This window comes from Streptomyces achromogenes, from assembly GCF_030816715.1.
Taxonomy (GTDB): Bacteria; Actinomycetota; Actinomycetes; order Streptomycetales; family Streptomycetaceae; genus Streptomyces; species Streptomyces achromogenes_A.
Genome location: NZ_JAUSYH010000001.1, coordinates 3,319,941 through 3,376,169, shown reverse-complemented (window position 1 = coordinate 3,376,169; position 56,229 = coordinate 3,319,941). Strand labels below are relative to the sequence as shown.

Annotated in this window: 50 protein-coding genes, 3 tRNA genes and 1 pseudogene (2 of these 54 running past the window's edge); 16 read left to right on the top strand and 38 right to left on the bottom strand. The window is 72.3% G+C overall.

All coding sequences use genetic code 11. The features are described 5' to 3' along the window. From QF032_RS15140 to QF032_RS15130, 3 genes are all read left to right on the top strand, one after another. On the top strand, nt 1–557 hold the 3' portion of the coding sequence (locus QF032_RS15140) for a lytic polysaccharide monooxygenase auxiliary activity family 9 protein (protein ID WP_306952120.1). Its footprint begins 49 nt before the window's first position; only the last 557 of its 606 coding nucleotides appear in the window; the start codon falls outside the window, past its left edge; it ends in the stop codon at nt 555–557. Nucleotides 558–675: 118 nt separating this feature from the next. Beyond that, nucleotides 676–1,140 (top strand): DUF3592 domain-containing protein, encoded by a 465-nt coding sequence (locus tag QF032_RS15135; RefSeq protein WP_307056214.1) that lies wholly within the window; start codon nt 676–678, stop codon nt 1,138–1,140. A 55-nt stretch (nt 1,141–1,195) separates the two neighbouring features. Next, on the top strand, nt 1,196–2,989 hold the full coding sequence (locus QF032_RS15130; protein ID WP_307043229.1) for an AMP-binding protein: 1,794 nt from the start codon (nt 1,196–1,198) through the stop codon (nt 2,987–2,989). Here QF032_RS15130 and QF032_RS15125 read toward each other — a convergent pair. From QF032_RS15125 to ehuB, 6 genes are all read right to left on the bottom strand, one after another. Beyond that, nucleotides 2,955–3,028: transfer RNA gene (locus QF032_RS15125), tRNA-Lys, on the bottom strand. The genes QF032_RS15130 and QF032_RS15125 overlap by 35 nt on opposite strands. Before the next feature lie 100 nt (nt 3,029–3,128). After that, on the bottom strand, nt 3,129–3,887 hold the full coding sequence (locus QF032_RS15120) for an IclR family transcriptional regulator (protein ID WP_307043227.1): 759 nt from the start codon (nt 3,885–3,887) through the stop codon (nt 3,129–3,131). A gap of 255 nt (nt 3,888–4,142) precedes the next feature. Then, a complete protein-coding gene (gene ehuA, locus QF032_RS15115) occupies nt 4,143–4,967 on the bottom strand; it encodes an ectoine/hydroxyectoine ABC transporter ATP-binding protein EhuA (RefSeq protein ID WP_373430342.1) in 825 nt (274 codons plus the stop codon). Continuing rightward, on the bottom strand, nt 4,957–5,604 hold the full coding sequence (gene ehuD, locus QF032_RS15110; protein ID WP_307056213.1) for an ectoine/hydroxyectoine ABC transporter permease subunit EhuD: 648 nt from the start codon (nt 5,602–5,604) through the stop codon (nt 4,957–4,959). The genes ehuA and ehuD overlap by 11 nt, the downstream gene beginning before the upstream one ends. After that, nucleotides 5,601–6,344 (bottom strand): ectoine/hydroxyectoine ABC transporter permease subunit EhuC, encoded by a 744-nt coding sequence (gene ehuC, locus QF032_RS15105; RefSeq protein WP_307043225.1) that lies wholly within the window; start codon nt 6,342–6,344, stop codon nt 5,601–5,603. Before ehuC ends, ehuD begins: the two co-directional genes overlap by 4 nt. Beyond that, the gene (gene ehuB, locus QF032_RS15100; protein WP_307056212.1) at nt 6,344–7,270 is read right to left on the bottom strand and encodes an ectoine/hydroxyectoine ABC transporter substrate-binding protein EhuB; all 927 of its coding nucleotides are present in this window, start codon (nt 7,268–7,270) and stop codon (nt 6,344–6,346) included. Before ehuB ends, ehuC begins: the two co-directional genes overlap by 1 nt. A gap of 309 nt (nt 7,271–7,579) precedes the next feature. Here ehuB and QF032_RS15095 point away from each other — a divergent pair, with 309 nt between their 5' ends. Then, on the top strand, nt 7,580–8,077 hold the full coding sequence (locus QF032_RS15095; protein ID WP_307043221.1) for a cupin domain-containing protein: 498 nt from the start codon (nt 7,580–7,582) through the stop codon (nt 8,075–8,077). Between the two features lie 119 nt (nt 8,078–8,196). On the opposite strand, the gene QF032_RS15090 is transcribed toward QF032_RS15095, so the two are convergent. Then, complete coding sequence (locus tag QF032_RS15090; RefSeq protein ID WP_307056211.1) at nt 8,197–9,192, bottom strand: D-2-hydroxyacid dehydrogenase; 996 nt, start codon at nt 9,190–9,192, stop codon at nt 8,197–8,199. 436 nt (nt 9,193–9,628) lie between these two features. On the opposite strand from QF032_RS15090, the gene QF032_RS15085 reads away from it, so the two are divergent. Together QF032_RS15085 and QF032_RS15080 are read left to right on the top strand one after the other, a co-directional pair. After that, nucleotides 9,629–10,360 (top strand): maleate cis-trans isomerase family protein, encoded by a 732-nt coding sequence (locus tag QF032_RS15085; protein ID WP_307043217.1) that lies wholly within the window; start codon nt 9,629–9,631, stop codon nt 10,358–10,360. 258 nt (nt 10,361–10,618) lie between these two features. Next, entirely contained in the window at nt 10,619–11,692 is a 1,074-nt protein-coding gene (locus QF032_RS15080; RefSeq protein ID WP_307060262.1) for an LLM class flavin-dependent oxidoreductase, read from the top strand. On the opposite strand, the gene QF032_RS15075 is transcribed toward QF032_RS15080, so the two are convergent. After that, nucleotides 11,671–13,518 carry a putative bifunctional diguanylate cyclase/phosphodiesterase gene (locus tag QF032_RS15075; RefSeq protein ID WP_307043215.1) on the bottom strand — a complete coding sequence of 616 codons (1,848 nt, stop codon included), beginning with the start codon at nt 13,516–13,518 and terminating at the stop codon, nt 11,671–11,673. The genes QF032_RS15080 and QF032_RS15075 overlap by 22 nt on opposite strands. A 285-nt stretch (nt 13,519–13,803) precedes the next feature. Here QF032_RS15075 and QF032_RS15070 point away from each other — a divergent pair, with 285 nt between their 5' ends. After that, nucleotides 13,804–15,360 carry a M6 family metalloprotease domain-containing protein gene (locus QF032_RS15070; RefSeq protein ID WP_373430471.1) on the top strand — a complete coding sequence of 519 codons (1,557 nt, stop codon included), beginning with the start codon at nt 13,804–13,806 and terminating at the stop codon, nt 15,358–15,360. A gap of 52 nt (nt 15,361–15,412) precedes the next feature. Here QF032_RS15070 and QF032_RS15065 read toward each other — a convergent pair. The 7 genes from QF032_RS15065 to QF032_RS15035 form a co-directional block, all read right to left on the bottom strand. Then, nucleotides 15,413–15,486 (bottom strand) — tRNA-Lys (locus QF032_RS15065). Continuing rightward, nucleotides 15,477–16,064, bottom strand: coding sequence for a bifunctional DNA primase/polymerase (locus tag QF032_RS15060; RefSeq protein WP_307043212.1), 588 nt, complete (start codon nt 16,062–16,064; stop codon nt 15,477–15,479). Before QF032_RS15060 ends, QF032_RS15065 begins: the two co-directional genes overlap by 10 nt. 194 nt (nt 16,065–16,258) lie before the next feature. Continuing rightward, nucleotides 16,259–16,627 (bottom strand): hypothetical protein, encoded by a 369-nt coding sequence (locus tag QF032_RS15055; RefSeq protein ID WP_306952131.1) that lies wholly within the window; start codon nt 16,625–16,627, stop codon nt 16,259–16,261. Between the two features lie 82 nt (nt 16,628–16,709). Continuing rightward, nucleotides 16,710–18,050, bottom strand: coding sequence for an AAA family ATPase (locus QF032_RS15050; RefSeq protein ID WP_307043210.1), 1,341 nt, complete (start codon nt 18,048–18,050; stop codon nt 16,710–16,712). Beyond that, nucleotides 18,047–19,636 carry a hypothetical protein gene (locus QF032_RS15045; RefSeq protein WP_307043207.1) on the bottom strand — a complete coding sequence of 530 codons (1,590 nt, stop codon included), beginning with the start codon at nt 19,634–19,636 and terminating at the stop codon, nt 18,047–18,049. The genes QF032_RS15050 and QF032_RS15045 overlap by 4 nt, the downstream gene beginning before the upstream one ends. Beyond that, nucleotides 19,627–20,724, bottom strand: a complete 1,098-nt coding sequence (locus QF032_RS15040) for a hypothetical protein (protein ID WP_307060260.1) — start codon at nt 20,722–20,724, stop codon at nt 19,627–19,629. Before QF032_RS15040 ends, QF032_RS15045 begins: the two co-directional genes overlap by 10 nt. 1 nt (nt 20,725) lies before the next feature. Beyond that, nucleotides 20,726–21,694 carry a phosphatase PAP2 family protein gene (locus tag QF032_RS15035; RefSeq protein ID WP_307043205.1) on the bottom strand — a complete coding sequence of 323 codons (969 nt, stop codon included), beginning with the start codon at nt 21,692–21,694 and terminating at the stop codon, nt 20,726–20,728. Nucleotides 21,695–21,929: 235 nt separating this feature from the next. On the opposite strand from QF032_RS15035, the gene QF032_RS15030 reads away from it, so the two are divergent. Further along, nucleotides 21,930–22,523: a histidine phosphatase family protein gene (locus tag QF032_RS15030; RefSeq protein ID WP_307043203.1), complete on the top strand. Its 594-nt coding sequence runs from the start codon at nt 21,930–21,932 to the stop codon at nt 22,521–22,523. 98 nt (nt 22,524–22,621) lie between these two features. Here the strand turns inward: QF032_RS15030 and QF032_RS15025 are convergent, their stop codons facing one another. After that, on the bottom strand, nt 22,622–24,082 hold the full coding sequence (locus QF032_RS15025; protein WP_307043201.1) for a tetratricopeptide repeat protein: 1,461 nt from the start codon (nt 24,080–24,082) through the stop codon (nt 22,622–22,624). A 256-nt stretch (nt 24,083–24,338) separates the two neighbouring features. Here QF032_RS15025 and QF032_RS15020 point away from each other — a divergent pair, with 256 nt between their 5' ends. Together QF032_RS15020 and QF032_RS15015 are read left to right on the top strand one after the other, a co-directional pair. Continuing rightward, nucleotides 24,339–24,728, top strand: coding sequence for a hypothetical protein (locus tag QF032_RS15020; RefSeq protein WP_307043200.1), 390 nt, complete (start codon nt 24,339–24,341; stop codon nt 24,726–24,728). A gap of 98 nt (nt 24,729–24,826) precedes the next feature. Further along, nucleotides 24,827–25,693: a spermidine synthase gene (locus tag QF032_RS15015; protein ID WP_307043198.1), complete on the top strand. Its 867-nt coding sequence runs from the start codon at nt 24,827–24,829 to the stop codon at nt 25,691–25,693. 85 nt (nt 25,694–25,778) lie between these two features. On the opposite strand, the gene QF032_RS15010 is transcribed toward QF032_RS15015, so the two are convergent. After that, nucleotides 25,779–26,318, bottom strand: a complete 540-nt coding sequence (locus tag QF032_RS15010; RefSeq protein WP_307056209.1) for a hypothetical protein — start codon at nt 26,316–26,318, stop codon at nt 25,779–25,781. 156 nt (nt 26,319–26,474) lie between these two features. Here QF032_RS15010 and QF032_RS15005 point away from each other — a divergent pair, with 156 nt between their 5' ends. Together QF032_RS15005 and QF032_RS15000 are read left to right on the top strand one after the other, a co-directional pair. Beyond that, nucleotides 26,475–27,194, top strand: a complete 720-nt coding sequence (locus tag QF032_RS15005; RefSeq protein WP_307056208.1) for a response regulator transcription factor — start codon at nt 26,475–26,477, stop codon at nt 27,192–27,194. Further along, on the top strand, nt 27,191–28,561 hold the full coding sequence (locus tag QF032_RS15000; protein ID WP_307043192.1) for a sensor histidine kinase: 1,371 nt from the start codon (nt 27,191–27,193) through the stop codon (nt 28,559–28,561). Before QF032_RS15005 ends, QF032_RS15000 begins: the two co-directional genes overlap by 4 nt. 217 nt (nt 28,562–28,778) lie before the next feature. Here QF032_RS15000 and QF032_RS14995 read toward each other — a convergent pair whose 3' ends face one another. The 4 genes from QF032_RS14995 to QF032_RS14980 all read right to left on the bottom strand — a co-directional run bounded on the left by QF032_RS14995 (nt 28,779) and on the right by QF032_RS14980 (nt 33,657). Continuing rightward, the gene (locus QF032_RS14995; RefSeq protein ID WP_306952142.1) at nt 28,779–30,209 is read right to left on the bottom strand and encodes a GH1 family beta-glucosidase; all 1,431 of its coding nucleotides are present in this window, start codon (nt 30,207–30,209) and stop codon (nt 28,779–28,781) included. 171 nt (nt 30,210–30,380) lie between these two features. Continuing rightward, complete coding sequence (locus QF032_RS14990; RefSeq protein WP_307050099.1) at nt 30,381–31,277, bottom strand: carbohydrate ABC transporter permease; 897 nt, start codon at nt 31,275–31,277, stop codon at nt 30,381–30,383. A 32-nt stretch (nt 31,278–31,309) separates the two neighbouring features. Continuing rightward, the gene (locus tag QF032_RS14985; protein WP_307050097.1) at nt 31,310–32,320 is read right to left on the bottom strand and encodes a carbohydrate ABC transporter permease; all 1,011 of its coding nucleotides are present in this window, start codon (nt 32,318–32,320) and stop codon (nt 31,310–31,312) included. A gap of 5 nt (nt 32,321–32,325) precedes the next feature. After that, nucleotides 32,326–33,657, bottom strand: a complete 1,332-nt coding sequence (locus tag QF032_RS14980; RefSeq protein ID WP_307043190.1) for an ABC transporter substrate-binding protein — start codon at nt 33,655–33,657, stop codon at nt 32,326–32,328. Nucleotides 33,658–34,059: 402 nt separating this feature from the next. On the opposite strand from QF032_RS14980, the gene QF032_RS14975 reads away from it, so the two are divergent. After that, a complete protein-coding gene (locus QF032_RS14975) occupies nt 34,060–35,115 on the top strand; it encodes a LacI family DNA-binding transcriptional regulator (RefSeq protein WP_306952144.1) in 1,056 nt (351 codons plus the stop codon). Nucleotides 35,116–35,225: 110 nt separating this feature from the next. On the opposite strand, the gene QF032_RS14970 is transcribed toward QF032_RS14975, so the two are convergent. From QF032_RS14970 to QF032_RS14950, 5 genes are all read right to left on the bottom strand, one after another. Next, nucleotides 35,226–35,744, bottom strand: coding sequence for a GNAT family N-acetyltransferase (locus QF032_RS14970; RefSeq protein ID WP_307056207.1), 519 nt, complete (start codon nt 35,742–35,744; stop codon nt 35,226–35,228). A 66-nt stretch (nt 35,745–35,810) separates the two neighbouring features. Next, nucleotides 35,811–35,883 (bottom strand) — tRNA-His (locus tag QF032_RS14965). 84 nt (nt 35,884–35,967) lie between these two features. Beyond that, nucleotides 35,968–36,570, bottom strand: a complete 603-nt coding sequence (orn, locus tag QF032_RS14960; RefSeq protein ID WP_307056206.1) for an oligoribonuclease — start codon at nt 36,568–36,570, stop codon at nt 35,968–35,970. Nucleotides 36,571–36,698: 128 nt separating this feature from the next. Then, on the bottom strand, nt 36,699–37,928 hold the full coding sequence (locus tag QF032_RS14955) for a helix-turn-helix domain-containing protein (protein ID WP_306952147.1): 1,230 nt from the start codon (nt 37,926–37,928) through the stop codon (nt 36,699–36,701). 376 nt (nt 37,929–38,304) lie between these two features. After that, nucleotides 38,305–38,634, bottom strand: coding sequence for a hypothetical protein (locus QF032_RS14950; RefSeq protein WP_307056205.1), 330 nt, complete (start codon nt 38,632–38,634; stop codon nt 38,305–38,307). A gap of 375 nt (nt 38,635–39,009) precedes the next feature. On the opposite strand from QF032_RS14950, the gene QF032_RS14945 reads away from it, so the two are divergent. After that, nucleotides 39,010–39,537, top strand: a complete 528-nt coding sequence (locus QF032_RS14945; RefSeq protein WP_107443814.1) for a universal stress protein — start codon at nt 39,010–39,012, stop codon at nt 39,535–39,537. A gap of 149 nt (nt 39,538–39,686) precedes the next feature. Continuing rightward, nucleotides 39,687–40,253, top strand: coding sequence for a GPR1/FUN34/YaaH family transporter (locus QF032_RS14940; protein ID WP_307050095.1), 567 nt, complete (start codon nt 39,687–39,689; stop codon nt 40,251–40,253). A gap of 108 nt (nt 40,254–40,361) precedes the next feature. Here QF032_RS14940 and glmS read toward each other — a convergent pair whose 3' ends face one another. Both glmS and QF032_RS14930 read right to left on the bottom strand, forming a co-directional pair. After that, nucleotides 40,362–42,179 (bottom strand): glutamine--fructose-6-phosphate transaminase (isomerizing), encoded by a 1,818-nt coding sequence (glmS, locus tag QF032_RS14935; RefSeq protein WP_266718047.1) that lies wholly within the window; start codon nt 42,177–42,179, stop codon nt 40,362–40,364. Nucleotides 42,180–42,203: 24 nt separating this feature from the next. Further along, nucleotides 42,204–42,461, bottom strand: coding sequence for a hypothetical protein (locus QF032_RS14930; protein ID WP_057574519.1), 258 nt, complete (start codon nt 42,459–42,461; stop codon nt 42,204–42,206). A gap of 186 nt (nt 42,462–42,647) precedes the next feature. Between QF032_RS14930 and QF032_RS14925 the strand changes: the two genes are divergently transcribed. Beyond that, nucleotides 42,648–44,210: a purple acid phosphatase family protein gene (locus QF032_RS14925; RefSeq protein ID WP_307056204.1), complete on the top strand. Its 1,563-nt coding sequence runs from the start codon at nt 42,648–42,650 to the stop codon at nt 44,208–44,210. Between the two features lie 99 nt (nt 44,211–44,309). Here the strand turns inward: QF032_RS14925 and QF032_RS14920 are convergent, their stop codons facing one another. The 10 genes and pseudogenes from QF032_RS14920 to QF032_RS14875 all read right to left on the bottom strand — a co-directional run. Continuing rightward, entirely contained in the window at nt 44,310–45,227 is a 918-nt protein-coding gene (locus tag QF032_RS14920) for a DUF4429 domain-containing protein (protein ID WP_307043179.1), read from the bottom strand. A gap of 69 nt (nt 45,228–45,296) precedes the next feature. Further along, the gene (locus QF032_RS14915) at nt 45,297–47,066 is read right to left on the bottom strand and encodes an IucA/IucC family protein (protein ID WP_307056203.1); all 1,770 of its coding nucleotides are present in this window, start codon (nt 47,064–47,066) and stop codon (nt 45,297–45,299) included. Further along, entirely contained in the window at nt 47,063–47,629 is a 567-nt protein-coding gene (locus tag QF032_RS14910) for a GNAT family N-acetyltransferase (RefSeq protein WP_307043176.1), read from the bottom strand. Before QF032_RS14910 ends, QF032_RS14915 begins: the two co-directional genes overlap by 4 nt. Beyond that, complete coding sequence (locus QF032_RS14905; protein WP_307056202.1) at nt 47,626–48,909, bottom strand: lysine N(6)-hydroxylase/L-ornithine N(5)-oxygenase family protein; 1,284 nt, start codon at nt 48,907–48,909, stop codon at nt 47,626–47,628. The genes QF032_RS14910 and QF032_RS14905 overlap by 4 nt, the downstream gene beginning before the upstream one ends. Next, nucleotides 48,893–50,335 carry a lysine decarboxylase DesA gene (gene desA / locus QF032_RS14900; RefSeq protein WP_307056201.1) on the bottom strand — a complete coding sequence of 481 codons (1,443 nt, stop codon included), beginning with the start codon at nt 50,333–50,335 and terminating at the stop codon, nt 48,893–48,895. Before desA ends, QF032_RS14905 begins: the two co-directional genes overlap by 17 nt. 174 nt (nt 50,336–50,509) lie before the next feature. After that, nucleotides 50,510–51,332: pseudogene (locus tag QF032_RS14895) on the bottom strand (siderophore-interacting protein). A gap of 115 nt (nt 51,333–51,447) precedes the next feature. Further along, complete coding sequence (locus QF032_RS14890; protein ID WP_307056200.1) at nt 51,448–52,497, bottom strand: ABC transporter substrate-binding protein; 1,050 nt, start codon at nt 52,495–52,497, stop codon at nt 51,448–51,450. Between the two features lie 369 nt (nt 52,498–52,866). Then, on the bottom strand, nt 52,867–54,027 hold the full coding sequence (locus QF032_RS14885) for an acyl-CoA dehydrogenase family protein (protein ID WP_306952157.1): 1,161 nt from the start codon (nt 54,025–54,027) through the stop codon (nt 52,867–52,869). A 7-nt stretch (nt 54,028–54,034) separates the two neighbouring features. Beyond that, nucleotides 54,035–54,982, bottom strand: coding sequence for a hydroxymethylglutaryl-CoA lyase (locus QF032_RS14880; protein ID WP_307043166.1), 948 nt, complete (start codon nt 54,980–54,982; stop codon nt 54,035–54,037). Then, on the bottom strand, nt 54,979–56,229 hold the 3' portion of the coding sequence (locus QF032_RS14875) for an acetyl/propionyl/methylcrotonyl-CoA carboxylase subunit alpha (RefSeq protein ID WP_307056199.1). The gene runs 702 nt beyond the window's last position; 1,251 of the gene's 1,953 nt are visible here — the last part of the coding sequence; its start codon lies beyond the right edge, outside the window — the gene reads right to left on this strand; its stop codon occupies nt 54,979–54,981. Before QF032_RS14875 ends, QF032_RS14880 begins: the two co-directional genes overlap by 4 nt.

Sequence of the window (56,229 nt, the reverse complement as noted above, 5' to 3'; positions counted from 1 at the left end):
CGGGAGCCTTCGTGCTCACCGCCGGCGGCGCGAGCGGCCACGGTTACACCGACCTCCCCGTCAGCCGGCAGAAGCTCTGCCAGAACGGCTCCGTGACCAACTGCGGCGACATCCAGTGGGAGCCGCAGAGCGTCGAGGGGCCGAAGGGTTTCCCGGGTTCCGGCGCGGCCGACGGCCGGATCTGCTCCGGCGGCAACGCCCGCTTCGCCCAGCTCGACGGTCCGCGGACCCCCTCGGGCGGGGCGTGGCCGACGACCCGGGTGAACGGCGGCCGGAGCTACACCTTCCGCTGGCAGTTCACCGCGATGCACGCCACGACCGACTTCACGTACTACGTCACCAGGCAGGGCTGGAACCAGAACCACAACCTGGCCCGCTCCGATCTCGACCTCACGCCGTTCCTGACCGTGCCCTACGGCGGTCAGCGGCCCCCGTCGACCCTCTCGCACAGCGGCACGCTGCCGTCCGGGCTCAGCGGACGGCACGTCATCGTCGCCGTGTGGACGATCGCCGACACGGCCAACGCCTTCTACGCCTGCTCCGACGTCACGTTCTGAGCGGCCGGTTTTCCTGAGCATCGCTTGAGCTCCCCCGGGCCCGCGCACGGGTACGTTCCCTGCACGCCGTCAACACCAGGCCGGCGCGGGGGAACATCTCAGAACACCGGGGGAGCTCATGGAAACGTTCTTCTACATCGTGCCGAGCATCATGATCGCCGTCATGCTCTTCCTCGCGTACAAGACCCTCGGCCGGACCCGGCAGGTCAGAGCGGCCTGGGACAGCGGAGTCACCGCCGAGGGCCGCTGTCTGCGGACCTATACGCACACGAGCGGCGGGGGCGGCGACACCTCGGTGAGCACCACCCTGCACCACGTCTACGAGTTCACCACGAGGGACGGCCGCGCCTACCGCTTCGACGAGGGCGGCGGTCCGGGCACCGTCATCGAGGGCGACATCGTCACCGTCTTCTACGCGCCGGACCACCCGGAGGGGGCCACGGCCCACCGGCCGAGCCGGGGGAGGCTCGCCGCGGGCACGGGCTGTCTGCTGGGCTTCTTCGCCGTGTTCATCTTCTTCTGCGTCGTCGCCATGGTCGCCGCGCACACCTTCTTCTCGGAGGCGGGCGGCCTGCTGCCCTGACGGTGCGCCCCCTGACTCTCCACATCTGACGATACGTCAACTACCGTGCGCGCCCATGGAGTCCACCAGGGAAACCGGAGCCGGCACCGCTACCGTCGCCGAACTCGTGGCCGCCCGCTGGGGCGACTTCCGGCCGGGGCTGTGGTGCGAGGACGCCGTCCTCACGCACCACGAGGTCGCCGCCGGGGCCGCCGCCCGGGCGGCTCTGCTGGCCGACCTGCTGCCGCCGGACGGCCCGCCGCACCTCGGGCTGCTGCTGGACAACACGCCGGAGTTCCCGCTCTGGCTGTCGGCCGCGGCCCTCGCCGGGGCGGCCGTCGCCGGGATCAACTCCACCCGGCGCGGCCCCGAACTGGCCCGGGACGTCCTGCACACCGAGTGCCGGCTGCTGATCACCGAGCACGCCCACCTGCCGCTGCTCAGAGGGCTCGACCTGCCCGGAGTCCGCCTCCTGGTCACCGGCACGCCCGAGTACGACGCGCTCCTCGCCCCGTACGCGGACGCCCGCCCGGACCCGTCCCGCGCCACGCCCGCCGACCGGTTCCTGCTCTACTTCACCTCCGGCTCGACCGGCGCCCCCAAGGCCGCGATCTGCACCCAGGGCCGGCTGACGGCCGCCGGGCGCTCCCTGGCCGGGCAGTTCGCCGTCGGCCCGGACGACGTGCACTACGTCTGCATGCCGATGTTCCACGGCAACGCGGTGATCGCCGACTGGGCTCCGGCGCTGACCGCCGACGCCGGGGTGGCGCTGCGCCGGCGCTTCTCGGCGTCCGGGTTCCTGGCGGACGTACGGCGTTACCGGGCGACGTACTTCACCTATGTCGGCCGGGCGATCCAGTACGTCCTGGCCACCGAGCCCGGCCCGGACGACCGGGACCACGTGCTGCGGCTGGGCTTCGGCACCGAGGCGGGAGCGGTGGACGCGGCGGCTTTCGAACGGCGCTTCGGGGTGCGGCTGGTGGAGGGGTACGGCTCCTCGGAGGGCGGGGCGGCGGTGCAGTGGTCGCCCGGCACTCCGCCGGGCGCGGTCGGCCGGGCGGGCGCAGGTCTCGTCGTCCTCGACCCGAAGACGGGCGAGGAGTGTCCGCGGGCGGTGTTCGACGCGGTGGGGCGGCTGCTGAACGGCGACGCGGCGATCGGGGAGCTGGTCAACCGGGGCCCGAACCCCTTCGAGGGCTACTGGCGCAATCCGGCGGCGGAGGCGGAGCGGCGCCGGGAGGACGGGGCGTACTGGACCGGCGACCTCTTCTGCCGGGACCGCGAGGGCTTCCTCTACTTCGCGGGCCGCACCGACGACCGGCTGCGCGTCGACGGCGAGAACCTGGCCGCCGCGATGATCGAGAACATCCTCGCCCGGTACGAGGGAGCGGACGCCGTCGCCGTCTACGCGGTGCCGGACCCGGTGACCGGCGACCAGGTGATGGCGACGCTGGCCGGGACGTTCGATCCGGCGGGCTTCGCCGCGTTCCTGCTCGCCCAGCCCGACCTGGGCACCAAGATGGCGCCCCGGTTCGTGCGGGTGGTGGAGCGGATGCCCGTCACCGCGACGAACAAGATCCACCGGGCGCTGCTGCGGCGCGAGGGGCCGCGCTGCGCGGACCCGGTGTGGTGGCGGCCGCCGGGAGAGCCCGGCTACCGGAGGCTGACGGCGCGGGAGGCGGCGGAGGTCGCAGAGGCCGCGGAGATCGGACCGGCCGGGCGGGCCGGAGGGACGGCGCGTGCCGTGGACGCAGCGGACGCCGAAGGAGCCGGGGAAGCGGGGGTGACCGGGGAAGCCGAAGGGCCCCTCGTGTTCACGAGAGGCCCTTCTTCGGTGCGCCGCCAGGGACTCGAACCCCGGACCCGCTGATTAAGAGTCAGCTGCTCTAACCAACTGAGCTAGCGGCGCATGACTCTCGCCCTCCGCCTTCGGCGGCCTGCGACGAAGAAAATACTACCTGGTCCGCGGGGGTGCTTCCGACCACGTGGCGGCACCCCCGGGACGCGCCTCAGATGGCGAGCGAGAGCAGTACCGGCGCCGCGTTCCTGTTCAGGGTCTCGGCCGCCTGGCGGAGCCGGTGGGCGTGGGCGACGGGCAGGGAGAGCGCCAGACAACCCGCCGTGGAGCCGGCGGTGATCGGGACGGCCGCGCAGACCGTGCCGATCGCGTACTCCTGGAGGTCGAGCACCGGGACGGTGGGCGCCTGGGCCTCCAGACGGGAGAGCAGCAGCTTGTCGCTGGTGATGGTGCGCGAGGTGAGCCGGGCCATCTTGTGCCGGGAGAGGTGGTCGCGGCGGCCGTTGTGGTCGAGCTGGCCGAGCAGGCTCTTGCCGAGCGCGGTGGCGTGCGCGGAGCGGCGGAAGTCGAACCACTCGTTGACGGACGGCGTGGCGGGGCCGTCCGCGTACTGGGTGATGGTGACCTCGCCGTCCACGTACCGGCTGATGTAGACGGCCGCGCCGACGGAGTCGCGCAGCCGGTCGAGGGTGTGCTGGAGCCTCGCGCGCAGGGCCTGGTCGTGGTCCTGGGCGGAGCCGAGGCGGGTGAGGGCGTCACCGGTCACGTACACGCCGTCGGCGAGTTGCTCGACGTATCCCTCGCGGCGCAGCATCCGCAGGAGCGTGGTCAGGCGCTCCGGGCTGAGGCCGGTCAGACGGGCGAGTCGGCTGTCGGTGATTCCGGTGGGGTGCCGCGCCACGCTCTCCAGGACGCGCAGCGCGTACTGGGTCGAGTGGTACGGCGCGGTCGGCTCGTGTTTCAGCGCCACGGTTCCCCCTGCGCTCGCTGTGTCGGCTGCGCTTGCCTATGGGCCGTAATCCGGTCAGTGCACCGCTACCACGATAACCGGCGACGGGCCTGCGGGGAGGGGCGTCGGCGGGATTGCCGACCCCCTCTACAGCGGACTGTTCCACCGGCATATGCCATTGGCCCGAACCGGGTACCGGGTACCGGGTACCGGGGGCGGCGCCGGCCCGGAATGCCGGCTCGCGTCGCCCCGCCCCCCGGCTCACGTCAGGAGTCGTCACAGGACGGCGCTGAGGAACTCCCGGGTCCGCTCCTGCTCCGGATCGCTGAACATCTTCTCCGGCGGGCCCGACTCGATGACACGGCCCGAGTCGAACATCAGCACCTGGTCGGAGATGTCCCGGGCGAAGCCCATCTCGTGGGTCACGCAGAGCATCGTGATGTCGGTGGTGCGGGCGATGTCCCGCAGCACGTCCAGGACGCCGGCCACCAGCTCCGGGTCCAGCGCGGAGGTCACCTCGTCCAGCAGCAGGACCTGCGGCCGCATCGCCAGCGCCCGCGCGATCGCCACCCGCTGCTGCTGCCCGCCGGACAGCTGGCTCGGGTACTTGTCGATGTGCTCGGTCAGGCCGACCAGTTCGAGCAGCTCGCGCGCCCGCTGTTCCGCCTCGTCCGCGGACAGGCCGAGGACGGTGACGGGGGCCTCGGTGATGTTGCGCAGCACCTTCATGTTCGGGAACAGGTTGAACTGCTGGAAGACCATCCCGATGTTCTTGCGGACCTCGCGGACGTGCTTCTCGCCGGCCGGGACCAGTCTGCCCCCGCGTTCCTCGTGGGTCAGGTACTCGCCGCCCACCTTGATGGTGCCCTCGTCGGGCGTGGCCAGGGTCATCAGCAGCCGCAGGATCGTCGTCTTGCCGGAGCCCGACGGGCCGATCAGCGTGACGTGCTTGCCGGAGTCGACGGAGAAGTCGAGCCGGTCGAGGACGGTGTTGTCGCCGAAGCGCTTGGTGACCTGGTCGAAGCGGATCAGCTCACGACCGTCCACCGGCGGGTTGGCGAGGGACTCGAGGGTCTGTGCGGGATCGGTGTCAGCGGACAAGGCGTCGCTCCAGGGCTCGGATCAGAAGGGAGGCGGGGTAGGCGATGACGATGAACGCCACGCCGACGACGGTCAGCGCCTCCGTGGTGAAGGTCTCGTTGCTGAAGGTCTGGGCCTCGCCGAGCATGTCGAAGGCGCCGATGGTCGCGATCATCGGAGAGTCCTTCAGCATGGCGATGACGTAGTTGCCCAGCGGCGGGACGACCCGGCGGATCGCCTGCGGGAGGATCACCACCCGCCAGGTGCGGCCCTTGGACAGGCTCAGCGCCGTGGCCGCCTCCCACTGGCCGGCGGGCACGCCGTCGATGCCCGCGCGATAGACCTCGGCGGTGTAGGTGGAGTAGTGCAGACCGAGGCCGACGATGCCGGTGGTGAGCGGCGACATCGAGGGGCCGAAGTTCGGCACCACGTAGAAGAGGAAGAACAGCTGCACCAGCAGCGGCGTGTTGCGGATGAACTCCGTGACGGCGACGACCGGCCAGCGCACCCACACCCGCCCGGACCGCTGGGCCAGCGCCCACACCAGTCCCAGCGCGAAGGCGATCAGCGTGCCGACGGCCAGCGCCTGCAGGGTGACGAGCACGCCGTCCCAGAAGCGCGGCATGAAGTCGTCCACGACGTTCCAGTCCCAGCTCATGCCGTGCCTCCTGCCGCGGACTGCGAACCGGCGGGCAGGCGTTCGCCGCGCGCGCCGGACGTGCGGGTGCTCCCGCCGGTCTTCTCGGGCCGCTGCCCGACCCCCGCCTTGGCCCTGCGCTCCAGCAGCCGCATGCCGCGGGTGATGAGGAAGGCGAGGACGAAGTACAGGACCAGCAGCAGGGTGTAGACCGGGGTGGTCTCGTTGGTGCCCAGCCGGACCAGGTTGCCGGCGAACGTCATGTCGGCCACCGTGATGACCGAGACCAGGGCGGTGCCCTTCAGCAGCTCGATCAGCAGGTTGTTGAACGGCGGCACCATCTCGGGCCAGGCCTGCGGCAGTTCGATCAGGCGCAGCCGCTGCAGCCGGGTGAAGTTGAGCGCGACGCCCGCCTCCTTCTGCGCCGGGGAGACAGCGGCCAGGGACCCGCGGACGATCTCGGAGCCGTAGGCGCCGTAGGTCAGGCCGAGCGCGCTGACACCGGCCCACATGGGCACCAGCTGCCAGCCGAACAGGGGCAGCGCGAAGAACATCCAGAACATCAGCACCAGCGCCGACATGCCCCGGAAGACCTCGAAGTAGATCCCGGCGACGAAACGGACGATCCAGTACCGCGACCCGCGGGCCAGCCCGATCCCGAACGAGATGGCCGCGCCGAGGGCCGCCGCGTACACCGTCACCTGGACGGTGACCCAGATGCCCGGCAGGAACCAGGTGGTGAAGAACTCGGAACTCATCATCAGCCGCACAGCTCCTTCGCCGTGAGGTCCGTCATGTCGGCCCTCTCGAAGCCGAAGGGGCCGACGATCCGGAGGAGTTCCCGGTAGTCGTCCTTCTTGAGCTTCAGCAGTTCCCCGTTGAACGCGTCACGGAAGTTCTTCTCGGACTGCCGGAAGGCGAAGCCGCCCGCGCCGTAGGCCGGTGCGCCGTCCACCACGGGCTGGAACGGCTCGGTCGCGGACACCCGTCCGGAACTCTCCACCGCCGACTTCACCGTGATGCGGGTGCCCGCGAAGGCGTCCACCCGGCCCTGGGCCACCGCGTCCAGACCGGCCACCTGGTCGGGCAGGACCAGCACGTCCTTGATGCCTGCGGCCTTGGCGTAGTCGATCTGGGCGTACGCCTTCCCGGAGGCGAGCTTGAGCCCCTTCTTCTTGACGTCGTCGTACGTCCTGATGCCGTGCGGATTGCCCTTGCGCACGATGAAGGAGTCCAGCATCAGATAGTCCGGGTCGGCGAAGAGCACCTGCTCGCACCGGACCGGGTTGATGTACATGCCGGCGGACACCACATCGAACTGCCGGGCCTTGAGCCCCGGTATGAGGGCGCCGAAGTCCACCGGCACCGGCTCCACGTCGTCGATGCCGAGCCGCTTGAAGACCACCCGCGCGATCGCGGGCGCTTCCCCGGTGGCCTGACCGTCGTCCCCGACGTACCCGAAGGGCGGTTCGCTGGCGATGCCGATCTTCACGGACCCCTGCTTGCGCAGGGTGTCCAGAAGGCTGCCCCCCAGAACCTTTCCGTCGTCCGGGACGCGGCTGCAGCCGGCCGCCCCCAGACCCCCGGCGGCGCTCAGCGACACCGCCGCCGCGAGCAGTGAGCGGCGGCTGGGTCCTCTGTGGGGTCGGGGGCCGGTTCCTGATCGATGTGCTTGTGGTCGAGCCATGGGCGCGCCGCTACCCGGCTTCCGGCGAGTCATGCGGATCGCTTCCGGCCCCGTTCGTCGCGAAAGGCCTCGCGAAGGACCGCGCGAAGGCTTTCCCGGCCCGGCCGGCGCGGGCGGCCGGCGCGTGGCGTCCCGCGCTGCTCAGACCCCGGTGAGGCCGCAGCCGCCGACCCGCGCACCGACCCGGATTGACCCATGAGAACGGCATCCCAATGCACCATACGATGGGTCTTTCATGGGCCTAGATTCATGGGTGACGGGTCCGACGGCCGCAGCACGCGGACCGCCCGCCGATCTCCGGGAGTTCCCATGAACAGCCCCCTCGTCGTCCGCTCCGGCCAGGCCGAGACCCTCCAGGACGGCGCCCTCAGCCTGATCACGCTGCTCGCCGACGCGGACGCCACGAGTGGGGCGCTCACCGCCAACAAGGCGACCTTCGCCGAGGGCTCACCCGGCGCTCCGGCGCACTTCCACACCAGGGCGACCGAGGTGTTCTACGTCCTGGACGGCCGGATGCGGTTCCTGGTCGGCGACGAGGTGCGCACGCTGGACCCGGGCGACTTCCTGACCGTTCCGCCGACCGTCCCGCACGCCTTCGCGCCGGCTCCCGGCAGCACCGCCGAACTGCTCGTCCTCTTCACGCCGGGACTCCACCGCTTCGACTACTACCGGCTGCTGGAGCGCGTGCACCACGGCGAGGCGGGCGTCGAGGAGATCCGCGCGAGCTCCGAACGCTACGACAACCACTACGTCGACAGCGCCCTCTGGCGTGACGAGCTGCGCCGCACCGCCCCGGACCACGCCTGAGCCGTCCGGGGGCACGCCTGAGCCGTCCCGGGTCACGCTTGAGTCGTCCCGGGCCACGCATGCATGGCTACGGACCACGCCTGAGACGCCCGGGGCGACGCATGCGCAGCGACGGGACGTCAGTGGCCGGGCACGTATCCGCGTCGCTTGTCGACCACGTTCCTCAGCGGCCGGCCCACCGCCCACCGCTCGAACAACTCGACGAACTGCGCGCCGAGGTCGTCCCGCCAGCCGACCGTGTCGCCGCTCATGTGGGGCGAGACCAGCAGCCCCGGCATCCGCCACAGCGGGCTGTCGCGAGGCAGCGGCTCCGAGGTGAGGACGTCCAGGGCGGCGCCGGCGATCCACCGCCGCTCCAGGGCCTGCACCAGCGCCTCCTCCACGACCAACTGCCCGCGGCCGACGTTCACGAACCGGGCCGAGGGCTGCATCACGCCGAACCGCCGGAGGTCGAACATGCCCCGCGTCTGCTCGGTGAGCGGCGCGGCCGCGACCACCCAGTCGGCGCGGGCCAGCAGCCGGTCCAGGTCGTCGGGGCCGTGGATGCCGGTCCGCGGGACGCGGCCGACGACCGACGCGGTGATGCCGAGCGCCTTCAGCGTGCGGGCGACGGACCGCCCGATCGGCCCCGACCCGACCACGACGGCCCGGGTCCCGGCGACCCGCCGGCCCTCCCGGTGCCGCCACTCGCCCCGCTGCTGGAGCTCCCAGGTCAGGGGCAGGTCCTTCGCCATCGCCAGCACCAGCGCGGCGACGTACTCGGCGATGGGCTCGTCGAACACGCCGCGGGCGTTCGTCACCACCGTGTCCGACGCGGTGAGTTCAGGACACATCAGGTGGTCCACGCCCGCGCTCGCCGTGTGCACCCAGCGCGGCCGCGGGCCCTCGCCGGGCCAGGCGTCGCGCACCGCGTGCGAGGTGAAGTCCCAGACCAGCAGGACGTCGGCGGCCGGCAGCCGCTCGGCGAGCGAGGCCTCGTCGGTGTGCACCACCCGGACCCGCCCGGTGAGCCGCCCCAGCCGGGGCGGCGGGTCCGCGTCGAGGACGAGGAGCGTGGGTGGGGTGGGAAGGGCGGCGGGAGGCGGCGTGGCGGGGGACGGGGGGACGGCGGCCATCCGGTGTCCCTTCCCAGGCGCGTCCGACGGGCGCGGATACCGACGTGCGCGGATTCTGACGTGCGTGCGGATGATGACGTGCGCGGTTCGACCACGTTGGCATCGGGAGCCACCGTCGTCAACACGGCTGCGCCGACGGCACGTTGCCCACCGGCGCCGCGCGGGCCCCGCTGCGTGGGCGGACCCCGGGGGGAGTGCCCGGCAGAGGCGGGCCGAGCGTCCCCGGCGGGCGGCCCCACCTCGTAACCCGCTCATCTCGGCCAACCAGGTGACCGTGTGGGCGGCGTTGCGCCGACTGGGTACCCGGGCGGTGGGACCGTGGAGCGCCGCCGGACATCCCGGCGCGCGTGCGGCCCACCGAACCGCCGGAGGCCGGCTCCCGCCGCGGGACCCGCCGCCGGCACTGCCGGGAGAAGAGCAGCAGGAAAGGCTGGACATGACCGCACTCGGATTCCTCTACCCGGGCCACTCGGCCGAGGACGACTACCCGCGCATCGAGCAGCTCCTGGGCAGCGACGTCCGGCTGGACCTCGTCCACACCGGCGCCGGCGGCGACGCCCACCGGGTCGACGCCCTGCGGTCGAAGGGCGCGCCCGAGCAGTTGGCGGAGGGCGTCGCGCAACTGCGGCTCGCGGGCGTCGAGGCGATCGTGTGGGCGAGCACCAGCGGCGGCTTCGTGCACGGCTGGGAGGGCGCCCAGGAGCAGGTGCGCGCCCTGGCCACCAGCGCCGGAACGCCGGCCTCCTCGACCTCGTTCGCCTTCGTACGGGCGGCCCGGGAGCTCGGGGCCGCACGCGTGGCCGTCGCGGCGGCCTACCCGGACGACGTGGCCGCCCTCTTCGCGGACTTCCTCCGGGCGGGCGGCGTCGGGGTGACCGGCGTCCACAGCGCCGGGATCGTCACGGCGGCCGAGGTGGGCGCCTGGGGCGAGGCGGAGGTGTTCGCGCTCGCACGGGCGGCCGACTCCCCCGAGGCGCAGGCGGTCCTGCTGCCCGGCACCGCCCTGCACACGGCCGCGTACCTGCCGGAGCTGGAGAAGGAGCTCGCCAAACCGGTCCTCACCGCCAACCAGGTCACGGTGTGGGAGGCACTGCGCCTCACCGACCGGCGGGTGAACGCGCCGGGCCTCGGCGCCCTGTTCACCCGGGAGCCCGTCGTCCAGGTGTGAGGCCGGTACGACGCCGGGTGGGCCGCCCTCCGACGCCGGGCGTGCGTCCGCTCTGCCGCCGGTCCCGGTCCGCGGGGAATAAGCGGGGACACCCTCCTGTTAGCGCTGCGAGGACAGCACACGGCTGACGACAGGAGGACCCCCGTGGCCGCAGAAGAGACGCCGGCACAGGCCGAGCCGGCCGGCGCGACGACGGCAGGCGGGACGACGGCCGCCGACGGGACCACGGCGGCGGACGGATCCGCGGCGGCGGACGGGATCCGCGGCACGGCGCGGGGCAGCGCCCCGACCCCCCTGTCCGTACTGGACCTGGTCACCGTCGGCTCCGGCCGCACCGCCACCGACGCCCTGCGCACCAGCGTCGACCTCGCCCGGTTCACCGAGTCGCGCGGCTTCCACCGCTACTGGGTCGCCGAGCACCACTCGATGCCCGGCGTCGCCTCGTCCTCACCCGCGGTGATCCTCGCCCACCTCGCCGCCCACACCGACCGCATCCGGCTCGGCTCCGGCGGCGTGATGCTGCCCAACCACGCGCCCCTCGTCATCGCCGAGCAGTTCGGCACCCTGGAGGCGCTGGCCCCCCGCCGTGTGGACCTCGGCCTCGGCCGCGCCCCCGGCACCGACGGAGGCACCGCGGCCGCCCTCCGCCGGACCGCCGCCCTGCACGAGGGCGCCGACGACTTCCCCGAGCAGCTCGCCGAGCTCACCCGCTTCCTGGACGACGACTTCCCCGACGGCCATCCCTACCGCAGGGTGCACGCCATCCCCGGCCCGGTCCAGGGCACCTCCCCCGGCGGAGTGCAGTCGGCGCACCGGCCGCCGATCTGGCTGCTCGGCTCCTCCGGCTTCAGCGCCCGCCTGGCCGGCGAGCTCGGCCTGCCCTTCGCCTTCGCGCACCACTTCTCCGCGCAGAACACCGTGCCCGCCCTCGACCTGTACCGGGCGTCGTTCCGGCCCTCCGAGGTGCTCGCCGAGCCCTACGCCCTGATCGGCGTCTCCGTGCTCGCCGCCGACGACGAGCGCGAGGCCCGCCGCCAGGTCCTGGCCACCGGCGTCAACATGGTCCGGCTGCGCAGCGGCCGCCCCGGCCTGTTCCCGTCCCCCGAGGAGGCGGAGGCAACCCGACTCGGCCCGCTGGAGCGCGAGTTCGTCGACTCCTGGACGGCGAACATCATCCACGGCACCGCCGACGAGGTGCGCACCGGCCTCGACGACCTGCACAAGCGCACCGGCGCCGACGAGTTGATGCTCACCAGTCACGCCCACCGCGGCGCTTTGCGGCTGCGCTCCTACGAACTCGTCGCGGACGCCTACGGGTTGCCGACCGCGTAGGACTCGGCGGTCCCGCGCAGCTCGGAGATGCGGTCCGGCGACACCGGGCGGGAGTACAGCCAGCCCTGCCCGGTGTCGCAGCCGATGCTGCGCAGCCGGGTCGCCTGCGCGGACGTCTCCACGCACTCGGCGGTGACGGTCAGCCCCAGCCGGTGGGCCAGGTCGATCATCGCCTCGACGACGACCTGGTCGGCCGGGTTCGGCGGGGTGGCCCCCTCCTTGTCGCTCTCGTACTGGAAGCCGCGCACGAAGGAGCCGTCCAGCTTCAGCACCGACACCGGCAGCCGGCTCAGATAGGCGAGGTTGGAGTAGCCGGTGCCGAAGTCGTCGATCGCGATGCCCACGCCCATGTCGCTGAGCGCCTGCAACGCCTGCAACGGCCGTCCCGCCGAGCCCATCACCGCCGACTCGGTCAGCTCCAGCTGGAGCAGGTGCGGCGCGAGCCCCGTCTCGGCGAGGATCTCCGCCACGTCCGCCACCAGGTCGGAGTCCCACACCTGACGCACCGCCACGTTGACGCTGACGAACAGCGGCGGATCGTCCGGATTGTCCAGTTGCCACCGCCGTGCCTGGCGGCAGGCGGTGGCCAGAACCCATCGGCCGAGCGGGACGATCGAACCGTCCTCCTCGGCCAGCGCGACGAACCGATTCGGCGACAGCAGGCCGAACCGGGGGTGGTCCCAGCGGACCAGCGCCTCCACGCCGCGCAGCCGCCCGTCCGACATGCCGACCAGAGGCTGGTAGTCGAGCCGGAACTCGCCGCGCTCGATGGCCGGACGCAGCGTGGAGGCCAGCGCCTGCCGGGTCATCAGATGGGCGTTGCGCTCGGGGTCGAACAGCGTCCAGCGGCCCTTGCCGTCCACCTTCGCCCAGTACAGCGTGGTGTCGGCGGCCTGCATCAGACCGGTCGCGGTGGTGCCGGCCGCGGCCCGCTCCACCACCCCGATCGACGCGGACACGTTCAGCCGGTGCCCGGCCAGGTCGAACGGGGCCTGGAGCACCTTGAGCACGGACTCGGCGAGGTCGGCGAGCTGGTCGGTGCCGGTGGAGTCCTCCACCAGCAGGGCGAACTCGTCCCCGCCGAGCCGGGCCACCAGCGGCACGCTCGGCCTGGTCCGTCCGGCCTCCTCGGCGCACCCGTTCAGCCGCTCGGCGACGGCGGCCAGCAGGCGGTCGCCCACCCGGTGACCGAGGGTGTCGTTGACCGCCTTGAAGCCGTCCAGGTCCAGGTAGCACAGGCCGATCCGGCCGGTGCCGCTCTGCTCGTACGCCTCCGCCTCCAGTGCGGCCGACACCCGCTCGAAGAACAGCGTGCGGTTGGCCAGCCGGGTCACCGGGTCGTGCATCTGCAGATGCCGCAGCCGCGCCTGCAGATCACGCTGGGCGCTGACGTCGGCCACGGACAGCAGCACCCCGGGCGTTCCCGCCCCCGGCGTCTGCGCCTCCAGCGGCGAGACGGTGACCTGCGCCCACAGCGCGTGCCCGTCGGGCTGCTTCAGTCGCCGGGTGCAGCGCAGCTTGGCCCGCCGGCCGCGCAGGACCTCGCGGTAGGCGTGCCGGATCCGGGCGTCGGAGGTCAGGTCCAGCAGGTCGGAGGCGACCCGCCCGACCAGCGGGGCGCTGCCGCCGCCGAGCAGCGCGCCGAGTGCGCCGTTGGCGTCGACGATCCGGCCCTCGCCGTCGACGACGGCCATGGCGAGCGGTGCCGCCGCGAAGACGGACCGATAGGCCGCAGGCCCGCCGCTCGTACTGTTGATGTCACTCTCTGTGACGGCTGACCGGTCGAGGTCTGCCGCGGGCGTCGGCCCTTCGGACGTTCCGCTCACCGCTCGCTCCCGCAGTGCACTCGATCTCTGTCCGTGCAGGAAAGTGTGCCGATCATAGAGGCTGCCCGGGGACCCGCGCAGCCTATGCCCAGTGTCCCGGAACAACCCGCCTTTCTGACAGATCGTTTCTGCCCGCACCTGGCCCGGTTCTGCGGGCCCGCGACCGCTTGTGACGTTCCGTGAGAATTCCGGGGGTGTCGGGGTGATGCCCGCTTTCCGTGTCCTCACTCTTCTGGTGCAGAAAAACAGGGCGAAGTACGACAAACACACACAGTCTGGGTGGCGGTGTCCCGTGAACCGCCCCCGGAGGTCTCTGTGCCGCGACTGCCGCGACCCGTGCGCCTGCTCCCGCGCCCCCGACTGCGCAGTACCGCGTCCGTGTTCACCACCCTCACCGCGCTCGCCGCGACCTCCCTGATCGGCAACCCCTCGGTGGCCGAACCCTTCTCCGCCGCGCCCTGCGCCCTGGCCCGCACCGCGGCCCACCACTCGGAGGGCCTGGACTCCTGGAACGCCGCCTACCCCCGCCCGGCCCGCTCGCTGGACGCGGTGATGGTGTTCCTGTCGTTCCCCGACCGGGCCCCGCTGATCTCGCCCGCCGAACTGGCCGCCGACCACTTCCCGGCCACCAGCCGCTTCTTCGAGCAGGCGTCGTACGGCAGGTTCAGCCTGCGCTCCCACCCGCTGAAGCAGTGGATCCGCATGCCGAAGCCGTCCACCGCCTACGCCATACGGCGTGACTGGAGTTCCGAGGGCCGGGCCTCCTACCTGCACGACGCCCTGGCCGCCGCCGACCCCCACGTCGACTTCTCCCGCTACGACGTCGTCTACTTCGTCGCCGACCCGGACGCCCCCGGCGTCGACTCGGACGCCACGAAGGTCGTCAACCTGGACGACCCGCTGCACGCCGACGGCACCGACCTCCGCCGGGTCGTCACCGTGTTCGAGAAGCACCCCCCGGACCGGCTCGTTCTCGCCCACGAGACCGGCCATGTCTTCGACCTGCCCGACCTCTATCACCGCCCCGTCGACGGCAAGGGCGACTGGGACACCTACGTCGGCGACTGGGACCTGATGGGCAGCCAGTTCGGACTCGCCCCCGACCTGTTCGCCTGGCACAAGTGGAAGCTGGGCTGGCTGGACCCGCGCCAGGTGCTGTGCCTGCGGGGCCCCGGCCCGGCCCGGCTGACGCTCGAGCCGCTCGGCGCCGGGCCGGGCGCGCGGACCGTACGGGCTTTCGGGCAACCGGGCGCCGGGTTCGGAGAGCCGGCCGCGCGAGTCCTCGGGGAACCGACCCTCGGCCCCGCGGAACCGGCCCCCGCCCCCGTGCGGCCGGCCCCGGCACCCTTGCAGCCGGTTCCCGCCCCTGTGCAGTCGGTCCCCGCCCCTGTGCAGTCGGTCCCCGCCCCTGTGCAGCCGGTCCCCGCCCCTGTGCAGTCGGCCCCCGGGCGGCCCGTCCCCGGGCGGCCGGCCCCCGTGGAGTCGGCTTCCGTGTCCGGCGGCGGTGCCAGGCTCGCGGTGGTCCGCACCGGCCCGGACAGCGCGCTCGCCTTCGAGGCGCGCGGCCCGGTGGGCAACGACCGCGCCGCCTGCCGCGCCGGCATCCTCGTCTACCGCGTCAGCAGCGCCGCCCGGTCGGGCCGCGGGCCGGTCGAGGTGCTCGACGCCCACCCGCGCACCGAAGCCTGCTGGGAGAACTCCGTCTATCCGCCGCTCGCCGACGCCCCGGTCGCTCTCGGTGAGAGCTTCACCGTCCCGGGCGACGGCGTCCGGGTGGACGTGGAGAGCCGGTCGGCGTCGGGGGCGTGGACGCTGAAGATCACCCCGGGCAGGAAGCTGTGAGATGACGGCACGAGAAAGGCCCCCCGCTCGCGCGAGGGGCCTTTCACTGTCGTGCGCCGCCAGGGACTCGAACCCCGGACCCGCTGATTAAGAGTCAGCTGCTCTAACCAACTGAGCTAGCGGCGCCTGCTGACGTCGTAGACCTTAGCATCCTGGTCGGGGGGAGGAGAAATCGATATGCGCACGGCCGAGCGGGCCGCCCGCACCGCCGCCCACAGCAGGATCTCGGGCCCCGGAAGCCAGGGGTGACGGGTGTCCGGGGCGACCACCCAGCGGGCGCCGCACCCCGGATCGGACGGCACCAGCGCGGGCACGGTCACCGCGTCGCCGGTGCCGTGGCACAGCAGCGGCGGCACGGTCGCGGCGCGGCCGTCCCGGCGGCCTTCGGCGCTCCACTCCTCCCACTCCAGCAGCGTGGGCAGTCGCTGGGCCGTGCCCGGCGCCGCGAACAGCAGCGTCCGGCCGCGGAACGCGGCCACCGGCCCGGAGCCGGGCCCGTCACCCCACAGTCGGTCGAGCATCGCCCGCCCGAACATCGCCGGCGCGCTGACGACGTCGAACACCGCGCCGCACGGCAGGACGACCGGCGCCTGCGGCCGCTCCTCCCAGAAGGCGAGCGTGCTGCGCGGATACGTTCCGGCGGAGGCGAGCCAGGCGGCGCCGTCCGGGGTGACGCCGAGGGCTTCGTCGTATGCGCTGCTCATGCCGACATGTCTACCGGCCGTGAGCGGGCGGTCTCACAGGGTTGCGCGAAATCGGGACGGGAGGGACGCGGAGGGAGTATCTTGCCCGCCCGGCATATGCCACCGGTGAGGTCGCGTGGTGCCACGGTGGCCCATATCCGTCAGACGGCTCACATGGCTCCGACGGCCCACGCAACGCGCACGGCGCGCACGGCTCACCCGGGGTCGGCGGGGCCCCGGCCCTCGGCGTCGCCCCGCAGCAGGTCCCGGCCGAACTCGACCATCTTCTTCGCGTAGTCCTCGGTCCACTCGGCCCGATCGGCGATGTCCGCCGTCGTCAGCCGGTCGAAGCGGCGCGGATCGGCGAGCTGGGCCGCGGCCATCGCCTGGAATTCCAGCGCCCGGTCGGCCGCCGCCCGGAACGCGAGTGTCAGCTCCGTCGCCCGGCTCAGCAGCGCCCCCGGATCGTCTATCGACTCCAGGTCGAAGAAGTGCTCGGGGTCGCCGGCCGCCTCGGCGGGCTCGAAGAGCAGGGGCGCGGGGCGTAGCCGCGGTTCGTGCCGACGCGGCGTGGGCTCCGCCATGTCTTCTCCTCCTCGTACGGTTCGGATGCAGGCCGCCTTCCATTCTCCCCCGCCGGCGCAAGAGGCATTCGGCCCCGGACCCTCAAGGCTTCCAGGCGACCCGATGTTCCCCGAGATGCGCCAGCACCGCGTGGTTGGCCTCCCAGCCGTCCGGGAACTTCACGAGGGTGCCCAGCTGCACCGGTTCGGTCGACGGGTACTCGTCCAGCAGGTCGCCGACGCCCGCCCGGCACACCACCACGCACGCGTGCCGATGGCGGGAGGCGAGGACGCACAGCCGGCCGGTCTCCAGATGGAATGCGGTGGCGTCGGGGCGGCCGGAGAGCGGGTGCAGGATCACCGTGACGTCGAACTCCATGCCCTGCAGCCGGTTGGCGGTGTCCACCGTCACGTCGCTGACGCCGAGCTCCGCCAGCGCCGCACGTACGGCCGCCGCCTGGTCGCGGTGGGCGGTGCCGACCGCGACCCGGTCGGCCGTGAGCGGGGCCGGGTCGGGGGAGCGCTCCGAGACGGCCGCGCCGCCCCGGTCCAGCAGCCGCCGCACCACCACGGCGACCGCCCGCACCGCTTCCGGGTCGGTGCGGGGCGTGTGCCGGGCGGGCAGCTCCAGCAGGCCCCAGCCGGACTCCGCCGCCTCGTCGATCACCCGGTCGGCGCCGGAGCCGTCCGACGGGACGGCGAAGGAGAGACGGCGGTCGCCGTGCCCGGTGCCGCTGCGGAACGGCGTGTACGGGTAGAACGCGGCGGAGACCAGCGGCGCGGCCGACGCCGGGAGCCGCCAGGACACCGGCAGCCGGTGCTGCGGCAGCTCCGGGTTGTGCGCGAGGAGGGTGCTCACCGCCGACGCCGACGGGTCGTACGACAGCCCCGCCCACTGCTCGCCGCCGACGATCGAGAACGGGTCCAGCTGCCCGGGGTCGCCCACGAACAGTGCCCGCTCGAACAGCCCGGCCACGGCCAGCAGCCCGTCCGACCGCATCTGGTACGCCTCGTCCACGATGGCGTGCCGCCACGGCTCGTCGGTCTTCACGTGCGCCCACTTGGCGGCGGTGGAGATCACCACCGGCAGCCCGGCCAGCTCCCCCGCCTTCGCCGACTTGCGCACGTTCGGCAGCTGGTCGAGCGCCTTGTCGTACGGGTCGGCGTCACTGCTGTGCAGCCGGCCCACCGGCAGCTCGGGGCTCTTCTCGGCGAGCCGCAGCACCAGGTCGTCGACCTGTGCGTTGGTCTGCGCGACCACCATCAACGACCGCCCCGCGTCGGCCAGTTCGAGTGCCGCCCGGACGACGAGCGTGGACTTGCCGGCACCCGGCGGGGAGTCCACGACGACCCCGCGCGCGGTGGCGTGCAGGGTGTCGCGCAGGATCGCGTCGGTGGCGCGGGCGGCGGCGGTACCGGGGTCGAGAGCGGCCTCGGCGGTCACAGGACGTCCTCCTGGGTGACGGAGTCGGGGGGTTCGGGCGCCTGCTCACCGGGCGGACCGCCGTGCGTCCACGGGGTGTCCTCCGGGTCGGGCAGCTTCGCGCCGCCGCGCTGCTCGTGTTCGAAGAGGGTGAAGCAGAGCCGGTCGCCCTTCTCCGGCACCGACCCCGCCTCGGGCTCCTTGCCGCGGCCCATCTTGTCGACGATCCGCAGCACGACCAGGTCCTCCGCGGCCCGCTCCACGAACTCGGCGGCCTGCGGCTTCCCGCCCAGCGACCGGTACGTCTTCGCCCGCTCGGCGAGATGCGGCCGGTCGTCCGTCCGGACGGTGACCAGCGGACGGGGGCTCGGCCGCCGGCCCTCGCCGTACGTCATGACGACGTCGACGACCTCGCCCGCGAAGGCCTCCCCGGCCAGCCGGCGGCCCGCCATCGCCAGCGGGTCGTCGAGCGCCTCCTGGGCCTCCAGCCGGGCCTGTTCGCGTTCGCGCGTGGCGAGCTTGTTGGCCGCCGTGACCGCGTCGTCCCGGCGCGGCTGCGGGGGCTCGCCGGCGACCACCCGGTCGCGGTGGCCGGTGAACGACCAGCGGTCGCGCGTCCACCGCTCCTCGACGTGCGCGCCCTCGGGCAGGGCCCGCAGCAGGTCCAGGCCCGACCACACCGCGTTCCAGGTGGGCAGCGTCCGGCTGCGCACCAGCTCGCGGATCTCCCGCTCGGCGGCGGTGAGCGCGCCCAGCCGGTCGTCGGCCTGCAGGCCGTCCTCGGCGGCGGCCAGGGCGGTGCGCGCGCGGTCGTAGCGCTCGATGGCGGGGGCGAGCAGCTTGTTGTCGAACGCCGGGTCGGTGGCCGGACCGGCCGGCGGGCACCGCAACTGCCCGTCGGCGTCCCGTGCGAGCTCCGCGCGCAGCGCCGCCTCGGCGCCCGTCTCGCCGGGCGGCGGATCGATCCAGGCGAGCAGCGCCCCCAGGTGCTGGTCCTCCAGGCTGGACTGCCCGGTCGCCCAGTGCCGGCCCAAAACCTCCGTGAGGGCCAGCAGCAGCGAGGAACCGGGCACCCGGGACCGCTCCCCGAAGTGCGTCAGCCACCGCCCGAGCAGCGGCACGCGCGGGGGCGCGGGATGCGGCGTCTCCGGGTCCTGCTCGGCCGTCCGCCGAAAGCGCATGGAGCGGCCCAGCAGGCGCACGAGGTCGACGCCCGCGCGGCTCGGCACGATCAGCTGGGGCGCGTCCGCGCACAGCTCGACCTCGACCTTGACGCGTTTGCCGGTCTCCGGGTCGGTCTCGGCCCGCTCGGCGGCCTCCACGTCGTCGGCGTAGGAGTCGAGGTAGGGCAGGATCACGTCGGCCAGTTCGGCGAGGAACGCGAACCGCAGGTCGCGGTCGCGCGGCTGCGGCACGACCAGCAGCCGCGGCGCGTCCCGGTCGGTGCCGACCAGCGCGCCGAGCGGGGCGCCGGCCTCACCGGCGGTGGTCAGCGGCACGAACACCAGCGGGCGCTCGGACAGCCGACGGTGGCGGACGGTGGCGGCGGGCTGGGCGCGGCCGGTGGCGACGGCCTCCAGCCGGGCCAGGGCGGTGATCAGGGACACATCGACCCCAGGGCCTCCCGGCGCAGCTCCGCGGCCCGGCGCAGGGCGGCGACGGCCGGGTCCCGCGGATCGCCGGCCTCGCCGCGGGTCGCCGCCAGGACGTCCTCGACGGTGCTCAGCCCGCCGAGCTCGGCCCGCACCGACCGGCCCAGCGAGGTGACCGCGTCGGCCGCGCGGGAGCGCTCACGGCAGTGGAACGCCAGCTCGCAGGCGGCCAGGCACTCGGGAGCGTACGCCGCGGGGACCGCCTCGACGGCCTGGGTGAGCTGCTCGGCGGGCAGCTCGGGGGAGAAGCAGACGCCGTCGGGCAGGGCGTCGGCGATCTCCTGGATGCGGGTGAGGCGGGCGAGCTGGCGGCGGGTGACGGCACGCTGCTTGCGCACGTCCACGGCGGACGCGGTGGGCAGGTTGGAGAAGTCCTTGGGGCAGACCAGGAGCACCCGGTGGCGTACGCGCGGGGAGGGCTCCAGACGGGCGGCGACCTCCTCGAGTGCCAGCACGTACACGGCGGCCTGCCGGGCGGCGGCGCCGACCTTCGCGGGGTCCGCCGCGCCGTCCAGCATCGGGAAGGACTTGATCTCCACGACCGTCCAGCTGCCGTCCGGGTGGACCACCACCGCGTCCGGCTCGAGGAAGGCGGGGGAGCCCGCCACGTCGAGGGCGATCATCGGGTGGTCGAGGAGCGTCCAGCCGCCGGCACCGCCCGCGTCGGCGGCTTCCGCCGCGGCCGCGGCTGCCTCGCGCAGCGCCAGCGCCGTGCGTGCGGTGCGGCCCTCTGGGCCGATCGCGGACAGGTCGGGAACGGCCGCGCCGGCGGGCGGCGGCGCGGCCGGGTCGAGCCGTTCGTGCACCAGCCGCAGCAGTTCCGCGCCGCCGTCCGCCTTCACCTTCGCTTCGAAGGCGTTGCCGCGGGTGAGGGCGAACTGGGACTGGCCGAAGGCGGACGGCGAGCCCAGCGCGCCCGCCAGGGCCGCCTTGTTCACGCCGGCGCCGTCGAGGATGGCGCGCCGCTTGCAGCCCGGGTTCGCGGCGAGCGCGGCGAGGGCGCGGGCGTCCAGCGCCTTGGCCGGTGTGTCGGGGCCGCGCAGCTCAGCGAGCCGCTGCCGGAGCGCCGTCCCCCGCGTCCGAGGGAGAGACGTCCGGTTCGACTCCGGGGCGGAGCCGTGACTCGCGCTGCCGTGGAATTCGCTCACCCGGGGAAGTCTGGCATCCGCCACTGACAACCGGGGCCGAAGGGGCGGGAGAGTCCGCCGGGAGAGCCGGGGCGAGCGCCGGGACGCGGGAGGCGAACCACACCCGGGCCCGGTCCGCGGCGCGCATCGCCCACGGTGCCAGCAGCAGTCCGACGCCCATCACGGCCGCGCCGGCGGCCGCGTCGAGGAAGTAGTGGTTGGCGGTGCCCATCACCACGAGCGTGGTCACCAGCGGGTAGACGACGCCCGCCGTCTTCGCCAGGCGGGTGCCGCCGTGGCGCCACAGCATCACACCGCACCACAGGGCCCAGCCCACGTGCAGGCTCGGCATGGCCGCGTACTGGTTGGTCATGCCGCCCATGCCGCGCGGCGCGCTCGCCTCGCCGCCCCACCAGCCGTACGAGCTGTACTGGGCCATCGTGTCCACGAAGCCGTGCCCCGCCGACAGCAGCCGCGGCGGGCAGGTGGGCATCAGGGTGAAGCCGATGAGGCCGATGAAGGTGGACGCCATCAGCCAGGTGCGGGCCGCCCGGTAGTGCACCGTCTGCGACCGGAACAGCCACACCAGGATCGCCGGGGTGACCAGGTAGTGCAGCGACGCGTACCAGAAGTCGGCCGGCACGCCGATCCAGGCGTGGGCCGTGAACAGCCGGTTCAGCGGGTGCTCGGCGTTGAGGTAGAACACCTTCTCGACGCGCAGGATCGCCAGACCGTGGTCGACGGCGGTGGAGACGTCACCGCGCGCGAGCAGCCGGCCCGCCGAGTAGCAGAGGTACACCAGCACCAGCAGGGGCAGCTCGGTCCACCAGCGCAGCCGTGCTGTCCGCGGGGCCGCCTCGGTGCCTGGTGTCTCGGTCTGCGGCATCCGATCGCCTCCCCCTTCTGGTCGCTGTCTGGTGCTGGTCCGGTCACTGCGGCGCCGGTGGCGCGGGACGTGCCACTTTACGGCGGGCGGACGCGCCCCTCGCGAGGGGCCCCGGATCTCAAAGACGCTGAGATCGCCCGCCGGGTTGCCCCTGTTCAGGGTGAGCGATGATGGAGGGGATCCGCCCCCGAATTCTCCCCTGGTCCCTCCCAGGGTTCTCCCGGAAAGGTCCCCCATGGCACCGCGCATTCTGCTGGCCCGGCACGGGCAGACGGAGTGGTCGCTGTCCGGCAAGCACACCGGCAGGACCGACGTGCCCCTCCTGGAGGAGGGCCGCCGGGGCGCCAAGCTGCTGGGGGAGCGGCTGCACCGGCCGCCCTTCGACGGCCTCGCCGACGCCGAGATACGCACCAGCCCGCTGGTCCGCGCGCGGGAGACGTGCGCGCTCGCCGGCTTCGGCGAGCGGGCCGAGGTCTGGGACACCCTGCTGGAGTGGCACTACGGCGCGTACGAGGGGATGACCCCCGCGGAGATCCACGCCGTCCGGCCCGGGTGGCTCATCTGGCGCGACGGTGTTCCCGAGGGGGAGACCCTGGCCGAGGTGACGGCCCGCGCGGACGAGGTCGTCGCCTGGGCCCGCTCGGCCGACCGGGACGTGCTGGTCTTCGCCCACGGGCACATCCTCCGGTCCATAGGGGCACGCTGGCTGGGTCTGCCGCTGGACTTCGCCGCGCGGATCCGCCTGAACCCCACGTCGGTGTCGGTCCTGGGCTGGGCCTACGGCGAGCCGGCGATCGAGAGCTGGAACGACCTCGGTCACCTCGTCTGACCCCGGTCGAAGGTACGGGCGCAGGAACGGGCTCTGGGGTGGGCCGGGGCAGGTCAGAGCAGGGGCACCCGGCCGGGACGGGGCCGGGGGGCCGCCGCTCACACCGTCCGCGGCGTCGAGGCGTGCCGCTCCAGGAACGCGGACACACCGCCCGCCCTCCGGTGCGGCAGCAGCACCCGCGCCGTCCCCGCCAGCATGGTCTGGATCCGAGACGACTGGACCTGGTCCAGCAGATCCAGGACCCGCAGTCCGGCCACCGCGGCCTCGTCGGGACGTCCCCCGCGCGCGAGGTCGTCCGCCAGCTCGGCCGTGTACAGGGCGATGTTCCGGGTGAAGTGCGGGTCCTGGAGGTCCGCGGCCCGTTTCGCGTGCCGGGCAGCGCGCGGCCAGTCGCCCAGCGCTGACCAGCACTGCGCCGTGAGCCCCTCCAGCTCGGCCTCGCCGTAGAAGCTCATCCACTCGGGGTCGTGGTCGCAGCGGCCGCGTTCGTAGAGGGCCTGTGCGCGTACGAGCGCCTGCTCGCAGCCGGTCCGGTCGGCGAGCCCCGCCCAGCCGCCCGCCTCACGCAGCGCCAGCAGCGACATCAGCCGGGGCGAGCCCAGCGGGCGGGCGACGCGCTGGGCGGCCTGGGCGGCGCGGACGGCCTCGCGGGGGCGGCCCGCGTCCCGCGCGAGGAACGCCGTGTTGCAGAAGGCGTGCGCCTCCAGCGCGTCGTCCCCGGTCACCCGGGCGGTCGCCAAGGCCTCGGCGTAGTGCGAGCGCGCGTCGTCGAACCGGCCCGAGTCGTGCGCCAGCCAGCCCACCGAGATGGCGAGCTCCCCGGCGCCCGAGTGGAGCCGGTCGGCGGTCGTCTGACGGGTGGTCCCGGCGTCCAGCAGCGCGAAGGCGGCGCGCAGCGGAGCGGCCGCGCGCCGGTAGAGGCCGTCGGCCCCGTGCCGGTCGTCCAGCAGCCGGATTCTGCGGACCGCGTCTTCGAGTGCGCCCGCCTCGCTCGATCCCGCGCGACGTCCCCGGCGGGCCGCCGCCGAAGCGCCGTGGGCGAGGACGAAGGGGCCCAGGGTGGCGGCGGCCATGGTGGCGCCTCCGCCGGTCATGAATGCGCGACGCAGCACGTCGCTCTCCTCGTGGTCGTGGTGCATGTCGTACGGGTCCTGCCTGTCATACGGTTCGTGCGCTCGGCGCGTCTCATCGGTGTGCCGCTCGTCACCGGTGGCGCGCGCCGGTCCCGCGGGGTGCGCACCGGGGGCTTCCTCGGTGCCGCGCGCCCCTCGGCCGCGTACGGACGAGCGGGGTGCGAACCCCAGATCGGCGAGTGTGCGGCCGGGGAACATGTGCAGGAACACCCGCTCGTAGGCGTAGTTGGGACAGCGGATCTCGCCTGCCTCCACCCGGCCGATGTAACGCGCGTCGCAGCTGACCCGCTCGCCGATCTCGCGCGCGGCCCGCCGTACGAGCGCGGCGAACTCGGCCGGTGAGCGCTGTCCGCGCAGCTGCCGGAAGACGGAGTTGGGCCGCGCCGGCCGGTCGGGCCGAGCTGGGGTCACCGTTGACGACGCCATGGCCGGGTCCTCTCGTGCGAACCGTCGAACCATGCCGGACCAGGGGTGAGTTGTCCGAGGGGCACCCTTGTTCCCGGCGGGCAAGAACGTACCTGCTGTGGCCGGGCCGCCATGCGGTGTTTGGCTACAAAACGGATATCTCATCCGCGATCTGCCATGAACTGCCATCCTTTGCGGCGGACTTCCGCCGTAGCCCTTGACGCCGTGACGCGTTGAGCCTTGTGGACTACAGGCGGGCTGCGCGGTGGAGGCCGGAATGGAGACCAGCCAGAGCAACGATCGTCGGATGCCGTCGGTGGCGGCATGCGACCTGGTGACGGTGGGGACCCGGCAGGGGTTGGAGGCGGTGGACATCCTGCGGCGCGGGCCGGCCGGGGACGGGGTGGGTCCCGTACTGCACGACGACGGCGGCGACACGCTCGTCTTCGTGGTGCCGCCCGGCACCGCGGCGGCGTGGGACGTGCCGGGCAGCGTCTGCACCAGGACCGACGGCCGACGGCTGAGACCCGCCCCCGAGCCGCCCGGGCAGGGCCCGGACTGGCTGGTGCCCCCCTGCGAGGCGGACCTCGCGACGGATCCGGCGGTGCTGCGGCGGGCGTTGGGCGAGGCGGCCCGGCTGATCGAGGCGGCGGACAGCTGCCGTTAGGGCGTGGTCGAGCTGGGCGGGGCCCGGGGTCGGGGCCGCGGGCGGGCCACCGGGGGCCGGGGGCGCGGCGAGCCGTCGGGGCCTGCGAAAATGCTGTCATGGGAAAGTCCAGGAACACCCGGCGCGAGCGGGACGCCGACGCCGTCGTCGAGCCCGTCGACGGCGGACTCGCCCAGCTCGTCCCCGACCGGGACCGGGCACGGGCCTGGACGCTGCTCATCGACGGCGCCCCCCAGTCGCACGTCGACCTCGACGACCCCGGGTACCTCTCCTTCGAGTACCAGCGGCGCCTCGGCCATGTCATCGACCTCGCCGCCCCGGCCGGCAAGCCCCTGCACGCCGTGCACCTCGGCGGCGGCGCGTTCACCCTCGCCCGGTACGTGGCCGCCACCCGCCCCCGCTCCACCCAGCAGGTCGTCGAACGTGACGCCGCCCTCGTCCGGCTGGTGCGCCGGGAACTGCCGTTGGACCCGGGGGCGCGGATCAGGGTCAGGTCCCTCGACGCGCGCGAAGGCCTCGCCAAGGTGCCGGACGGATGGGCCGATCTCGTCGTGGCCGATGTGTTCAGCGGCGCCAGGACCCCCGCCCACCTCACCTCGACCGAGTTCCTCGACGAGGTCCGCCGGGCGCTGAGGCCCGGCGGGGTCTACGCCGCCAACCTCGCCGACGGCCCGCCGCTCGCGCATCTGCGCGGCCAGATCGCCACCGCCGCCGCCCGCTTCCCCGAACTCGCGCTGGTCGCCGACCCGACCGTGCTGCGGCGCAAGCGGTTCGGCAACGCCGTGCTCGTCGCCTCCGACCTGCCGCTGCCGATCGCCGAACTGACCCGCCGGGCCGCCTCCGATCCGCACCCCGGCCGGGTCGAACACGGCCGGGCGCTGACCGACTTCACCGGCGGCGCGGCGGCGGTGGCGGACGCGTCGGCGGTGGCCTCGCCCGCGCCGCCGCCCTCGGTGTTCCGCTGACGCGCCCGGCCCCGCGCAGCGGGCGTTCGTTCCGGGGTTCGGTGCGGGGTTCGGTGCGGGCTTCCGTCCGGGTTTCGTTCCGGCGTCAGTACGTTCCCACCTCCACCCGGGGCGGCCCGTCGTGCCAGGTGCAGAACACCGACACCCGGTCCGCGCCCGAGCTGAACTCCACCCGGATCCACGACTCGGTCTTCCACACCTGCATCGACCAGGCCGCGCCCGGCGTGGCCGAGACCAGCGTCGCCGAGGTCTTCCCGAGGTCGAAGACGACCCGGCCGCCGTCGGTGTCGTAGCTCCTGACGCTGTTCCCCGTCGTACCGGAGGCGCCGGGGACGCTCGGTGAGGGGCTGCCGGCCGTCGCCGTACTCGACGGGGTGGGCGCGACGGGCGTGCGGCCGGGCCTGCGGGACGGACCGGCCGACGGTGCGGCCGACGGTCCGGGACCGCTCGCGGACGCGGCCGGCGGCTTAGGCTCCCGCGCGGCCGCGTCGGCGACCAGCGGCAGGGCGCGCGGCGGGTCGTAGGCCGTGCCCGTCATCACCGTGTGCACGCCCCACCACGACAGCGTGACCGCCGCGCCCGTGGCGAGCGACCAGGCCAGTACGTGTACGAGTCCTCTGCGCATCGCCGCCATCCTGCCCCACGCGCCCCACCCGTGTCCCTGCCCGGGTGTCCCCGTCCGTCCCGCCCGCGGAGCCCGGCGGACCCACCGGTTCTCCACCGACGCCGAGTTGTCCACAGGCCCGAATGACGTCCGCCCGCATGGCGTAGGTTGCGGCGCATGGCAAGTGTGCTCGTGGTCGAGGACGACCAGTTCGTACGCTCGGCGCTCATCCGGCACCTGACCGACGCCGCGCACACGGTGCGCAGTGTCGGCACGGCGCTGGAGGCGTTGCGCGAGGTCGCCCACTTCTCCTTCGACGTGGTCGTCCTCGACCTCGGGCTGCCCGATCTGGACGGGTCCGAGGCCCTGAAGATGCTGCGCGGCATCACGGACGTGCCGGTCATCATCGCCACCGCGCGCGACGACGAGTCGGAGATCGTCCGGCTCCTCAACGCGGGCGCGGACGACTATCTGACCAAGCCGTTCTCGGTGGAACACCTGTCGGCCCGGATGGCGGCCGTGCTGCGGCGCTCCCGCGCCGGCGCCGGGGAGGCGGCGCCGTCCACCGTCCTGCGGGTCGGCGGGCTGACCGTGGACCCGCTGCGCCGTCAGGCCGAGCTGGACGGCGTACGGCTCGACCTGACCCGCCGCGAGTTCGACCTGCTGGCGTTCCTGGCGAGCCGGCCAGGGGTCGTGGTCGCGCGCCGGGAACTGCTGGCCGAGGTGTGGCAGCAGTCCTACGGCGACGACCAGACCATCGACGTCCATCTGTCCTGGCTGCGGCGCAAGTTGGGCGAGACGGCGGCGCGGCCGCGCTATCTGCGCACGCTGCGGGGCGTCGGCGTGAAGCTGGAGCCGCCGGCCTGCGGCCTGGGGGGAGCGGAGCCGCCGCGATGAGATGGGCACTGGTCAAGGTGTGTCTGGCGGTCACCACGATGGTCGTGATCGCCTTCGCGGTCCCGCTGGGGCTCGTCATCAAGGAGATGGCCCGGGACCGGGCGTTCTCCAACGCGGAGCGGGTGGCCGCGGTCGTCGTCCCGGCGCTGTCCATCACCACCGACCGCGACCAGCTGGAGCGGGTGGTGGCCGCGGCGGGCTCCGACGACGGGATGGCGGTGCACCTGCCGGCGAGCGAGGGGCGGGCCGCCGTCGACCTCGGCCGGCAGCGCGCGGACGCCGCCGCCGTCGCGGCCGTGCGGAAGCTGGGCCGGGCGTCCATGGCGGAGGTCCCCGGCGGTTCCGTGCTGCTCCAGCCGGTCGCGCTGAGCCTGGGGACCGCGGTGATCGAGGTGTACGTCCCCGAGTCCGAGGTGAGCAACGGCGTCGCCACGGCCTGGGCGGTGCTGGCCGCGGTCGGGGCCGCGCTGGTCGTCGGGTCGGTCGCGGTCGCCGACCGGCTGGGCGTGCGGATGGTGCAGCCGGCCAGGCGGCTGGTCGAGGGGGCGCACGAGCTGGGGGAGGGCAAGCTCGGGGCGAGGGTGCCGGAGGAGGGGCCGAGCGAACTGCGCCTCGCCGCAGTGGCGTTCAACTCGATGGCCGACCAGGTCGTCCAACTACTGGCCAATGAGAGGGAGTTGGCGGCGGACCTGTCCCACCGCCTGCGGACCCCGCTGACCGTGCTCCGGCTCAACGCGGCCTCCCTCGGTGACTCCCCGGCCGCCGAGCAGACCCGCACGGCGGTCGCCCAGCTGGAACGCGAGGTGGACACCATCATCCGCACCGCGCGGGAGGCCAAGCCGCAGACGGCGGCCGCCGGTCCCGGCGCGGGCTGCGACGCGGCGGAGGTGGTCCGGGAACGGATGGCGTTCTGGTCGGCGCTCGCGGAGGACGAGGGCCGCAAGGTGCGCACCGCCGGCGTCGACCGCCCGGTCCGCATCCCGGTCGCCCGCGCCGACCTCGCGGCCGCCCTCGACGCCCTGCTCGGCAACGTCTTCCGCCACACCCCGCAGGGCACCGCCTTCGCGGTCGACGTCCACAACGCCGAGGACGCGGCGATCGTCCTGGTCTCCGACGCCGGCCCGGGCATCCCCGACCCCGTCGCGGCGATGGCCCGCGGCCGGGGGTCCGGGACCGCCGGCTCGACCGGCCTCGGCCTGGACATCGTCCGCCGGCTCGCCGAGTCCACGGGCGGCGACGTGCGCATCGGCTCCTCGGTACTGGGCGGCACGGAGGTCCGCCTCTGGCTCCAGCTGACCGACCGCCGACCGACCCGCAAGGGCCACCGCGGCACGGTCCGCAGACGGAGACGGACCGCGCTCCGGTGACGCCGGGGGCCGCCTGGGCCGGCCCGCGGGCGGGCGCGGGCCTGATCGGCCTCCACCTCTGACCGGTTCCGTGGCCTTCCTCGAGCGACGCCGCGTCCCGTCACGCAGAGGGCGCGGCACGCCCCCACGGCGTGCCGCGCCCCTCCCCCTGCCCCCCGGGTCAAGCGGTCTGTGCGGTCGGGCGGTCCCGACCTCCGTCAGGTGCTGTCGACCTCCGTCAGGCGGTCTCGGCCTCCGGCAGCGAACCGGTCCGCGCCGCCTGGCCGTACCAGAGGGCGCTCGACTTCGGCGTGCGGGTCAGCGTCGCGTAGTCCACGTACACCGCGCCGAACCGCTTCTCGTAGCCGTACGCCCACTCGAAGTTGTCCAGCAGCGACCACAGGTAGTAGCCGCGCACGTCCGCGCCGTCCGCGATCGCCTGCCGCACGGCCGCCAGGTGGCCGCGCAGATAGGCGATGCGCTCCGGGTCGTGGACGCGGCCGTCCGAGTCGGGCTTGTCGTCGTAGGCCGCGCCGTTCTCCGTGATGTACAGCGGCAGGCCCGGCGCCTCCCGGGTGTAGCGCATGATCAGCTCGTGCAGACCGGTCGGGTCGATGGACCAGCCCATCTCCGTGCGGTCGCCGGGCGTCAGGTGGAACGCCACGTCGTCCGCGCCCGGCCACGGCGAGTGGTCGCTCGCGCCGTGACCGTCCGAGCGGGGGCCGCGCACCGAGGCGTCCGCCGCCGAGACCAGCGTGGGCGTGTAGTAGTTGAGGCCCAGCGCGTCCAGCGGCTGGTGGATGGTGCGCAGATCGCCCTCGAGGACGTACGACCAGTCCGTCAGCGACGAGGTCGCCGCGAGCAGCGTCTCGGGGTAGGCGCCCCGCAGGATCGGGCCGTGGAAGACGCCGTTGGCGAGGTCGTCGATCTTCTGCACCGCGGCCAGGTCCGCCGGGTCGCCCGGGGACAGCGGGCGCACCACCGAGGAGTTGAGGCTGATCGCCACCGCGTTGCGGGCCGGCATGGCCGCGCGCAGCGCCGACGTGCCCAGACCGTGCGCCAGGTTCAGGTGGTGCGCCGCCTTCAGCGACGCCACCGGCTCCGTACGGCCCGGCGCGTGCACCCCGGAGGCGTAGCCGAGGAAGGCGCTGCACCACGGCTCGTTCAGCGTGATCCAGTTCTCCACCCGGTCGCCGAGCGCCTCGCCGACGATCTGCGCGTACTCCGCGAACCGGTAGGCCGTGTCCCGCTCCGGCCAGCCGCCCGCGTCCTCGAGCTCCTGGGGGAGGTCCCAGTGGTAGAGGGTGACGGCCGGCTTGATGCCCTTCGCCAGCAGCTCGTCCACCAGACGGCGGTAGAAGTCCAGGCCCACCTGGACCGCGGGACCGCGGCCGGTCGGCTGGACCCGGGACCAGGAGATGGAGAAGCGGTACGCCGACAGGCCCAGGTCCGCCATCAGCGCCACGTCGTCGCGGTAGCGGTGGTAGTGGTCGACAGCGATGTCACCGTGCTCGCCGCCCGCCGTCTTGCCGGGGGTATGGCTGAAGGTGTCCCAGATCGAGGGGGTGCGGCCGTCCTCCCGCACCGCCCCCTCGATCTGGTACGCGGAGGTCGCCGCGCCCCAGAGGAAGGCGGGAGGAAAGGTCACCGGAGAAACGGGCTCAGGCATGGAAGCGCTCCCATGAGTGGTCGTCGAGACCGACGGAGGTTGAGGGGGGAAGTAATGCGAGGGGGCCGAGGCGGCGGTGACCCGGCCCCCGGGAGGTTCATGGACGCGTGACGGCCCGCGCCTGTGCCGCCGGCGTCGTGTGCGGTGGGCGTCCCGGCCGCGCGGGGCGGCTCAGCCCTTCACCGCGCCCTGCATGATGCCGCCCACGATCTGCTTGCCGAAGATCGCGAAGACCGCCAGCAGCGGCAGCGTGCCGAGCAGCGCGCCCGCCATGATCAGGGACTGGTCCGGGGTGTAGCCACGGCCCAGGCCCGCGACCGCCACCTGCACGGTCGGGTTGCCGGTCTGGCTCAGCACCAGGAACGGCCACAGGAAGTCGTTCCAGGTCTGCACGAACATCAGCATGCCGAGCACCGCCATCGCGGGGCGCGCCGCGGGGAACACCACGTGCCACACCACCCGCCAGCTGCTCGCGCCGTCCACCCGGGCCGCCTCGATGATCTCGTCGGGCAGCGCCTGGATGAGGTACTGCCGCATGAAGAACACCCCGAACGCGCTCACCAGCGACGGCAGGATCACCGCCTGGAGCTGGTCCGTCCACTCCAGCTTGGCGACCATCATGTACAGCGGGATGATGCTCAGCTGCGGCGGCACCATCATCGTGCCGATCACGATCAGCATCAGCGCGCCCCGGCCCCGGAAGCGGAGCTTGGCGAAGGCGAACCCGGCGATCGTCGAGAGGAACACGATCGTCGCCGCCGACGTGCCCGCGACGATGGTCGTGTTGACGAAGGCCTTGCCCAGGTTCGCGTCGTTCCAGGCCACGTCCAGGTTGTGGAAGAGGTTGGAGCCGAACACGAACGGGGGCGGGTTCTGTGCCAGCCGCTGGTTGTCGCGGGAGGCGGCGATCGCCGTCCACACCAGCGGGAACAGCGACACGATGGTGAACACGGCCAGGATGATGTAGGCGATCGGGCCGCCGTGCATGTGCCCGCCGGCCTGCGCGGACTTCGGGCGTCGCGTCTTGCGGGCCGTCGGCACGGCGTCCTCGGGCTTCGCGGTCCTCACGGTCGTTGTCGTCGTCGTCACGGCCGGTACTCCTAACTACTGGCGCGCAGCCGGCGCGAGATGACGTAGTTGACGATGCCGACCACGATCAGGATCAGGAACATCGTCCAGGCGATCGCCGAGGCCCGGCCCAGGTGCTGGTTGACCCAGCCCTGCTCGTACAGGTACAGGCCCAGCGTCTGGAACTGGTGCTCCGCGCCGCCCGACGCGCCCTTGTTGGCGTCGAACAGCAGCGGCTCGCCGAAGACCTGGCTCGCGCCGATCGTCGACACGACGACCGTGAACAGGATCGTCGGCCGCAGCGACGGCAGCGTCACGTGCAGGAACTGCCTCCAGCGGCTCGCGCCGTCCAGCGCCGCCGACTCGTACAGGTCCTGCGGGATGGCCTGCATCGCGGCCAGGTAGATCAGCGCGTTGTAACCGGTCCACCGCCAGATGACGATCGACGAGACGGCGATCTGCGACGGCCACTTGTCGTTCTGCCAGTCGACCGCGTCGATCCCGACGAAGTGCAGGGCCCAGTTGATCATGCCGTAGTCACGGCCGAAGAGCAGGACGAAGACCAGCGAGGCGGCCGCGATCGACGTCGCGTACGGCGCGAGCATCGCGACCCGGTAGAAGGTCGAGGCGCGCAGCTTGTAGTTGAGGATGTGGGCGAGGCCCATGGCCATCAGCAGCTGAGGCACGGTCGAGATGATCCCGATCGTGAGGGTGTTGCGCGCCGCGTTCCAGAAGAAGTCGTCGTCGAAGATGCGCGTGTAGTTGCGCATCCCCACCCAGGTCATGTCCGTGGGCGCGGTCATCTCCACCTGGTGCAGCGACGCCCAGCCCGTGTAGATCAGCGGGAACAGGCCGAAGGCGAGGAAGAGCAGGAAGAACGGCGAGACGAAGGCGTACGGACTCCAGCGCATGTCCCGCTGCCAGCGGCGGGACAGCCGGTTCCGCCGGCGCTGCTCCGCCTCGGTGGGCGCTGCGGGCGGGCGGCCCGGGGCCGCGCCCCCCTCCTTCACGGGGGGCGCGGCGGTGGTGTGGCGGGTGGCCATGCGGGTCACTTGTCCAGGTTGTTGTCGATGGTCTTCGTGGCCGTCGTCCAGGCCTCCGCGGCGGACTTGCCCTTCGTCACGAGGATGACGCCGTTGTCGGTCAGGCCCTGCTGGATGATCTGGTCCTTCGGGCCGATCACCTGCACCGGGCTGGACTTCGCGGCCTCGGCGAAGATGGTGCCGATCGGGGCGTCACCGGTCATCTCGTTCTTGGCGCTGGTGACGGCCGCCTCGGTGTACGTGCCGGGCGCGCTCGGGAAGGAGCCCTGCACGCTGAACAGCTTGGCCTGCTGCGCGGGCGCGGTCAGCCAGGCGGCCAGCGCCGCGGCCTCCTTCACGTGCTTGCCGCTCTTGGGCACGGACAGGAAGGAACCGCCCCAGTTGCCGGACTTGGGCGCGACGGCCACGTCCCACTTGCCGGCGGCGTCCGGCTTCGACTTGCCCTTGATGTAGCCGAGCATCCACGGCGGGCACGCCATCGCGGCGAACTTGGTGTTCGCGATCGTCGTGTCCCAGGCCGGCTGGAACTGGGTCTGCGCTCCGACCAGCCCCTCGGTGGCGGCCTTCGCGGTCAGGTCGAAGGCGGCCTTCACGGCGGGGTTCTTCTTGTAGATGACCTCGCCGGAGGCGTCGTAGAACTTCTCCTTCTCACTGCTGAGGATCGCGTTGATCAGACCGCCGGGCGAGTCCATGAAGGTGGTGCCCTTGGGCGCCTTCTTCTTGTACTGCTCGCCGACCGAGACGAACTTGTTCCAGTCGCCCGTCCACAGCTTGGCGACCGCCGCGCGGTCGGTGGGCAGACCGGCCTGCTGGAAGAGGTCCTTGCGGTAGCAGATCGCCATCGGGCCGACGTCCGTGCCGAGCGCGATCGTCTGGTTGTCCTTGGTGGTGCCCTGCGCCCACTTCCAGTCCAGCCAGTCGTCCTTCTTCACGCCCGCGGTCTTGGAGAGGTCCTCGAGCTTGCTCGCCTGCGTGGCCACGACCTCGGCGATGTTGCCGACTTCGACGGCCTGGATGTCCTGCAGACCACTGTTGGTGGTCAGGTGGTTCACCAGCGCGGGGTAGTAGTTCTCGTTCCGCTCGGTGACGTTCTCGGCGATCTTGATGTCGGGGTGGAGCTTCTCGTACTCGGCGTAGAGGCCGGCCTCCTTGAAGCCGAAGGTGCCGAACAGACCGAGGGTGATCGTGGTCTTGCCCTTGCCGCCGCCGGACGACGAACCGTCGGAAGCCTTGTCGTCGCCGCCGTCGTCGGCACAGCCGGCCAGCAGCCCGGCGCCCAACGACGCGACGGCCGCGAGGACAACCGCCCGGCGGGCGGTTCGGGTACGTGCTCGCATTACGTCCTCCTGTTGCCCTGACGTGCCGACCCCCCGGCCAACTGCAATGTTGGGCCCGTCAGTTACTCGCTGCGGCTCGGGCGGGGAACGTGCGGGATGTGTATGTGTCAGGTACCGTGGGAGCGCTCCCACAGGTGATGTGTTGAAGAGTCGTCGGTTCCGGCGGGGGTGTCAAGGGTGGGGGCGCGGAGAGATGCGTTCAGTTATCGGCCTGTTAGCTAATCAGATGAAGCGGAGCCCATAAAGCACAGTTCGGAACAAATGGTCCGTCCGGCGTCCGAAGGGACGAGGATCCCGGCCGGCGGCAGGCGTCGGCGAGGTCATGGCCCCTGGTGACCGCGGGGCACGACGGGCAGGACTGTTAGATTCCAGGCGAGTGCGAACAACGGGAAGGCGGAGCCCATGGCAGGCCACGGAGCACGGGGGCGCAGCGGGGGCCGGCCGACCCTGGAAGAGGTGGCCGCGCGTGCCGGCGTCGGCCGGGGCACGGTCTCCCGGGTCATCAACGGCTCGCCGAGGGTCAGCGACGCGACCCGCGCGGCGGTGGAGGCGGCGGTCGCCGAGCTCGGCTACGTCCCGAACACCGCCGCCCGCGCGCTCGCCGCCAACCGCACGGACGCGATCGCCCTCGTCGTCCCCGAACCGGAGACCCGGTTCTTCGCCGAGCCGTACTTCTCGGACATGCTGCGCGGCGTCGGCGCGGAGCTCGCGGAGACCGAGATGCAGCTGCTGCTGATCTTCGCGGGTAGCGATCGCGAACGACGCAGGCTGGCCCAGTACCTGGCGGCGCACCGGGTGGACGGCGTCCTGCTGGTCTCCGTGCACGCCGACGACCCGCTGCCCGATCTGCTGTCCCAGCTGGAGATCCCCGCGGTGATCAGCGGTCCGCGTTCCGCCGGGGAGACGCTCCCGTCGGTGGACTCCGACAACTACGGCGGTGGCCGCTCGGCGGTCGAGCATCTGCTGTCCCGGGGCCGTACCCGCATCGCCCACATCACCGGCCGCCTCGACGTCTACGGCGCCCAGCGGCGCGTGGACGGCTACCGGGACGCACTGCGCGACGCGGGGCACCCGGTGGACGAAGGGCTCATCGCCCTGGGCGACTTCACCGAGGAGGGCGGCCACCGCGCGATGCACGAGCTCCTGGCCCGGACCCCCACGCTCGACGCGGTCTTCGCGGGCTCCGACGTCATGGCGGCGGGCGCCCGCCAGGCCCTGCGCGAGGCGGGCCGCCGCATTCCGCAGGACGTGGCCCTGGTCGGCTACGACGACTCGGCGATAGCCCGTCACATGGACCCGCCGCTGACGAGTGTGCGTCAGCCCATCGAGGAGATGGGCCGCAGAATGCTGGACCTGCTCCTCACCGAGATCGCGGACCGCCGTCCGGCGGTCTCCCGGGGCCTGGAGCGCCGCCAGGTGGTGCTGGCGACGGAGCTGGTGGGCCGGACGTCCTCCTGACCGACGTCCTCCGGCCGGACGTCCTCCGGACGGGCGGGCGGCCAGACAGGCGGACGGGCGGGAGCGGACCGGGTTCCGGGGGGCAGGGGCAGCGGCAGGGGCCTGGGGCGTCAGACGCTTCCGGGGGGCCGGGAGCGCCACCTGATCTCGCCGTCCTGCTCCTCCCGCGTGGGGGAGAGCCCGGCCGCGGCGGCGACCGCCGCGGAGGCCCGGTGGTCGGGGTGGACATGGGCGACGATCGTCCGCACGCCCTGCTCCCGCAGCCATCCGACGAGCCCGCGGGCCGCCTCACAGGCCAGGCCGCGGCCCTGCCAGGCAACGCCCACGACCCAGGCGATCTCGGCCTCGGCCCGGCCGGACACCGTCGCCTGGACGGTCCCGGCGAGGCAGCCGTCGTCCCGTGTCCGCAGCACCCAGTTGCACCAGGAGACGGACGGGTCGGGGGAGCCGGCGACGAGGCGTTCGTAGCGGGCGCGCAGCTCCTCGGGCGGGCTGGGCGCGCCGCCGATGAAGGTGTGCAGGGCGGGGTCGGCGAGGACCGTCGCCATATGTGCCGCGTGGTCGACGCGCAGCGGGAGGAGGTCGAGCCGGGCGGTGCCGATCGGCTCGGGGCGGACGGCTGAGCGCATGACTGCTCCCGGGAAACACATCAGCCGGTGACCTCCCTCGCGGGAAGTCACCGGCTGATGACTCAGGGTGAGTGACGGGACTCGAACCCGCGGCATCCTGGACCACAACCAGGTGCTCTACCAGCTGAGCTACACCCACCACGCCCGGCAGTTGGACTTTGCGGTCTCCCTACCGGCCGAGAAAAAGTGTACAGGGTCCGAAGGGGTGCTCGCGCACGGCTTTCTACGGGGCGGGCAGGACGTGCTTCGCGGCGATCGACTTCGCGGTGTCGGAGTCGGGCCCGGGCTGCGGCACGAACACGGCCTCGCGGTAGTACCGCAGTTCCGCGATGGACTCGCGGATGTCGGCGAGGGCGCGGTGGTTGCCGTTCTTCGGGGGGCTGTTGAAGTACGCCCGCGGGTACCAGCGCCGGGCGAGCTCCTTGATGGAGGAGACGTCCACGATCCGGTAGTGCAGGTAGCCCTCGAGGGCCGTCATGTCCCGCGCCAGGAATCCGCGGTCCGTGCCGACGGAGTTCCCGCACAGGGGCGCCTTGCCCGGCTCCTTCACGTGCTCGCGGACATACGCCAGCACCTGCTCCTCGGCCGCGGCGAGCGTCGTCCCGCCCGCCAGCTCGTCGAGCAGTCCGGACGCGGTGTGCATCTGGCGCACCACCTCCGGCATCGTCTCCAGCGCCTCGGCCGGCGGCCGGATGACGATGTCGACGCCGTCTCCGAGGATGTTCAGCTCGGAGTCGGTGACGAGGGCGGCAACCTCGATGAGAGCGTCGTCCGACAGCGAGAGGCCGGTCATCTCGCAGTCGATCCACACCATGCGATCGTTCATGCGACCCACCCTAAAGCTGACGTCGGCTTTTGATGCGTCCGCGGCGGGCGCGGGGCTCGCCGGCCGGGGACGCGGACGCCGGACGGGGCGCGATGCCCGTCCGGCGTCCACACACCGCTGTCACCCGGTCACAGGCCGCTGCGCTGCCCCGGAAGACTCGCGCGCGAGGCCAGGTAGGCCTCACGCGCGTGCTCGGACGGCAGCGACGCGGACGCGCCCACCGGTCCGGCCGTCGCCGCGGCCGTGCGCCGGACCTGCGGCGGCACCGGGCCGGGCGTCTCCGGGTGCAGTGAGGCGGGCGGCGGCGGTGGCGGCTCGCTGTCCGGCGAGCGTTCGCCCTGCGGCCTGCGCGCCCGGTAGGCCGCCCGGTACGCCGCGGGCGACGAGCCGAGCTGCCTGCGGAAGTGGCCGCGCAGGGCCACCGGTGAGCGGAAGCCGCACCGGCCGGCGACCTCGTCCACCGAGAAGTCCGAGGTCTCCAGCAGCCGCTGCGCCTGCAGCACCCGCTGGGTGATCAGCCACTGCAGTGGCGCGCTGCCGGTCAGCGACCGGAAACGGCGGTCGAAGGTGCGGCGGCTCATGTAGGCGCGTGCCGCCAGCGTCTCCACGTCGAACTGCTCGTGGAGGTGCTCCAGCGCCCAGGCGACGACCTCGGCGAGCGGGTCGGCGCCGATCTCCTCGGGTAAAGACCGGTCGAGATAGCGCTCCTGACCGCCCGAGCGGCGCGGCGGGACGACCAGGCGGCGGGCCAGCGCGCCGGCCGCCTCGTTGCCGTGATCCGTCCGCACGATGTGCAGACAGAGGTCGATTCCGGCCGCGGTGCCGGCGCTCGTCAGCACGTCGCCGTCGTCCACGAAGAGTTCTCGTGGATCGACGTGCACCGACGGATAGCGCTTGGCCAGCGTCGGCGCGTACATCCAGTGGGTGGTGGCCGGCCGGCCGTCCAGCAGGCCGGCCGCGGCCAGCACGAACGCGCCGGTGCACAGGCCCACGATGCGGGCGCCCTCTTCGTGCGCCCGGCGCAGTGCGTCGAGCGCGTCCTCCGGCGGCGGAGAGGTGATCGAACGCCAGGCCGGCACGACGACCGTGCCCGCCCGTGCGATCGCCTCCAAGCCGTGTGGCGCGGTGAGTTCCAGGCCCCCTGTGGTCCGCAGTGGGCCTTCTTCCCCGCCGCACACCAGCAAGCGGTAGCGCGGTACGCCGGCGTCCTGGCGGTCAATCCCGAACACCGACAGCGGAATGGAACTTTCGAAGATGGGGCCGCCGCTGAACAGCAGCACCGCGACGATCTCCTTGCGGCGTCGCCCGGAAAGCTTCCGGGCCGCGGCTTCCGGCGCGGCGGTGGAGTCGTGGCTCATCCTGCTAAGCCCCCCTCGGTGGTCGCGGCTCCTCGATTGTGTCGCTCCTGCACGTTTCCCCTCGGTCCTGCACGAGTCCCCCGCCGTAACAGTCAAGATCGAATCTAACGTGTCGCACAATGCCGGCGTGGCCAGTTCACCACCCGGCGGATTGTCGACATGGCAACTTGGCGTGAAGCATTCGATCACGAAGCGTTGCACTCGTGGGCCGTGCAGGGAAGTGCGCCTCGGTGTGGTGGCCAATCCCCGTAGGGTGCGCAGGGTCCCGAAGACCCTTTCCGTGCAGGTGGAACGGGGCGTGGGGGGTGGTTACGGCAAGAGATGCGCACAGACCGGAAGTTGGCTGAAAAGAAGCGGGTCCATGTGTGAAAACCGGTCAACCGACCGGTGAGTTTCCCCCGGAGTGACGAGCGCCACGGTGCGACCCCGTTCCGGTCCGCTGGCGGCGCCCGCGGTGGTGCGCCTGCGGCGTCTGCTCCTCGGCGAACAGCCGGGCCGGAAACCGCTCGGACCGGCGCAGCAGCAGCCGGCAGACGGCCGTGACGGCGGCGAGGCCGAGGGCGGTGCCGGCCGCGCCGGCCGGCGAGGTCCCGTACCAGAGCAGGACCACGGGGACGAGCACGCAGGTGAAGGCCGACCAGCGGATCAGGGCGGTGGTCCGGTCGTCGCCGGGGTGGTCCTCGGGGCGGACGCGGGGCGAGGGCACGGGGCGGGCTCCTTCCCGGACGGCGGGGCGGCGGGGCGGCGGGGCGGCGGGGCGAAGGGAGGCGACTGGCGGCGCGGGCGGGCGGGGCGGGCGGCGGTACAAGGGTTCAACGCCTGTTCGGGCGGTCGGTCACTGCCGCGGCGCGTCCGGTACGAGCGAACCATGTGCAAACCGCCTGTACGGGGCAGCAACCATTGCGTTACGGGCGTCCGCTCGTGCATGCTCCCTGGAACCCCCACCGAGGGTGTGCGGGCTCTGGGCCCAGGAGGCGTGCCGCCGTACCCTTGGGGGTATGGGGTGGGGAAGACCATTCCCGGACAGCTCCGCCGCTCACCGCCGTCGCACCCGTATAAGGATCGATACGCCGAGACAGCCATGGCCGGTCACGAATTCTTCGAACCCGCGGACCGCAAGCGGCCCGTCGCCGATCCCACGGCGGCCGAGCCCCTGGCGGCGGAAGAAGCACGTCATTCCTGCGATCCCGCCTTCAAGCACGGCGTGGTCGTCGGCTTCGACGGCTCCACGTCCAGCGAGCGCGCTCTCGCGTACGCCATCGGCATGGCGCATCGCTCCGGCTCGGGGCTGATCATCGTCCATGTCGCCAACCGGCTGCCCACCACGGTGTGGGCCGGCTGTGAGCCTCCGGTCTTCGTCGACGTGCCGGACCACCGCACCGAGGTGCTCGGTCTGGAGCTGGCGTGTGCGGACTACCTCGCCGAGGTGCCCTGGATCCTGGTCGAGCGCGGCGGCGACATCTGCCACGAACTCGAAGAGGTGGGGCGGGAGTACGAGGCGGACGCGATCGTCGTCGGCTCGACGCACGGTCTCGTCGGCCGGCTCTTCGGCTCCGTCGCGGGGCGGCTCGCCAAGCGGGCCAAGCGGCCCGTCGTCGTCATTCCGTGAATGGCCGTTCCCTCAGGCGGGGTGACATCCGAAGGGGTACCCGCGCGCCGTGCGCGCAGCGTGAACCTACTGGCGCGTAGAGGTGTTTGTGCCTTTGTGAAGGGCATATATCGCTCACACAACTGCACATGCCTGAAGGGAGCCCCGCCGTGGACAACGCCGTCTCTGCGGGAAGCAGCACCACCACGATCGCCGGCCGACTCGCCCTCGGCGTCACCCTGTTGGCCTTCGGTCTCGGGTACACCGACCTCATCGACGGTGTGACGGCTGCGGACGCCGTATCCATCGCCCACTACATCGGCGGCGTCGCCCTGTTCGTCGCCGGCCTGTTCGCCCTCCGGGACCGTGACGCGGCCACCGGCACCGCCTGCACCGTCCTCGGCGCCTTCTGGTTCACCTGGGCCGTCTCCGCCGGAACCCAGGCCTCCGACAACGCGGCGGGGCTCTTCCTGCTTCTGTTCGCCCTGGTGGCGCTCTCCCTGACCCTCGCCGGCGGCGACCAGCTCGGCCAGGGCGCCTACGGGTTGTTCTGCGCCGGGCTCGTGCTGATGGCCGTCGCCCGGTTCGCCGACAGCGACGCCCTCACCAAGGCGGGTGGCTGGTTCGCCGTCGCGGCGGGCGCGGTCGCCTGGTACGCGGCGACGGCGGCGCTGGCCCACTGGCCCACCGCGTTCTCCCGACGCGCTGCCCGCCCCGGAGTGACGGCCGCGGGCTGAACGGCAGCCGGCGCCGGGGAGCCAAGCCGGGCGTCCCCGGCGCGAGAACGGCCCCCCGCGTGCGGGTGGCGCACGCGGGGGGCCGCTCGGTGTCCCTGTTCGGCTCGGCTACTCGACCGTCACCGACTTCGCGAGGTTGCGCGGCTTGTCGATGTCCCGGCCGAGCGCCTTCGCCGTGTAGTAGGCGAGGAGCTGGAGCGGGATGCCCATGAGGATCGGGTCGAGCTCGTCCTCGTTCTTCGGGACGACGATCGTCTGGTCGGCCTTCTCCTGGCACTCGTGGGCCACCGCGAGGATCCGGCCGCTGCGGGCCTTGATCTCCTCCAGGGCCGCGCGGTTCTTCTCCAGCAGGTCGTCGTTCGGGACGATCGCGACCGTCGGCAGGGCGGGCTCGATGAGGGCCAGCGGGCCGTGCTTGAGCTCGGAGGCCGGGTAGGCCTCGGCGTGGATGTACGAGACCTCCTTCAGCTTCAGGGAGGCCTCGCGGGCCACCGGGTAGCCCCGGACGCGGCCGATGAAGAGCATCGAGCGGGCCTCGGCGAACTCCTCGGCCAGCTTCTTGATCTCCTCCTCCTGGGAGAGGATCTCCGCGATCTGGCCGGGCAGCTTGCGCAGCCCCTCGATGATCCGCTTGCCGTCGCGCACCGACAGGTCGCGGGTGCGGCCCAGGTGCAGGGCGAGCAGTGCGAACGCCACGGTGGTGTTGGTGAAGCACTTCGTCGAGACGACGCAGACCTCGGGGCCCGCGTGCACGTACACGCCGCCGTCCGCCTCGCGGGCGATCGCCGAGCCGACCACGTTGACCACGCCCAGCACCCGGGCGCCCTTGCGCTTCAGCTCCTGCACGGCCGCCAGCACGTCGTACGTCTCACCGGACTGCGAGACGGCGATGTACAGGGTGTCGGGGTCCACGACCGCGTTGCGGTAACGGAACTCGGAGGCCGGCTCGGCGTCCGCGGGGATGCGGGCCAGCTCCTCGATCATCTGGGCGCCGATCATGCCCGCGTGGTACGACGTGCCGCAGCCGAGGATCTTCACGCGGCGGATCTGGCGCGCCTCGCGGGCGTCCAGGTTGAGGCCGCCGAGGTGCACGGTGGAGAAGCGGTCGTCGATGCGGCCGCGCAGCACGCGGTCCACGGCGTCGGCCTGCTCGTGGATCTCCTTGTGCATGTAGGTGTCGTGGCCGCCCATGTCGTAGGAGGCGGCCTCCCACTCGACGGTCGTCGGCTCGGCCGTGGTGCGGGTGCCCTCGGTGGTGTACGTGCGGAAGTCGTCGGCCTTGAGGGTGGCCATCTCGCCGTCGTCGAGGGTGACTATCTGACGGGTGTGGGCGACCAGAGCGGCGATGTCCGAGGCGACGAACATCTCCTTCTCGCCGATGCCGAGGACGACCGGCGAGCCGTTGCGGGCCACGACGATGCGGTCGTTGAAGTCGGCGTGCATGACGGCGATGCCGTAGGTGCCCTCGACGACGCGCAGCGCCTCGCGGACCTTGTCCTCGAGCTTCTCGGCCTGGGAGCGGGCGATGAGGTGGACGAGCACCTCGGTGTCCGTCTCGGAGAGGAACTCGACGCCGTCGGCCTCGAGCTTCCTGCGCAGGTCGGAGGCGTTGTCGACGATGCCGTTGTGGACGACGGCGACCTTCAGGTCGGCCGACATGTGCGGGTGGGCGTTCACGTCGGAGGGGGCGCCGTGGGTGGCCCAGCGGGTGTGCGCGATGCCGGTCGTGCCCTTGAAGCGCGCCGGGACCTTGGCCTCCAGGTCACGGACCCGGCCCTTGGCCTTGACCATCTTCAGGCCGGCCGTCTTCGGGGAGGTGACGACGATGCCCGCGGAGTCGTACCCGCGGTACTCCAGGCGCTGCAGTCCCTCCAGCAGCAGGGGCGCGACGTCGCGCTTGCCGATGTATCCGACGATTCCGCACATATAAAGGTATCCCCAAGCTTTCGATCAGCCGTAGACGATGCGCCGCAGCTGCCGGAGCGAGAGCTCCGGCGGTGCGACCGCCCGGTATTTCAGGTCCGCCTCGATCTGTCCGAAGATCTCCGCGTTCACCAGGCCCTGGGCCTGGAGCTCGCGATGGCGGCGACGGACGTAGTTCTCGGTCGTCTCGTCGAAGTAGGCGAGCACATCCTGGATCACCCGCAGCGCCTCGCCCCGCTGGAGGGGCGTGGAACGCGTCAGGTGATCAACAAGTTCGTCGTGCACCCGGTAGATCCTGGGGTACGAGAGCCGGTTTCGCAAGAAACCTGCCCGGTTTCGGGCAGGCGCCTGTTAAGGAGCCTTGGCGGAACATTGAATGTGTTATGAGCCCCTGTTCGTGCGCCGTCCATGTGGCGTCCGGCGGCCCGTCGTCCGCGACGACGACTTTCAGACGTCATGGACACTCCTCGCATGGGCGTACCCGACCGGCTCGCCGAACGCATGAGCATGGCCGAACAGCACGAGTACCTGCGCACCAGGTTCTCCCGGCGCACGATGATCAGAGGCGGCGCGGTCACGCTGGGCGCCGTCACCGGTGGCGCGTTCGTGACGGGCGCCACGGCCCGGGCCGCCGTTCCCACCCAGCCGCTCTCGCACACCGAGACCGTCGACGGCGCTCTCGTCGCCCCCTTCGGCCGTCACCTCGCCTACGGCAACGACCCGCGCACCGAGATGACCGTCTCCTGGCAGGTGCCGGTCGCGGTGAAGAAGCCGTTCATCCGCATCGGCGCGCACCCCGGGGACCTCTCCCGCAAGATCGAGGCCGAGGTCCGCACGCTGTTCACACCGGCCGGGGTCGGCGCCAGCGGCAACCACACCCAGTACTACCTGCACGCGAAGCTCACCTGCCTCAAGCCCGGGAAGACGTACTACTACGGCGTCGGCCACGCCGGCTTCGACCCGGCCGAGGCCCGTCTGCTCGGCACCCTGGGCACCTTCACCACCGCGCCCGCCCACAAGGCGCCGTTCACCTTCACCGCCTTCGGCGACGAGGGCGTCGGCTACCACGGCCTCGCCAACAACAGCCTGCTCCTCGGCCAGAACCCCGCCTTCCACCTGCACGCCGGGGATATCGCCTACGCCGACCCGTCCGGTTCCGGCCAGACCTCCGACACCGGTTTCGACTCGCGGATCTGGGACCAGTTCCTCGCCCAGACCGAGTCCGTCGCCAAGTCCGTCCCGTGGATGCCGGCCTACGGCAACCACGACATGGAGGCCTGGTACTCACCCAACGGCTACGGCGGCGAGGAGGCCCGCTGGAACCTCCCCGACAACGGCCCGGACCCCGAGAACCTCCCCGGCGTCTACACCTTCGTCCACGGCAACACGGCGGTCGTCTCGCTCGACGCCAACGACATCTCCTTCGAGATCCCGGCCAACCTCGGCATCTCCGGCGGCACCCAGACCACGTGGCTGGAGGCGCAGCTGAAGAAGTACCGCGCGTCCAGGGACGTCGACTTCGTCGTGGTCTTCTTCCACCACTGCGCCTACTGCACCTCCACCTCGCACGCCTCGGAGGGGGGCGTGCGCCAGGAGTGGGTGCCGCTCTTCGAGAAGTACACGGTGGACCTGGTCGTCAACGGCCACAACCACCAGTACGAGCGCACCGACGTGATCAAGAAGGGCGCCGTCGCCAAGAAGCTCCCGATCGGCGGCACGGCCTACCCCGAGACCGAGGGTGTGGTCTATGTCACCGCGGGCGCGGCCGGCCGCAGCCTGTACTCGTTCACCGCGCCGCTGTCGTACGAGGGCCACGAGAACGAGGTCGAGTCCGTCGCCTCGTTCGTCAACCTCAAGGGCGGCAAGCAGAACGAGACCGTCTCCTGGTCGCGGGTGCGCTACCTCGACTACTCGTTCCTGCGCGTCGACGTCACCCCCGCCGCCAAGGGCCGTACGGCCACGCTCACGGTCCGCGGGATCGCCGAGAGCGGCGAGCAGGTCGACCACTTCACGGTGGCCCGCAGGGCGAAGTAGCGCCTTCGGCGGGTGTGCGCCCGGAGGGCGGGGCGCACACCCGCCGCGCACCCCGGACGTCCACCCGCAGCCCACGCCGGCACGCGGTCCTCGTCCGCGTCACATGCGGTGCAGGACCGCCTGCTTGGCCAGGGCGAACTCGTCGTCCGTCAGCACGCCGTCGCGGTGCAGCTCGCCGAGCTCGCGCAGCCGGCGCAGCAGGGCGTCGTGGTCGTGGCCGGGCGCGGGGGAGGGCACGGCTCCCGGCGGCAGGCCCGGCGCGGACGACGCCGACGACACCGACGACGTGGACGGCGGCAGCGCGTCCCCGGGGGCGGCGGCCGGGTGGGGCAGCCGGGCCTGCACGGCCGCGGCGACGAGCGCCATCAGGGGGTCCTTCTTGAACCCCCACAGTTCCACGGCGTTGGGGTCGTACTTGGCCGGCGCCTTCGTCGGCGCGTGCCGCAGCCGGAAACGCAGGCAACCGTTCTCGAGACCGACCGCGGGCTGCCACTCCACGCTCTCGATCTCGGCGACGCCGATACTGCGGGCGCCGGCCGAGGCCTTGGACTCCTCCGTCTTCCAGTTCCACTCCAGGCGCACCCGTTCCCCGTCGAAGCTCGCGGTGCCGTCCCCGGCGGACACCGACAGGGGCACGGAGGGGCCGGGCAGCAGATAGGCGTCCACCGGACCGGCCGGGACCCCGTCGAGCAGCAGCGCCCGGCGCACCTCGTCCACGAGGTACTCGGCGACGCCGTACCGGTCGGACTCGACGGTCAGCTGGTAGGGGTCGTGCGGCTCGGTCAGCCGGCCGCCGGTCGCGTGCAGCAGCGGGTCCGCGCCGTCGCGCAGCCGCAGCCGCAGCCGTCCGGCCTTCTTGCCCTGCTCGAACGAGACGCCGGCCAACGCGCCCAGGGGGACGGTCAGTTCGCCCAGCGTCCGGCGGAGCAGGCCGACGTTCTTGTCCCGGCCCGGGGTCAGCCGCAGGGCGTCGCCGTCGAAGACCCACGTTCCGTCGCGCTGGATGATTTCCGCCATGGGGGGATTCTTCCAAACACGGCGACGGGCGCCCCAGGGGACCGTACCCGGGGGCGCCCGCGTGCCCGATCAGAACCCCGCGACGGGATTTTCCAGGGTGCCGATCAGCTGGAGGGCTCCCGACGGGTCCGCCAGGTCCACCATCTGCTTGTTGTCGCGCAACTGGAGCCGGTTGAGGCAGGACAGCGCGAACTCGGGGGCGAACAGGTCGTACCGGCGGAACCTGTCGGCCAGTTCGGGGTGCGCCGCCTGGTACGCGCGCGTGACCTCGGCGACCGTGCGCCAGAAGTCGTCCTCCTCCAGGATCCCCTCGTCGGCCAGACCGGCGGCGAGGAAACGGAAGAAGCAGTCGAAGACGTCCGTGAAGACGGACAGCAGCTTCGTGTCGTCGGGCACCTCGACGCGGATGCGCCGGACCTCGGGCGGCAGCACCGCGTCCGGGTCCAGGACGGCGATCTCCTCGGCGATGTCCTTGTAGACCGCCCGCTGCACCACGCCGTCCCTCAGCACCAGGATCGTGTTCTCGCCGTGCGGCATGAAGACCAGGTCGTACGCGTAGAAGCAGTGCAGCAGCGGCGTGTAGTACGCCTCCAGGTAGGCGCGCAGCCACTCGGCAGGGCGCAGCCCGGACTGCCCGATCAGCGCGCCCGCCGCCGACCTGCCCTCGTGGTCGACGTGCAGCAGCGCGGCCATCGTCGCGAGCGACTCGCCGTCCCGGAGGGAGGACACGGGGCTCTCGCGCCACAGCGCGGCCAGCATCTTGCGGTACGGCGAGTAGCGGTCCGTGGCGGCCTCGTACTCCAGGTGCCGGTAGCCGACGGCCGCCCGCTCCCGGATGATCGACAGGCCGCTCGCCCTCAGCACCGGGTCGTTGTCGATGAGCTGGGCCAGCCAGTCGTTGATGGCCGGGGTCGCCTCCATGTAGGCGGCCGACAGCCCCCGCATGAAGCCCATGTTGAGCACGGACAGGGCCGTCTTGACGTAGTGCTTCTCCGGGTGGGACCGGTTGAAGAACGTGCGGATGGACTGCTGCGCCAGGTACTCGTCGTCGCCCTCGCCGAGGCACACCAGGTTCCCGCGGGCGATCTCGGCCGCGAAGGTGACGGAGAGCTTGTTCCACCACTGCCAGGGGTGGACGGGGATGAGGAGGTAGTCGGACGGGTCCAGGTTCCGCTCGCGCAGCATCCGGTCGAACCGGTCGACCGTCTCCTCGCCCAGTTCCTCGCGCACGAACGACTCGTACGCGATCCCGACGCCCGCGGTGAACGCGGCCCGTGAGCGGTGGGCCGCCAGCCACACCAGCCGGACCGGGCTCGCCGTCTCCGGGGCGTACGACAGGTACTCGTGGACGGCGAAGCCGAGCCGTCCGTTGTTGGCGACGAAGCACGGGTGGCCCTCGGTCATCCCGGTCTCGATGGCCTGGAAGCCGCTCCTGACCAGTTCCGCCGATGTGATCGGCGGCTTGGTCAGCTTGAAGCAGGTGGAGGAGAGGGTGGAGGAGATCTCCTCCAGATAGACCGGCAGGATCGCGTCGCTGAGGCCCAGCTTCTTCTGCAGCTCGATGAAGAAGTCCAGTGCCTCCAGGGGGAGTTCGACGCCGTCGCGGGTGCGGGTGATCGAGCCGGCGTCCACCTGCCAGTGGTCCAGGGCGCGGCGGACGGCGGTGAAGCGGTACGCCGTCAGCCCGTCGTCGCCGCGCACGACGTACCGGCCGTCCTGCTCCTCGGGGGTGATCAGGCGTTCGTGCGCGAACTCCGCGAGGGCCTTGCGGACGAGCAGGCGGTTGGCCTTCTCCCAGCGCTCGGGGGAGAGATGGGTCACGGCGTCGGCGAGGCTCATGCCGTCACCCCCGTGGCCGAGGCGAACTGCTCGCGGGTGCAGAAGCTCAGCAGCGCCCGCTTCTCCGGCTTCTGGATCTCCCGTTCGGGCACGAACCCGACGGCCTCGTTCAACGCGTGCACGGCCTTGTTGGACACGTCCGGCTCGACGACGACGCGGGCGACGGCCGGGTCCTCGAAGAGACGGGCCATGACGGCGGCGATCACGGCCCGCGTGAACCCGTGCACGGGCCGTTCGGTGGGGGCGACCAGGAAGTGCATGCCGACGTCCCCGGGCCGCGGCTCGTACAGGCCGACCAGTTCGCGGTGGCGGGGGTCGTAGTACTCCATGAGGAACGCGGGCTCGCCGTCGTGCAGGCCGAGCAGCGCGTGGTGGTGCTCGTCCGCCGCGATCTCCCTGTAGGCCCGCTCGACGTCGACGAGTCGCGCCTCCTGCATCATCCAGTAGGCGGCCTTGGGATGCGTCACCCAGCGGTGCAGCGGCTCGGCGTCCCGGAGGGGGTCGAGGGGACGGAAGGACAGTCGGCCGACGGCGGCCGCGGCGGTGCCGTTGACGGTGTTCATATGCCGAACTCCTGGAACGCGATGGTCTTCTCGACGGGGTAGTACTCGCTGCCGAGCAGCTCGCGGATGATGCGGCTGTTGCGGTAGGCGCCCATGCCGAGGTCGGGCGAGGTGACGCTGTGCGCGTGCACGCCCGCGTTCTGCAGGAACACGCCCCGGCCGGTGACGTCGACGGCGTAGTTGCGTCCGATGTCGAAGTTGCCCCGGGAGTCGTAGCGCAGTCTGTCCCGGACCGGCGCGAGGAACTCCGGCTCGGTGTACCGGTAGCCGGTGGCCAGGACGAGCCCCTGTGAGGTCAGCTCGAAGTCCTTGCCCTGCTCCTCCTGGCGGAAGGACAGCGTGTAGGCGCCGTCGGCGTAGGCCGCGCCGGTGAGCGAGGAGTTGGTGAGCAGCCGGGTGGGGACGGGGCCCCCGAGGTTCTTCTGGTACAGCAGGTCGAAGATCTCGTTGACGAGATCGCCGTCGATGCCCTTGTACAGGCCCTTCTGCTCGGCCGTGAGCCGGTACCGGGTCTGCTCGGGCAACCCGTGGAAGTAGTCGATGTACTCGGGGGAGGTCATCTCCAGCGTGAGCTTGGTGTACTCGAGCGGGAAGAAGCGCGGGGAGCGGGTGACCCAGTTCAGCCGGTAGCCGTGGACGTCGATCTCGCTGAGCAGGTCGTAGTAGATCTCGGCGGCCGACTGGCCCGAGCCGACCAGCGTGATCGACTCCTTCTTCTGCAGCTCCGCCTTGTGCCGGAGGTAGCGCGAGTTGTGCGTGAAGTCGCCGCCCAGTCCCGCGCAGGCCTCCGGGACGTACGGGGGTGTGCCGGTGCCGAGGACGAGGTGGCGTGCGCGGAACTCCTCGCCGGCGGTCGTCCGCACGACGTACAGCTCGTCCTCGTAGGTCACCTCGGCGACGGTCGTGGAGAACCGCACGCTGCTCAGCCGGTCGGCGGCCCAGCGGCAGTAGTCGTCGTACTCGACGCGCAGCGGGTAGAAGTTCTCGCGGATGTAGAACGAGTAGAGCCGGCCCTTCTCCTTCAGGTAGTTCAGGAAGGAGTACGGGGAGGTCGGGTCGGCCAGGGTGACCAGGTCCGACATGAACGGGGTCTGCAGGTGGGCGCCGTCCAGGAACATTCCGGAGTGCCACTCGAAGTGCGGCTTGGACTCCAGGAAGACGCCGTCGAGCGCGTCGATCGGCTCGGTCAGGCAGGCGAGGCCGAGGTTGAACGGGCCGAGCCCGATGCCGATGAAGTCGTGGGTCCCGGTCACGGGGGCGGGCTCAGGAAGCGCGGTCAAGGGAGTCTCCCAGGTACTGCTCGGCGTGGCCGGCGATCAGGTCGAGGACGGCCGTGATGTCGTCGGTCGTCGTCTCGGGGTTGAGCAGGGTGAACTTCAGGTAGTGGCGGGCGCCGACCTTGGTGCCCGCGACCACGGCGTCGCCGGAGGCGAACAGGGCCTTGCGGGCGTGGAGGTTGGCCCGGTCGATCTCGGCCGGGTCGGTGACGGCGGCCGGGATGTAGCGGAAGACGAGGGTGGAGAGCGACGGCCGGACCACGACGTCGTAGCGCGGGTCGGCGGCCAGCAGGCCGAAGCCCTCGGCGGCCAGGTCGCAGACCTGGTCGAAGAGCCGGCCGACGCCGTCGGCGCCCATGGTCCGCAGGGTCATCCACAGTTTGAGCGCATCGAACCGGCGGGTGGTCTGCAGGGACTTGTCGACCTGGTTGGGGATGCGTTCGTCCACCATGCGGCGCGGGTTGAGGTACTCGGCGTGATAGGTGGCGTGGCGCAGCGTGGCCGCGTCCCGCACCAGCACGGCCGACGAACTCACCGGCTGGAAGAAGGACTTGTGGTAGTCGACGGTGACGGAGTCGGCGCGCTCGATGCCGTCGATGCGGTCCCGGTGCTTCACGGAGGCGAGCAGTCCGCAGCCGTAGGCGGCGTCGACGTGCATCCACGCGCCGAACTGCTGGCACAGCTCGGCGATCTCGGGCAGCGGGTCGATCGAGCCGAAGTCGGTGGTGCCGGCGGTGGCGACGACGGCCATGGGGACGAGTCCGTCCCGCCGGCAGCGCTCCAGCTCGTGGGCGAGCGCGACCGTCTGCATGCGCTTGTCGTGGTCGACGGGGATGGAGACCACCGCGTCCGGCGCGAGGCCCAGCAGCTTCGCGGACTTCTTCACGCTGAAGTGGCTGACGTCGGAGGCGAAGACGCGCAGTTTCGCCGGGGAGTCCGACTTCGCCTCCTCGCGGGCGAGCAGCAGCGCCTGGAGGTTGGACTGGCTGCCGCCGGAGGTGAACACGCCGTCGGCGGCGGGCCCGAGGCCGATGCGGGCGTTCGTCCAGTCGATCAGCTTGCGCTCGATGAGGGTGCCGCCCGCCGACTGGTCCCAGGTGTCCAGGGAGGAGTTGACGGCGGACAGGACCGCCTCGCCCAGGACGGCGGGGATCACGACCGGGCAGTTGAGGTGGGCGAGGTAGCGGGGGTGGTGGAAGTAGACCGCGTCGCGGAGGTAGACCTCCTCCAGTTCGTCCAGCACGGCGGAGGTGTCGCCCAGCGGCCGGTCGAGGTCGATCGCGTCGATGCGGGGTGCGAGGGCGTCGACCGTGATGCCGGTGAACGGTCGCTCGGTGGAAGCCAGTTTGGCGGCGACCCGCTCTACTCCCTCGGTCACGGAGCGGCGGTACTGCTCAGCGGTCGTGTCATTGAGCAGGTGCGAGCGCATGGTGGGGTCCTCCGGGGGTGGGGACGGGGTCCGCGGGTGGACGGCGAAAGGGGAGCGGGGGGTAACTTAGGTTAGCCTAACCTAAGGTGTGCGATCACGGTCATGCCTGTGCCGTGACCGTGATCACGTCGGTGCTCGGCGCAACTGCCCACGGGGGCACGGTGGTCGGGCCGCCTACTCCGCCTCGCGGAGCTGTTCCTCGCTCATGCCCCGGCGCCAGTACCCGACGAAGGTGACGCGGCGCCGGTCGATTCCGCGCTCCTGGACGAAGTGCCGCCGCAGCGCCTTCACGCACCCCGACTCGCCCGCGATCCAGACGTACGGACGCGTCGCGGCCGGGAGCCGGGCGGCGCGCACGGCGTCGACGGAGTCCTCCCCGACGACCCAGGTGACCTCGGCGTCCGCCGCCGTCGCCAACTCCCGTACGTTCCCGGCATCGTGCGTCTCCAGCCACACCCGGGCGCGTCGCCCGGCCGGCAGGGACTCCAGGATCGCGGCGACGGCAGGCAGGGCGCTCTCGTCGCCCCACAGCAGCACCAGGTCGCTGTCGTGCGGCGGCCGGAACCGGATCGCCCGGTTGTCGGCCACGGCCGGGCCCAGCAGGACGACCCGGTCCCCGGCGGCCGCACGCGCGGCCCACGCGGAGGCGGGACCGGCCGGGGTGTGCAGCACGAAGTCGATGTCGATCTCCCGGGTGCGGCCGAGCGCGTCGCGGCGCAGGGCGCGCAGGGTGTACGACCGCATCACCGCCCGTACCCCGTCCGGCAGTTCGCGCCACGCCTGCCACCAGCCGTCCCCCAGTTCACAGGGGACGGCCGGCGCGTCCTGCCCCGGGGTGGGGCAGGAACAGCGACAGCGACTGGTCGTGCCCGTCGGAGAAGAAGTGCTCGAGATCCTCCCCGGCGAAGGTGACCCGGATCAGAGAGGCTCCGAGTCGCCGAGTCCGTACGACCTGGAGGGAGAAGAACCGGAAGGGCGCGGCAACGGCTGTGGTCACGGGGGTGCTCCTGTGGAGGTGGGGAGGGTGACTCACCTGCTTTCAGGGGCGCGGGGAACTGCGTGACCAGCCACAACGGGCCCGCAGCTCACCCACGACCGAAGTCACCCGTTTGTCAGGAAACCTTCTTCGCCTTCTCCAACGCGGCGGCGAGGTTCTCCAGCAGCGGCACGCACTTGTCGTACGACAGGATCGGCTCGGGCGAGCGCGCGATGACCTGACCCGCCTTCACCGCGGGCAGCTTCTTCCAGGTCGCCTCGGTGATGTCGGCGGGCTGGATGGTCGAGGAGCGGTCGTCCATCATGATGATGTCGGCCGGGTACTTGTCGACGTTCTCCCAGCTCAGCGACTCGTACCAGCCGCCGCCCTGGGCCTTGGCGCTCTCCGGCGGCTCGACGAAGTTCACGCCGAGCGACTTGAAGTACTCCAGGTCGATCGAGAGGTTCGTGCCGGAGACGTAGAACAGCTCGGCGCTCGCGGAACCGGCCATCACCTTGATCTCGGGCTTGGCCTTGGCGGCGGCGCGCAGCCGGGCCGCGGCGGCCTCGAACTTCTTCTTCGCGTCGGTGACCGCGGCCGCCTTCATGTCGGCGCCGAGCGACTCGGCCAGCTCCCACATGCGCTGCAGCGGAGCGGTCAGCTGCCGGTCGTAGACCGAGATGCCCACGCTCGGGGCGAGCTTCGCGATCTTGTCCTTGGAGGCCTCGGGGACGTACCAGAGGGTGCCGGCGTTGTCGAACATCGTGGAGATGAGGACGTCCGGCGCGAGGGCCGCGTACTTCTCGACGTTGAACTCGTCCCAGACGTTGCCGAGGACGGTCACCTTGCTGACGTCCATGTCGCCGGCCTGGACGTCGGCCTTGCCCGCGGCGGTCTTCGTCGGGCCGAAGACGCCCTTGACCTGGATGCCGTAGTCGAAGAGGGCGGCGGCGACGCCGGTGAAGGCGACGATGTTCGCGGGGATCGCGTCCAGCTTCACCGTGGTGCCGCGGTCGTCCTTGAAGCTCCAGGGGCCGGACTTGGCAGAGGCGCTCGCCGACGACCCGGAGCCCGTGCTCTTCGCGTCGTCGTTCCCGCAGGCTGCGAGCGCGGCGCCGAGGCCGAGGGCGCCACCGGCGGCGAGGATGCCACGGCGGGAGGGGCGGGCGGCTCTGGCGTTGGACATGTCTCTGGCTACTTTCGAACGGGGTGGATCACCCGAGGACGATTCGAATGTAGGTTAGCCTAACCTCAGCTGATGTCCAGAAGGCAGACCCAGGGTGCGGGACGCCGGGGGCGGTGCCCACCCGTTGTCTGTGCACAGCCTGTGCATCGAAGGCGGAGTGGGCGTCAGGGGGATGGACCGGGTGTGGTCCGGCCGTTCGCCCGTCGAAGCGAAGAACGCCGCGGCGGCCCCATGATGTGTCCACGAGGCCGCCGCAGCAAGGGAGTTGTCCGACGCGGGAGCGCGCGGTGCGCGGAGGGAGCGGCGGGCAGGGTTACTTCCGGCCGGCTGCGCGAGTGGCGCGGCGCCCCGGGGACCGGCCCCGCCGGATCAGTCCGTCAGGCCCAACTCGCGGGCGATCAGCATGCGCTGGACCTCGCTCGTGCCCTCGCCGATCTCCAGGATCTTGGAGTCGCGCCACATCCGGGCCACCGGGTACTCGTTCATGAAGCCGTAACCGCCGTGCACCTGGGTCGCGTCGCGGGCGTTGTCCACCGCGATCGTCGACGAGTACAGCTTCGCCAGCGCCGCCTCCTTCTTGAAGGGCTCGCCGGCCACCAGCCGCGAGGCCGCGTCCCGCCAGGCGAGGCGGGCCGTGTGGGCCTTCATCTCCATGTCGGCGATCTTGAACTGGATGGCCTGGTTGGCGCCGATCGGACGGCCGAACGCGTGCCGTTCCTTCGCGTACTTCACCGACTCGTCCACACAGCCCTGGGCGAGGCCGGTGGCCAGCGCGGCGATGGCGATGCGCCCCTCGTCGAGGATCCGCAGGAACTGCGCGTACCCGCGGCCCTCCTCGCCCAGCAGGTTCGCCGCCGGGACGCGCACGTCGGAGAAGGACAGCTCACGGGTGTCGGAGGCGTTCCAGCCGACCTTCGAGTACGGGCTCGCGACGGTGAAGCCCGGGGTGCCGGACGGCACGATGATCGCCGAGATGAGTGGCCTGCCGTCCGGCTTGCGGCCCGTCACCGCCGTGACGGTGACCAGCCCCGTGATGTCCGTGCCCGAGTTGGTGATGAAGCACTTGGAACCGTTGATGACCCATTCGTCCGTGTCGGGGTCGAGGCGGGCCGTCGTGCGCGTCGCGCCCGCGTCCGAGCCGCCGTCCGGCTCGGTCAGCCCGAACGCGCCCAGGATCTCGCCGGAGCACAGCCGCGGCAGCCACTCCCGCTTCTGCTCCGGCGTGCCGAAGAGATGGATCGGCATGGCGCCCAGCGAGACGCCCGCCTCCAGGGTGATCGCCACCGACGAGTCGACCCGCGCCAGTTCCTCCAGCACCAGGCCGAGGGCGAGGTAGTCGCCGCCCATGCCGCCGTGTTCCTCCGGGAACGGCAGCCCGAACAGGCCCATACGGCCCATCTCACGGACGATCTCGTACGGGAACTCGTGCCGCTCGTAGAAGTCGCCGATCTTGGGCGCGACGACGTCGTGCGCGAACTCCTCGACCGTTCGGCGGAGTTCTTCCAGTTCGGGGGAGAGACGGTGGTCCATGTCGGGGTCACTGCTCCTTGTGGGGCTGTGTCGTGTTACCGAGGGCTCGTACGGTGCGGGACGGGCTGGGTCGGCCCAGGTGGCCGGCCATCCACTCGCTCGTGGCGACGAGACGGCCGAGGTCGACCCCGGTGTCGATGCCGAGGCCCTGCAGCATCCACACGAGGTCTTCGGTGGCGAGGTTTCCGGTGGCGGACTTGGCGTACGGGCAGCCGCCGAGACCTCCCGCCGAGGAGTCGACGGTGGTGACGCCGTGCCGGAGTGCGGCGAGGGTGTTGGCGAGCGCCTGCCCGTAGGTGTCGTGGAAGTGCACGCCGAGCGCGCCGGTGGGCACGCCCTGTTCGTTCAGCGCGGTCAGCAGCGCCGCGACGTGGCCCGGGGTGGCGACCCCGATGGTGTCGCCCAGGCTCAGCTCGTCGCAGCCCTGGTCGAGCAGGGCGCGGCAGACCCGAACGACCTGGTCGACCGGCACCGCGCCCTCCCACGGGTCGCCGAAGCACATGGAGAGATAGCCGCGCACGTGCACGCCCTCGGCCCTGGCGCGGGCCACCACCGGCTCGAACATGGCCAGCGCCTCGTCCACCGTGCGGTTGAGGTTGGCCTTGGCGAAGGACTCGGTGGCGCTGGCGAAGACGGCGACCCGGCGGGCGCCCAGGGCGAGCGCGCGGTCGAGTCCTCGTTCGTTCGGCACGAGCACCGGCAGCGCCGCGTCCACGTCGCTCAGCAGCGGGAACAGCTGCTCGGCGTCGGCGAGTTGGGGCACCCACTTGGGGTGGACGAAGCTGGTGGCCTCGATGGTGGTGAGGCCCGCGCCGGCGAGCCGGTGCACGAACTCGGCCTTGACGGCCGTCGGCACGGTCGTCTTCTCGTTCTGCAGTCCGTCGCGTGCGCCGACCTCGTGGACGCGCACCCGGGCCGGCAGGCCGGGGTCCGGTACGACCATGGGGAGTGTCATCGGTCCTCCTGTGCGGGGACGGCGTCCGGGTCGGCGGCCGGGGCGACGACGGCGAGCACCTGGTCCATGGCGACCGTCGAGCCCGGCGACACGTCGAGCTCGGCGACCGTGCCGGCGTGCGGGGCGCAGATGACGTGCTCCATCTTCATCGCCTCCACCACCAGCAGGCTCTGACCGGCGGCCACCTCGTCGCCGACGGCCACCTTGACGACCGTCACCGTGCCCGGCATGGGCGCGGTGAGCGAGTCGGCGCCCGCGTGGGCGCCCCCGGTGAGCGAGGCGGCGACCGGGTCGTGATCGCGCACGTGCCAGGCGTCGCCGTCGCGCCCGATCCAGTCGGCGGCCCGGTGGAAGGTGTGCCGGACCCCGTCCAGCGTCACCGACACCCGGTCGCCGTCGACGGCGTGCGTGCCGCGCGGGGTGTGCTCCACCGGATCGGTGACACGCAGCGAGAAGGCGACGGGCCGGGGTACGCCGCCCAGCCGCCAGCCGCTGGGCACCGAGAACGGGTCGACCCAGCCGTCGCCGGCGGGGCGCAGGGCGTCGAGCCGTACGGCCGCCGCGGCCTCGTACACCGCCTCCGGCACGTCGGTGGAGACGAGCGACTCCGCCTCCCGCTCCACCAGCCCCGTGTCCAGATCGCCCGCCACCACCGCCGGATGCGCCAGCAGCCGCCGCAGGAACCCGGCGTTGGTCTGCACGCCCAGCGTGACCGTCTCCGCGAGGGCCGCACGCAGCTTGCGCAGCGCGGTCTCCCGGTCCGGGCCGTAGGCGATCACCTTGGACAGCATCGGGTCGTAGAGGCTGCCGACCTCGGCGCCCTCGCTGAGCCCGGAGTCGGTGCGCACGCCGTCGCCCTGCGGCTCGTGCAGCCGGAGCACCGTGCCGCCGGACGGCAGGAACCCGCGCGCGGGGTCCTCGGCGCAGATCCGCGCCTCCACCGCGTGGCCGGTCAGCCGGACGTCCTGCTGGCCGAAGGACAGCGGCTCGCCGGCCGCCGCCCGCAGCTGCCACTCCACCAAATCGAGTCCGGTGACCAGTTCGGTGACCGGGTGCTCCACCTGGAGACGGGTGTTCATCTCCATGAAGTAGTACGCCGACGGGTCGTCGCCCGGCACGATGAACTCCACCGTGCCCGCGCCCCGGTAGCCGCACGAGCGCGCCGCCTGCACGGCCGCCTCGCCCATCGACGCGCGCGTGGCCTCGTCCAGCAGGACGCTCGGCGCCTCCTCGACGATCTTCTGGTG

Excerpts from the sequence above, each read along its gene's own strand:
- QF032_RS14980 (WP_307043190.1), bottom strand. The coding sequence starts at position 33,657 with ATGCGAGCACGTACCCGAACCGCCCGCCGGGCGGTTGTCCTCGCGGCC.
- desA (WP_307056201.1), bottom strand. The coding sequence starts at position 50,335 with ATGCGCTCGCACCTGCTCAATGACACGACCGCTGAGCAGTACCGCCGC.
- QF032_RS15005 (WP_307056208.1), top strand. The coding sequence starts at position 26,475 with ATGGCAAGTGTGCTCGTGGTCGAGGACGACCAGTTCGTACGCTCGGCG.
- QF032_RS14915 (WP_307056203.1), bottom strand. The coding sequence starts at position 47,066 with ATGAGCCTCGCCGACGCCGTGACCCATCTCTCCCCCGAGCGCTGGGAG.
- QF032_RS15135 (WP_307056214.1), top strand. The coding sequence starts at position 676 with ATGGAAACGTTCTTCTACATCGTGCCGAGCATCATGATCGCCGTCATG.
- glmS (WP_266718047.1), bottom strand. The coding sequence starts at position 42,179 with ATGTGCGGAATCGTCGGATACATCGGCAAGCGCGACGTCGCGCCCCTG.
- ehuC (WP_307043225.1), bottom strand. The coding sequence starts at position 6,344 with ATGATGAGTTCCGAGTTCTTCACCACCTGGTTCCTGCCGGGCATCTGG.
- QF032_RS15055 (WP_306952131.1), bottom strand. The coding sequence starts at position 16,627 with ATGGCGGAGCCCACGCCGCGTCGGCACGAACCGCGGCTACGCCCCGCG.
- QF032_RS15060 (WP_307043212.1), bottom strand. The coding sequence starts at position 16,064 with ATGAGCAGCGCATACGACGAAGCCCTCGGCGTCACCCCGGACGGCGCC.
- QF032_RS15000 (WP_307043192.1), top strand. The coding sequence starts at position 27,191 with ATGAGATGGGCACTGGTCAAGGTGTGTCTGGCGGTCACCACGATGGTC.
- QF032_RS14995 (WP_306952142.1), bottom strand. The coding sequence starts at position 30,209 with ATGCCTGAGCCCGTTTCTCCGGTGACCTTTCCTCCCGCCTTCCTCTGG.
- QF032_RS14970 (WP_307056207.1), bottom strand. The coding sequence starts at position 35,744 with ATGCGCTCAGCCGTCCGCCCCGAGCCGATCGGCACCGCCCGGCTCGAC.
- QF032_RS14890 (WP_307056200.1), bottom strand. The coding sequence starts at position 52,497 with ATGTCCAACGCCAGAGCCGCCCGCCCCTCCCGCCGTGGCATCCTCGCC.
- QF032_RS15020 (WP_307043200.1), top strand. The coding sequence starts at position 24,339 with ATGGAGACCAGCCAGAGCAACGATCGTCGGATGCCGTCGGTGGCGGCA.
- QF032_RS15085 (WP_307043217.1), top strand. The coding sequence starts at position 9,629 with ATGACCGCACTCGGATTCCTCTACCCGGGCCACTCGGCCGAGGACGAC.
- QF032_RS14945 (WP_107443814.1), top strand. The coding sequence starts at position 39,010 with ATGGCCGGTCACGAATTCTTCGAACCCGCGGACCGCAAGCGGCCCGTC.
- QF032_RS14955 (WP_306952147.1), bottom strand. The coding sequence starts at position 37,928 with ATGAGCCACGACTCCACCGCCGCGCCGGAAGCCGCGGCCCGGAAGCTT.
- QF032_RS14975 (WP_306952144.1), top strand. The coding sequence starts at position 34,060 with ATGGCAGGCCACGGAGCACGGGGGCGCAGCGGGGGCCGGCCGACCCTG.
- QF032_RS15130 (WP_307043229.1), top strand. The coding sequence starts at position 1,196 with ATGGAGTCCACCAGGGAAACCGGAGCCGGCACCGCTACCGTCGCCGAA.
- QF032_RS15010 (WP_307056209.1), bottom strand. The coding sequence starts at position 26,318 with ATGCGCAGAGGACTCGTACACGTACTGGCCTGGTCGCTCGCCACGGGC.
- QF032_RS15090 (WP_307056211.1), bottom strand. The coding sequence starts at position 9,192 with ATGGCCGCCGTCCCCCCGTCCCCCGCCACGCCGCCTCCCGCCGCCCTT.
- QF032_RS15025 (WP_307043201.1), bottom strand. The coding sequence starts at position 24,082 with ATGGCGTCGTCAACGGTGACCCCAGCTCGGCCCGACCGGCCGGCGCGG.
- QF032_RS15095 (WP_307043221.1), top strand. The coding sequence starts at position 7,580 with ATGAACAGCCCCCTCGTCGTCCGCTCCGGCCAGGCCGAGACCCTCCAG.
- QF032_RS15035 (WP_307043205.1), bottom strand. The coding sequence starts at position 21,694 with ATGCCGCAGACCGAGACACCAGGCACCGAGGCGGCCCCGCGGACAGCA.
- QF032_RS14880 (WP_307043166.1), bottom strand. The coding sequence starts at position 54,982 with ATGACACTCCCCATGGTCGTACCGGACCCCGGCCTGCCGGCCCGGGTG.
- ehuD (WP_307056213.1), bottom strand. The coding sequence starts at position 5,604 with ATGAGCTGGGACTGGAACGTCGTGGACGACTTCATGCCGCGCTTCTGG.
- QF032_RS14910 (WP_307043176.1), bottom strand. The coding sequence starts at position 47,629 with ATGAACACCGTCAACGGCACCGCCGCGGCCGCCGTCGGCCGACTGTCC.
- QF032_RS14985 (WP_307050097.1), bottom strand. The coding sequence starts at position 32,320 with ATGGCCACCCGCCACACCACCGCCGCGCCCCCCGTGAAGGAGGGGGGC.
- QF032_RS15030 (WP_307043203.1), top strand. The coding sequence starts at position 21,930 with ATGGCACCGCGCATTCTGCTGGCCCGGCACGGGCAGACGGAGTGGTCG.
- QF032_RS14920 (WP_307043179.1), bottom strand. The coding sequence starts at position 45,227 with ATGGCGGAAATCATCCAGCGCGACGGAACGTGGGTCTTCGACGGCGAC.
- QF032_RS15015 (WP_307043198.1), top strand. The coding sequence starts at position 24,827 with ATGGGAAAGTCCAGGAACACCCGGCGCGAGCGGGACGCCGACGCCGTC.
- QF032_RS14885 (WP_306952157.1), bottom strand. The coding sequence starts at position 54,027 with ATGGACCACCGTCTCTCCCCCGAACTGGAAGAACTCCGCCGAACGGTC.
- QF032_RS14925 (WP_307056204.1), top strand. The coding sequence starts at position 42,648 with ATGGGCGTACCCGACCGGCTCGCCGAACGCATGAGCATGGCCGAACAG.
- orn (WP_307056206.1), bottom strand. The coding sequence starts at position 36,570 with ATGAACGATCGCATGGTGTGGATCGACTGCGAGATGACCGGCCTCTCG.
- ehuB (WP_307056212.1), bottom strand. The coding sequence starts at position 7,270 with ATGGCTCGACCACAAGCACATCGATCAGGAACCGGCCCCCGACCCCAC.